This window comes from Prolixibacteraceae bacterium, assembly GCA_019720755.1.
GTDB classification, from domain to species: domain Bacteria; phylum Bacteroidota; class Bacteroidia; order Bacteroidales; family Prolixibacteraceae; genus Halosquirtibacter; species Halosquirtibacter laminarini.
In genome coordinates, this window is the sequence record CP081303.1 from 4,190,858 (window position 1) to 4,248,528 (window position 57,671).

Consider the following 57,671-nt stretch of genomic DNA (forward strand, 5'->3'; position numbering starts at 1 on the left):
AAAGAGTCCTAATTAAGAAATAACAAACTTAACAAAGAATTGTTATCCTATTCAGAAATGATTTCGTTAAATCACTCTTGATATTTTATGTTTTAACAATAGGTCTCTTTTGATGATGATCCTGTTTTTGCTAAAATAAGATTTTTATATCTTTTATTTTATCTCCAAGATCAATTGTGTACATTTGAGAAGATCTTTGAGAGAAGACATACTTCGAATAAACTAGGAGAAAAAACATAATATGGATAGGGTCTCATTATATAAAAAAGCCATTGATCTAAAGGCGCTTACTTTGGAAGAAGGACTATTTCTTTATGAAAATAGTCCTCTCAGTGAGTTGACCTTTGTGGCGAATGAAATAAGAAAGAAATATCGTAATGACAACAAAGTAACATGGATCATTGATAGAAATGTTAATATCACGAATGTCTGTATTTCTGATTGCTCTTTTTGTAATTTTCATCGAAAGCTAAAAGATGAAGATACTTTTACTACAACATTAGATGAGTATATTGAGAAGATTGAGGCAATGCTCAAAAAAGGTGGAAACCAACTTCTTTTGCAGGGAGGCATGCACCCTAAGTATGGAATTGAGTTCTATGAGGAGCTTTTTTCCACACTGAAGTCTCGTTACCCTGAGGTAAAACTACACTCATTAGGTCCTCCGGAGATACATCATATATCGAAAAAAAGCAAACTGTCTTATCGTGAAACCTTAGTTCGTCTGCAAGCTGCTGGATTAGATAGTTTACCTGGAGCTGGTGCAGAGATTCTTTCTGATAGGGTTCGAAAAACGTTATCACCTGGAAAGGCAACTACAGAGCAGTGGCTTGAGGTAATGAGAGAAGCGCATAGATTAAATATGGTTACTTCTGCTACAATGATGTTTGGTCATATTGAAACGACTTCTGAACGTGTTGAACATCTACTAAAGTTACGCGATGTTCAGGAGCAACGACCTGTAGGAAGCAATGGGTTTACTGCCTTTATTCCTTGGACTGTATACACAGAAGGAACAAAACTTGCTGAGACATATGATTGTAAGCCTGTAACGCCTTCAAGCTATGTTCGGTTAATCGCAATGAGTCGTATCTTACTAAATAATGTGCCAAATATTCAGGCTTCATGGCTTACTGTTGGAAAGGCAACAGCACAAGCTTGTTTGTATGCAGGTGCCAATGATATGGGTTCGATAATGATCGAAGAAAATGTTGTTTCGTCCGCAGGTGCCAATTACCAAATGGACGCAGAGAGCATTCAAAAAGCAATTATTGAAGCTGGATTTATCCCACAATTACGTAATCAAGCTTATGAGTATCAGGATATGCCTGAAGGGGTCCCTGTATTAAAGAAATAATCATTTATCGGCATAGGTTATTGCTAACTTATGCCGAACACTTCTTCCTTTCATAATATCTTCTCTTTTTTGCAATAAAGGCATCTTTACATTTTAGGAGTTCATTTCAAAAGTTGATACGATTATCATCATATAAAAAGAGTTGCTAATGTATATTCTTAACCCTGTTATTGGATTGATTTCTACCTCTTATAAAGTTTCTCTATATGGGTATAATAATTATTGATTTGATTGTCAGTAAATTACGTGTTATGTTTGTAGTGTAATCAAAACAAATAATACGGGATGAATAGAATTGGTTTAGTAAACGAAGAGGTAAAAGAGTTGTCAGTTCAATTGAATGATCTTTTGGCAAACTATCAGATATTTTATATGAACGTAAGAGGTTTTCATTGGAATATTAAAGGAGATAAATTTTTTGAATTACATGTGAAATTTGAAGAGTTGTATAATGACATTCTTCTAAAAGTAGATGAAATTGCAGAGAGAGTACTTACATTAGGAGAGTCCCCTGTCCATTCTTATACTAGTTATATTTCTAGTTCAGAGATCCAGGAAGTTGTTGGGGCAACAGATGCTAATACTACTGTTGGGACAATCTTAGATGGATTAGAGGTCTTAATTAAAAAACAGCGTGTTCTTCTAGACTTAAGTGATCGTTATGGAGATGAAGGAACCAATGCCTTGATGAGTGATTATATTAGAGAGCAAGAGAAACTTGTTTGGATGTATACTGCTTTTATGGGGTAAATTCTTGAATAATATAGGGTGTAAATATAACCCCGTAGGTGCAATATGAAACTATAATAATCGGGTTTAGACCAATTTCCAAATAACTATTGGGATAAATAATAATATAGAGATTGACCAATAATCATTGTCATTATTGGTCAATCTTTTGAATTTAATTGTCTGGTGTTATTGTGATATCTGGTGTAGAGTCGAGTGTTTTGTTTACCATATCTATTTTTTTCTGATATGGAAACGATACAGAACGAATCATTGCCTCTACTTGTCTTAATAAGTTTCGTTTATCATATTTAGGTGAATAGAGATATCCATCTGCTGTGATAATACGCTTTTTAACCACATCTAAGACAGAAATACTTACCCAAGGTCCACCCATAAAGTCTCCTTCAACCTTCCAAAGACCTCTCATTTCTACTGCATAGTTCCCATTTAATTTGAATGTACGATAGAGGGTGGATATCTGATGCTCTGTTGTCATGTACGATTTTGGTGCCGGACCTGGAACATATTCTTTTAGAAGAGAGTCTCTCACTGCGACAAGATTGTCGACAGAGAATTGTGTTTCATTAGTATAAGGCATACTCCAAACAAATAATCCTTGACTTGTTTCTCTTGCTTCATATTTAATCCAGCTAAAGTTAGGTTTATCTAAAGCAATAGAGAATCCCTTAGGGACGTTCATATGAATATCAAACTTCTTCTCTAGATGTTTGTATACACCTTTATTTCGGAAAGTCTGTTTGTTGTATGTATCCATTAAGATCTGATTCTCTGCACTAAGATATGTACTTAAGATGGTGCGATCATTCTCTTTGAATAATTTGATAAGATCCTCTTTTGATTTGGCTTTTATCTTGATAACTGTTTGAGGTGTAGCCCATAAATCCTTTCCAATCGTTACTTGATTCTTTTCGTTACGACTGTCTACATTTACGATCAAAAGGTTCCTGGTGGTACGGAAGATGCTTGTGAACCCTTTGTTTGGAATTTGAACTACATCAAGCATCGGTTCATCTTGAGGGATACTAGGAACTGGCTGTGCTAGAGTTTGACGAAATGTAGTTTCTACTTTTCCATTCCAAAGATTATCTGGGACTACTACCACAAGACTTCCTGGTTTTCCAGTAGCCTTCTTCATCAACGATTTTTTACCTCCGCCACATGAGCTTAAAACCAATAAGAGTCCTATGATGGTAACAAGCTGCAAGGATCTGAATTTTTTCATAATTTTAAATGTATCAAATTGATTCACAGTATATATCTCTAAATATAGCAAAAAAAAAGGATCCTTCTTGGAAGGATCTTTTTTTTGTATTGAAATAGACAGAGTAAATAATGAAATACTAATCTTCTTTTTTAGTATCAGTATCTTCCTCTTTCGTCTCTTTTTTGAATTCTTTCATTCCTTTACCTATCCCCTTCATCAATTCAGGGATTTTTTTTCCTCCAAAAAGGACAAGGATAATTACAGCTATAATAAAAATCTCTTGACCACCTAACATTCCTAAAATTACTGCAGGATTCATAACGATTCTATTTTTAGTGTGTGTTTAAATTAATTAAATATTAGTTTGATTATGTCATTTCCATTTGCATAAATTAGTAGTGCAAGTAAGATAAACATACCAACTGTTTGTGCATATTCAAGAAACTTCTCACTCGGTTTTCTTCTTGTGATAATTTCGAATAACAGAAATAATACATGTCCACCATCCAATGCAGGAATTGGTAGAATGTTCATAACAGCTAATACAATAGACAAAAGTGCAGTCATACTCCAGAAGCTGTACCAATCCCATGTTGTTGGGAATATTTTCCCAATAGCAATAAACCCACCAACACTCTTATAGGCTCCTGTATCAGGATTCCCCATTAATTTAAGCTGCTTCAGATAGTTTACAATAGAGTTTTTGCCTCTTTCTAAACCTCTTGGGATAGATTCAAGAAATGTATAGTGCGTTGTAGCTATTTCAAATTCATATTGATTAAACATAGTACCAATATATCCTTTGTCACTCACTCGTAGCATCACCTCTTTGTTTGTCCCTTCATGAAGATATGATACCACCACATCTTTGCCTGCATTCTCTTTTGCATAGGCTTGAAGTTGATCCAGAAACTCAAAATGTTTCCCATCAATAGTTTCAATTTGATCTTGTAGATTTAATCCTGCATTTCTTGCTGGAGAATCTTTTGAGAAATTAGCTATCGTTCCATCATAAGGAGTGCGTGGATACACAAAAGATTGTTTTGTTGAGATCAATTGAGCCACTGTTCCTTTTGGGATAGAAAGTGTTACATTTTCACCTTTTCTATCCACCGTAAGCTGTTTGGCATCATCCAAAAGCATAAAACGATTGATATCTGAAAATTTCACAATTTCCTTGTTGTCAATAGAGACAATCTTATCTCCATTCTCAACTCCTGCCTCTTTGGCTATATCTGAAACTTGAACTCCAAATTTTATATTGTCGTTAGGTAAATAACTCTCTCCCCATACGTAACTAATTCCTGTATAGATAATACAAGCAAGAATTACATTATTAAGTACTCCCCCAATCATGATTAAAAGACGCTGCCACGCTGGCTTAGAACGAAACTCCCACGGTTGTGGTTCTTGTTTCATCTGTTCTTTGTCCATCGATTCATCAATCATTCCAGAGATCTTCACATATCCTCCTAAAGGAAGCCATCCAATTCCGTATTCTGTGTCACCAATTTTCTTTTTAAAAAGAGAGAAATAAGCATCGAAAAATAGGTAGAATTTCTCCACTCGACATTTGAATAGCTTGGCAAACATAAAGTGTCCGAACTCATGGACAATGACTAGTAATGAAAGACTAAGAAGGAGTTGTGCAACTCTGATAAATATTTCCATATGTTATAATGTTCTTTTTTTAATAACCTCATACGCCATCTCTCTAGCAACCTTATCTGTTTCAATATAGTCGTCTAGTGAAGGTTTGGCAATATAAGAAATTTTTTCCATCACTTCCTCATTCAATTGAGGCATGCCTAAGAAAGAGATCTTGTTCTCTAAAAATGATTTTACCGCAATTTCGTTGGCTGCATTTAATGCACATGCTTTATTTCCGCCCTCTTCCATTGCTTGGTATGCCAAGCGAAGATTTGAAAAAGTATCCATATCTGGAGCCGAGAAGGTAAGGCTTGGATAGTCCATAAAGTTAAATCTCTTAAAAGAGGTCTTGTATCTCTCTGGATAAGTCAGCGCATATTGAATGGGTAGTTTCATATCTGGTAGCCCCATTTGCGCTTTCATGGATCCATCTTCAAATTGAACAAGTGAATGGACTATACTTTGAGGATGAACAATCACTTTTATCTGATCTGCATGTAGGTTAAAAAGCCATTTTGCCTCTATTACCTCAAAACCCTTATTCATCATGGTTGCAGAGTCGATGGATATCTTAGCACCCATATCCCAATTAGGATGTTTCAATGCATCTTTGGCAGTGACTCCTTTGAGTTGATCTCTATCTCTTCCGAGGAAAGGTCCCCCTGAACAGGTAAGATATATCTGCTCTATCGGATTGTATTGTTCTCCAGCCAAGCACTGGAATATTGCAGAATGTTCGGAATCGACAGGAAGTATTGCGATTTGATTTTCTTGAACCTTTGACTGGATAAGATCGCCTGCAACAACTAAGGTCTCTTTATTGGCCAAAGCAATTGTCTTTTTTGCTTCAATGGCTCTTATTGTTGGGAGTAGCCCAGCATATCCAACCATGGCAGTAACTACGATGTCAATGGAGTCCATCTGTACGACTTGTTCCAACGCTTCTGCCCCAGCATATACTTTGATGTCGTGAGACGATAGAGCCTCATCGACCTCCTTGTACTTTGCTTCATTTGCAATTACGACACAGTTTGGTTTGTATTGTATTGCTTGTCTTATTAATTCCTGTGAGCTATTGTTTGCAGTGATTACTTCAACAGAGAATCTATCTGGATGATGGTCTACAACCTCCAGGGTTTGGGTTCCAATTGATCCTGTAGACCCAAGTATTGCTAATCTTTTTTTTGTGGTCACTTTTTTATCTTCTTTTTATTTCCTTCGCAACTTACACTATTCAAAATGAATATAGAGTTGGGGATTTACTGCTACGCCTTTGTACCATAGCTCAAAGTTAAGGTAAGGAAGTTCTTTCTTCCTGCTATTACCAATAATTGCAATTGCTTCTCCTGCTCTGACTTTATCCCCTACTTTTTTTAATACCTCTTCATTGTGTTTGTATACCGAAATAATATTATTATCGTGTTGAATTTGAATTACATATTTGTTATTTGCTGTGTAGCCAGCAAAGATAACCGTACCATCCAAGGTGGAGAAAACAGTAGAACCTTTTGCTGCTATTAGACTAATACCATAATGATGTTTCTGAATACTAAAAGGGTCTTTTATCTTTCCTTTTAATGGAGAAAAGAGAAGTACACTTCCTAATATTCGATGACTATTTTCATTGCTATTGATGGAAAGATTTTGTTTGTCTTCTTGAATCTTTTTTTCAAATACTGAATCGTGATTGAACTCTTTGAATTTGATGTTGTCTAGTTTTACAACTCCTTTAATATTTGCCGTGTCGGTTATCTCTATCGGAGTGTCCCCCGCAAGCATTCTTCTAAAATCACGGAAATATTTATCTCGAATAGCTATCTCATGTTCAAGAGAATCTACAGCAATAGCATTTTTGATTATTTCGGTTCGCATACTTTCAGAAGTATACCCAGGAATAAGCTCTCTCAATGGAGTGTATGCAACTAATGATATGGATAAAGTTGCGATAACAAGTACAAAAAGAGCTAGTAGTATGTAGAAACGACGTAAACTAAAACGCAATTGTCTGATTGCGTGATAGGTAATGTCGTGATATACCACGACTCTATAGTGGTCTTTTAATCGTTCTCTTAATTTCTTTGGAACATTGTTGTCTGTATTGTCCATATAGTTAAAACTATCATTATACTTACAAAGGTAATAGAATTTAGATGTTTTATCACTTTTATGACATCCTAATGATTCATAATTTAATTTAGAATATGGGCAAAAATAAAAAAAACACAAGATGGGTTTGGGTTTCTATGAAAAAGATCTATATTTGCAACCGCAATATCGCGGGGTAGAGCAGTTGGTAGCTCGTCGGGCTCATAACCCGGAGGTCGCAGGTTCGAGTCCTGTCTCCGCTACATAGGAAATGAAGTGATTCAATATCGGAATGCTTCAGAGTAGCAAACAATACATCGCGGGGTAGAGCAGTTGGTAGCTCGTCGGGCTCATAACCCGGAGGTCGCAGGTTCGAGTCCTGTCTCCGCTACATAGGAAATGAAGTGATTCAATGTCGGAATACTTCAGAGTAGCAAACAATACATCGCGGGGTAGAGCAGTTGGTAGCTCGTCGGGCTCATAACCCGGAGGTCGCAGGTTCGAGTCCTGTCTCCGCTACATAGGAAATGAAGTGATTCAATGTCGGAATGCTTCAAAGTAGTAAACAATACATCGCGGGGTAGAGCAGTTGGTAGCTCGTCGGGCTCATAACCCGGAGGTCGCAGGTTCGAGTCCTGTCTCCGCTACATAGGAAATGAAGTGATTCAATGTCGGAATGCTTCAGAGTAGCAAACAATATATCGCGGGGTAGAGCAGTTGGTAGCTCGTCGGGCTCATAACCCGGAGGTCGCAGGTTCGAGTCCTGTCTCCGCTACACAGGAAATGAAGTGATTCAATGTCGGAATACTTCAGAGTAGCAAACAATACATCGCGGGGTAGAGCAGTTGGTAGCTCGTCGGGCTCATAACCCGGAGGTCGCAGGTTCGAGTCCTGTCTCCGCTACTATTCCTAAGAGGATATTCATTTATTGAGTATCCTCTTTTTTTTAAATATATTGTCCGTTTCTCTATCCCATATTCCATAATCCTGTTCGCAGATGCCTTCTTCTTTTGTAGTGTCTTCGGTTACCCTTCAGTTACCCTTCAGTTACCCTTTGGTTACTCTAGGAGTAACCAAACCCTAACCAATCTGTGATGGATACGTATCCAACGTACGGATTAAGGTTGTATGAAAAAAGATTGTACCTAATTATAAGCCCTGTTTCTACCTGATTATTTAGGTTTATCATTATTCATTACGATGCATATTTGGATAGAATATGGTGTTAATGTCACTCATTAGTATATTTAAGATATTAGTTTGCTGTATTTATACTTCCAATCCATTTCTTGCGAGAAGATGTGTAATATTCTACATATATTACAAAAAAGGTCTATATCATAGAGTGATATAGACTCAACTATCCCTGTTTACTATATATTGAATATTGATTATTTTTAAAACCTAAAGCACAGTATAAATGCTGAATTTATATTTGTGATGTGATAGTCTTTTAGGGCCTGTCCATATTCGAAATTTAGAGCTACCCCTAAAGCAATTGATTTATTTATTTTGTATGTAAGATCAGAACCTATTTCTAAAGATGGAGCCCAAGGCTGTTCATTAGACTGATCAATAGCAATAGGTTTATCTAGATTCCTAAAATTCATTTTAGTTTCATGTTTGAGCTTGTAACTAATTCCAATATTTCCATGAAGACCAAGCTCCCATTTTGGAGATTGTATAAGAGAGTAGTTTAGCCCTAATCTCCCATAAAGAAGGTTTATGTCACGATGAATATATTCTTTGATAGATTGATAAGTTCCAAGGTTTGTATTAAATTTAAGTAACTGGTATTTCAATGAACTTGTAAACTCTAATTTTGATGAGAGTTTATAACCCGTATCTAACCTGATTCCATAATTGAATCCATATGGATTGCCAATAGTACTATCTGATTTGTCCCCTCCAATTATTATTTTTGAATAACCAGCCGTTCCCCCTATTTTAATACTAAACTTCTGTTTTCTTTTTTTTCTTAACGGAATTTTTTCTTGATCTGTAGTATTGATAGTTTTAGTGTTGTCTAGTTCTAGTTTAGACAGGAGGATTTTATCTTTCTTCTCAGTCTTATACGACTTATGTTCTATTACCATAGGAATTCTCTTACCTTGTTTCGACGTTTTAATAACATGGTTCGCTTCTTTTGTTTTATCTGAAAAAAGAACTTCCTCTGTTTTTTTGTTATTTATTTTTTTATTTATCGTTTTTGCAGCATCAGAAAGATGAATATTATTATTAAGTACATTAGGCTTTCTCCGAATAGATGGAGAAAGTTTTTTTTTGTCGAATGAAGTATTTTCGTTGTTCTTTGGTCGTATATTTTTAGTTCCGATCTTTTCTACTTGTGAGTCAGTCGTGATAATAGTAACAACTTTCGATGGAGTTTGTGAAATAAGTTCGACTTTGTTTTCTTTCTTTTGATATATCATGTGACTACTTGTTGCAATAACTGCTGTTGTCCCAGAGGTTGCTACTACTCCAATAATAAAATTCTTAGACCCTAGAGAACTTATTTTAACTAGCCCTTTTTTTATTGAGGATGACAGGTTCTTGGAAGAGAGAGTAGCCATCATTCGTCCTGATGTTTGTTGCATAATATACTTGGTGACAGTACTAGAAACAGGCACCTTAAAATCATTAGCCTTGGCTCGTAGAAGATTTTCGAAGTTTGATTCTGCCATTACTTATTCTCTGTGATGTTTTGTAAAATAATTTTTTGAAAAGCTTTTTTTGCTTTATGGTATTGCGATCTAGAAGTAGATTCTTTTATATCTAACATCTCTCCAATTTCTTTGTGAGAATACGATTCCATTGCATATAGGTTGATAATGGTTTTATATCCTTTAGGGAGTTTATTCATTAGTGATATAATACCACTAATGTCTAAATGTTCTAAAATTTGATTAGACTCTTCTTCTTCTTCTTCTGTAATATCGATCTCTTTTTCATCTATTGATATGTTGTTATTTTTTTGCTTAATTGTGCTCAATGCTGTGTTAATAACAATTCTTTTTCCCCAAGCTTCAAATAAAGATTGATCCTTCAACTTATCTAGATTCTGGAATATTTTAATAAATGCTTCTTGCAATATTTCGTTTGCTTCGTCTTCAGACGAGGCATAACGCTTGCATATACCCGCAAATATTGGTGAATTTTTTTTGTATAACTTATTAAATGCGCGTTGGTCATTTCCAAGGCATTTTTTAATCAATCTTTTAATCTCCATCTATACGAAATAGGTAAAAAACTGTAGTTTTTTATATATGACTACATTTTGCATAAAACGCTGCTTAACTTATGATATTTTGTTCAAAAAATATCATAAGTTAAATATATGATGGTTGATGTGGTTTTTTATTTGTCGATAATCATCTATTTGTGTATTTATTTGATTTATTATTGATAAATGAGGCAGCGAATCTTATGATTAACACTCTTTATTAGTAGAAAACTTAAATAATAATAAATTTCAATTATGAACTTAATTAAGAATTTGATTTTAGCTGCATCTATTTCACTAGGACTTCTTGCGAGCTGTAAAGACAGTAATAGTGAAACACCCAAAACTGGATTACAAATGCAATTAGAGAAGCAGTTAGATAAGTCCTATGTTGTTCCTAAAAGTGATGACGAAATAAAAGGGAGTAATGGTGTGAGTACTTCATGTAAAATAACATACTATCAGGGCGAGACAAAAGTTGGCGAGAAAGATTGTTATAAAGATAATTTCACCACGGAAGATAAGTCTGTTAAATATGAAATCAAAGATGATAAGTTCAATGTAGAGAAAACAACGTCAAAAGGTACAGCTATTAAAGAATCATATGATGTTTCTTACAATTCAGACGGATCTTTAAAAATCAATGAAATTGACTTTAAAGTAAGACTAAAAGATGGTGATCTAATAGTTTATTTTGACACTAAGGTATTGCAGAGTGTTATGGATATTCTTCTAGTGACTTTAGATAAGTCTTTTGTAAAAACACTTAAAGTAGAGGGAAATATCTCAGGTGTTGGGCAGATTACAATCCAATATTCAACTTCTTCAAGTAATGCTATTGAAGTAACTGCGTCAGAATTAGTCGATACATTTATGTTTTTTAGTAAACGAAATAAGGATTTTCCAAAATTTAGTAACTACTCTATTTTTAATACGATCAGTGTCACTAGTGATCAATATAACTATCAATTATTAACATTACCTCAAGGGGCTAAAAATAATGAAGTGTGCGATGTTAATATTATAAATCAGTCATTTGATGTCGCTAGTGTTAACAATAAAAATGTACGAGATCTATTTTCGGCAATGTTTAATAGAACGGAATATACTTTTAAAGGACGAAGTTTAACGATTACCAATATTGTACATGAATCATCAGAAGAATATAAACTTTTAGTTTATGGTACTTCTAATGGAAAAGATGTACAGTTCTATATTGATGCTTCCAAAGATGATGTAGGTGGATGGAGAACTCCTGCGAATAATTAACAATACACTACCTGTACCAATTAGCAAGAGAAGAGGATTCAGAGACAGGATATCTCTTCTCTTTTGTTTGTGCGAAATGTACATAAACTAAAATAGTGAAGGTTCATGTATGTGTGGAGTATACTAAAGCATTCGTGATTTGCTATAACTGTTTGACATGATTCTAAACTAGTGTTAAGCCATGAACATATGTGAATAATTGACGTATAATAATCTGATATAAAATTACGAATGGTATGTCATTCGGGATTGCTATGATACAATTCTTCTCTGATTTACGGGTGTTGCTATACATAGTTATTAGATAAAAAAAACAGTAGTGTTACTAGTCTGGTTTACTTTGAGCACTAGTTCTCTTATCATAAAGTGTGCACCTTTTTCGAAGAGTATCGTTTTAAGTATTATCAGTTTTGTGAGATGGAATAAAGCAACCAATAAGCTGTACTATAACAAAGATTCCGATTTCGCTCAAAATGATGGAAGCCCCAGAGGGGATATCTAATAGATAAGAGAAGTAGAGTCCACTAAGAAGTCCGAGGAATCCGATCCAAATAGAGTGAAGCATCATGTATCTCAGTTGATGCGTGAATTTCTGGGCTGTGGCTTGTGGAATGGTCATCAAAGAGATCACTAAGATGATTCCTGAAATACGTATGTTTGCTACGATGGTTAAAGCGATAAGGATTGCAATAATATAGTTAATTGCTTTTACAGGTAGTTTTAAGGTTTTGGCATAGGATTCATCAAAGGCGATGGCAGTGATGACCTGATGTGCTGCAATAAAGAAGATGGTCATAATAGCTGTAATTATTCCCATGGCCCAAAGATCGGTGCTTTGTACTGTTAGTATATCTCCAAAAAGGTAGCTCATTAAGTCGGGTGCATATCCAGGAGTTAGGGAAACCATCAATATTCCTAATGCCATTCCTGCAGCCCAGATGATTCCGATGGCAGAGTCTTCTCTAATATTCGATTTGGAGCGCAGGAACTCGATAATACAGGATGCAAGAACGGCAAATACCCCTGCTCCCCATAATGGATTGAATCCCATAAAATATCCAAGGCCAACCCCTCCAAAGGAGGCATGGGTGATGCCCCCACTGATGAAAACAATTCTTTTAGAAACAATATATGATCCAATTATCCCACAAGATATCGCAGCAAATATTGCTGCAATGAGAGCATTCTGAAAGAAGTCGTATGATAATAGTTCAATCATGATCGTTAAGAGGTTTGAAGTGGTCTTTAAGTTCTTTTATTTGGCTGTTGGTATGATACAAGAATGAGGCAGGGCAACGCTTTTCTTTCTCGTTGCTGGGCGTTTCTATTCCATGAAAATGGAGTGTCCTATTTACACAAGCTACTTTTTTTACAAATCTTGTCACGGTACCTATATCGTGAGAGACCATTAATATCGCCATTCTTTGATTTAAAATATTGAGCTTTTCATATAGCTCATGCTCAAAAATGGTGTCTACATATGTGTTTGGTTCATCTAAAATAAGAAGTTGGGGATCATTAATTAAAGAACGACATAAAAAAACTCGCTGTAGCTGTCCTCCTGAGAGCTCTCCGATACTTCTTTTTGCAAATCGATCCACCCCCATCTCTTTTAACAGAGACATCGCTTTTTCTCGATTTTCTTTTCTCAGTCTTTGGAAAATGTTCTTTGTGGTGATTTTACCTGAAAGTACTACGTCTAATACAGAGATAGGAAATGATCGATCAATATGATTGATCTGGGGAAGATATCCAAATATTTTTTTCGATTTAGTCGTCTCTTCTGTGTGCCACTCAATAGATCCTTTCAGTGGTGTAATAAGCCCTACTATTGTTTTTATTAGGGTTGTTTTTCCACCTCCGTTCGGTCCAATAACTGCAGTGAAGTCATGATCATAAACCTTTAGGTTGATATTTTCAATGATTGTTTTATTATCGTATCCTGCAGATATATCCTTTAGCTCAAGAATTAAGTTGCTCGTTGTTTTTTCCAAGAGAGTAAGTTTTGGTTGGGAGTATTTAATTATTCTTTTTCTGAGATAGCACTGCCAATATTTCTCATTACTTCTGGCCAGTTGTATCCAAGAGGATCAATAATAACCACTTGCCCATCGATCTCTTTGGCAATAATATCTGCACTTGAGGTACTAAATTCTTTTTGAACTAAGATGGTCGTGATGTTCTCTTTCTTTGCAACTTCTACAATATGTTTTAGTTGTCGCAGGGATGGTTTTTTTCCTTCAAATTCTATCGCTTCTTGATTCATCTGATACTCTGCAGAGAGATAACCAAGCACAGGATGAAAGATTAGAAAATCTCTATCTTTCATGTTCTCAAGTTTTACATTAAGTTCATTTTGAACATGATCGATAGTATCCATCAGGCTCTCTAGATTTTTCTTATAGAAAGTTTTGTTTGCAGGATCGAAATGTAAAATCCCATCGTAAATATTTTGTGCAATTATTTTTGCAGCACTTGGTGCAAGCCATATATGAGGGTCTGTACCATAATGAACATGATCGCCATGTTGATGTGCCAACTTCTGCTCGGGTATACCAATACTACAGTTGATAAGATCTGTTTGTGGGTGGTTTGCCTGCCATAGACTATCCCATCTATTTTCGAAAGGAAGCGAACCTATCTTTACAAATCCATCCGATTTTTCAAGTTCTGTCATCTGCTTGGAAGATGGAGAGAATGTTTCTGGACTACTCCCCGGAGGAACCATTACACGTACTTCATAGCGATCTTTAACAATCATGTCTACAAAATATTTTAAAGGTTGGATACTGACAAAAAGCATTGGTTTTGTATCTGTATCTTCATCCTGGCTGCTTTTTTTATTTGAATTGCAGCTTGAAAGAAGTATGATAATAGCTAGAAATGTATATATTTTATTCATCTGTTGGTCCTCTGTTTTATGTCTTCGAAGTAATGTCTAGAATGAGATCTTTTTCGTTATTTTCTCTTATTAACAGGTGGCACAGGATCGTATCCGTGAGTTCCCCATGGGTGACATTTACTTAAACGCTTGATTGTTAAATATAGCCCTTTGATAGGCCCATGTTTTGATAGTGCTTCTAAAGCATAGACGGAACATGTAGGGGTATGTCTACACGAAGGTGGAGTCATTGGTGATATGACACTGCGGTAGAAGAAAATAGGCAATTTTAATACTTTGATTGCAAAGTTGCGAACTATTTTGATGAAGCTTTCCATTCCTAACTGCTTTAGACTACTCAAAATTAATGATATTGTCTTATTTAGAAAAATTCTAGTTGACTGTTTTTACTAAAAAATGTATCATTTTTAATTATCTATAATTTTGGCAGATTGAAAAGAGATCATTGGCTCTTTTTCTGTGATATTGTTTATCTTTGCATCAAAGGTCTTATGATCTTTTTTTGAATGTGTTAGACAAGAAAAGAATGGAAGAAAATAACCAAGTAAAGGAACAATTATACGGAAAAACATTGACTGAACTACAAGAGGTTGTAGTGCAGTATGGCTTTCCAAAATTTACTGCAAAGCAGATATGTGAGTGGTTATATAAGAAAGATGCTACATCTTTTGAACAGATGACAAACTTATCTAAAAAAGCGAGAGAGGTGTTGTCACAAAATTTTACGATTGGATTAGAGACGTATTCCGATCGTAAAGAGAGTGTCGATGGGACAAAGAAATATCTGTTTCAGGTGGGAGACCATAAATATATTGAGACTGCCATGATTCCAGAAGGGGATCGTAAGACTGTTTGTGTCTCTTCTCAGGTGGGTTGTAAAATGAATTGTCTTTTCTGTATGACAGGAAAACAGGGCTTTCAACAACATCTGACCACAAATCAGATTCTGAATCAATTACGAATGATTGATGAGTGGGGAGGAGTCACCAATATTGTCTATATGGGGATGGGTGAACCAATGGATAATATTGATTCAGTACTAAAAAGTTTAGAGATCATTACTTCTGACTGGGGCTATGCGATGAGTCCTAAGCGTGTAAATGTTTCAACGGTTGGAGTGATCCCTAGTTTGAGACGTTTCTTAGATGAGAGTAGCTGTCATCTGGCTATTAGTCTGCACTCTCCATATGATGAAGAGAGATCAAAAATTATGCCTGTTCAGAAAGCATATAAGATTCAAGATGTGCTTGATCTTGTACGTCAGTATGATTTTAGTGCACAACGTAGAGTGTCTTTCGAGTATATTGTATTTGCTGGGTTAAATGATACCCCAAAGCATGCAAGAGCACTTGTTGCCTTATTGAAAGGGATACCATGTCGCATGAACTTAATTAGATTTCATGAGATACCAGATACTCCTCTTCAGGGAACGAATGAGCAGCGTTTGCAAGCGTTTAAAGATATGTTGAACGAAAAGGGATTGTTGACCACTGTTCGTGTTAGCCGTGGAGAAGATATTTATGCTGCTTGCGGCCTTTTAAGCACAAAGAAATTGGTAGAAAATAAAGGTGAATAGTCTCCCTGTCTACTTAAAAAAATAATATAACGCTGAAATATGATATCTAGCTTATCATATTTCAGCGTTTTTTTATGTTTTAACATTTATAGCGTGTATCTTGAAAGAGTGTTTTATTTTTGTCGTATAATTTAAATTCCTTGACAATATCTGAAAAATTGTTTTTATGAAATTTTCTACTTCGGTATATAGAAAGAGCGTGCAGATATTCACTATTCTGCTGTTGCTTACCTCTTGTGTCTCCAAACGAATGTATAAGAAAGGGTTGGCTTTAGAAAAGGCAAATATGCCTATTGAAGCAGCTGAATATTACCTAGTCTCCGTTCAAAAAAATCATAATAATGTAGATGCACGTATAGCTCTGAGACGTACAGGACAGCAGGTTTTGGATCGTGATAGTAAACGATTTATGCAGAGTTATAAAGAGCAAAATAATGAGGCTGCAGTGGATCGTTACAAGCAGATGAGACAATACTACCATCAACTGAAGGGATTGGGGGTAAATATTGTATGGAATAATCAGTTAGATATTTACTATGAAGAGGTGAAAGATGCTTTCATCTCTAGTGCTTACCAAAAAGGGGCATTATGGCTTAGTCAGGAACGATTTAGAGATGCTGCTACCATCTTGAGTAAAGTGTATGATTTGAACCCAAACTTCAGAGATGTGGCGGAGAAACGCAAAGAAGCAATCTATGAGCCGATATTTAGAAGAGGACAACGGTTGCTTTCTGAGGGTGCCCCAAGAAAAGCATATTCTCTCTTTGATCATATTCTAAAGAATGGTGGTGAGTATAGAGACAGTAAATTGTTGAGAGAAGAGGCTTTAGAGTTGGCTAAAATAACGATGGTGATAACACCATGTCTTCATGGTGATGGCTTGGGGCGAATGTCAAGTTCTGTGAAGCCTTATACTGAGAATGCTATAAAGAGTAATCCATCTCCATTTTATGGGATAAAGATCGATCCTAAGGAGGCTTTTTTTCATCTTGACTTGTCGGAATATCTTCGCTATGTTCATGGAATGGGTGCCAATGCTATTGTGCGTGTCAAGCTGAATGATACTCGTTATTGGGTGAGTGACCTTGAGCGAACCAAAGAGTGTGCTTATACAAAATACACAGAAGTCTATAAAGACAAAGATGGGAACAAGCAAGAGAGAACGGTGTATGATAAGAAGTTCTATTATGAGTATCGTGCTTCTTCTTCTTTTCGCTATTATTATCAATTTACTTTGATTTCAGCCTTGACAGGAGAGGTTTTGATGACGAAGCAACTTGAAGGAAGGTGTAGCGATAGAATACGATTTGCTGAAACGAAAGGGGATTATAGAAAATTGATTCCTGGATATTTCGAAAAGGTGAATAAAGATTCTCCCAAAGATTATGTGAAAGATGATAAGCGAGCAATACGAAGTCTTCATACGTTGTTTAATGCAAGAAATAAATTGGTTCCTATCTATGAGATGCAAAAACAAGCAGCTGTGGATATGGCTCAAAATATTGCCAAGTACGCATGTCAGTATAATGGAGACAAGCAGGTGGAATAAGAAAAATATAAAGAAGTTTATGAGTGCGTATAAAAGTAAAAATTATATTATTTGGATCGGTGTATTGTCCTTTTTTCTATGGTCATGCGCAGGTACTAAAAAGTCTGTTACACCTGTAGAGGAATTACCTAGTTGGGTTACAAATCCTCCTGTATCTTCACTCTATTATGTGGGTATTGGAAGTGTTGAAAAGACCCCTTATAATCAGGGTGATTATAGGGAGACTGCCAGGAAGAGTGCGCTTTCGGAGATCTCTAATGCAATTTCAGTGGAGGTTCGAAGTAATACTTCATTGCAACAATCTGATGACCAATCGGGGGTCTCCCACCATTATCAATCTAATATAATCACTCAGAGCTCTCATCTTTTGAAAGGGGTTGAGTTGGTGAATGGATGGGAAAATGACCATGTTTATTGGGGCTATTATCGATTGTCTAAACAGCGTTATCAAGAGCAGTTGTTGCAGGAGTGTGAGCAGGTGCTTGTTAAGGTTAATATGGAGATCAAATCTGGTGATACTGCCTCTAAACAGTATAAAACAGAATTGGCTATATCACATTGGGTTCGTGCAATCTCTTTATATAATACGATGAAATCAGAGATAGAGAGTCAAGGGCTCGGAGATGCTTTGGATCAGAAGGTGTGGAGCACGATATCTAAAGAGATCGCTTCATTAAAATGGCAAAGTCCAAGTGGTTTTCGTGCCAAAAGAGGTGGTGTTTGGGACAAATCGTTTCGTCAGTTTACTTTAGTTGGGAAAGATGATCAAGCTGTTGCCTCTGTTCCTGTACTGTTCGATCTAGATGGTGGTAATGGTTTGGATTACTTAGAAAACATAACCGATAACTATGGAGAGTCTATTGCGCCAGTTCTTTATGTGAAAAGTACGAATAAAGATATGGGACTTTCGGTTCGCATTGATATGAAAAGGTGGGTTCGAAAAATGACCAATGATATCGATGTGAGGAGAAGATTCTGTAAGCTTTCTGTGCCTCAAGGAAAGGTTTCTGTGGTGGTGCTTACCCCAACAGTGTCTCTTAAGCCCAATGGTAAGGGAGGTAGCTTAAAGAGGTTTATGGAGGTGTGGAGATCTAAAGTGACAGAAGATCATCTTCTTGCTTTGACAAAACAGCGTGCAGATTACCAAATGATGGTTCGACTAAATGTCATCACTTCAAAAAGTAGTTATGGAGCTATTACGGCAGAGATGGTGGGACGCATCACAGTGAAAGATTCACGTGGTGTCGAAAAGTGGAATTACGCTATCGATCGTTGTAGTGGTACCTCGATGAATAAAGAGGAGGCCATTGCGATTGCTTACAAAAAGTTGGTTCAACGAGTTGACTACAGAGCTTACCCCCAGATGGTGAAGTTTCTAAGACTAAAATAAAAAAACTCTCTTCACTAATTCTGTAGTGAAGAGAGTTTTTGGTCTTATCGCTTCATGATACCATAACATACTATTTGAAGAATGGTGTCCACACTCTTCTCTAGATCTATCTCTTTGTAATTTCCAGCAGAGAGAGGCATCTCTAATCCTTTTATCGCCGTTGTAATCCCAATAGCGGCAAGCGTAAAGTCTTGGATCGCAAATCGCCCTCTTCTTGCTCCATCTAAAAGAATACGTTTCATCATACGTATCTCTTCTTGGTCGTAGGTTGCCTTCATCGATTCTACAAAACTGACAGCAGCACTATCATTTTCGATGGCGTTATAAAAGTTCGCCAATTGACGATAAGTGGTTATCTTAGTTAATATATAGTCTCTAAGTTTTTCCTCAGGATCTGTATCTTTACGAAGGACCTTCGAAAGCTCTTGTCGAAGAATGTCTGCCTCTTTTTTGATTACTTCTTGAAATATATCTTCTTTGCTATCGAAATAGTAATAGAGAGAGCTCTTCCCTTTGCGAACCGCATTCGCTATATCGTCGAGTGTAGTTTTTTTGTAACCATATTTACTGAAAATTTCTTGTGCTATGGTTAAGATATGCTCGCGAACGGCATCTTTTTTGGTGTTCACTGTTTCGTTCTTCATGAAGCCTTTTGAGTTAATATCTTTTGATTAAACAGACAAATATAAATTAAATTTTTTAAATCACACGGAAGGGTTGAGATGTCACATTATATGTTAAATTAATTCAAAGTCAAGTTGTTTCTTTTCAAGATTTGCTTTTGCGATACGAACTTGTAGCTTGTCTCCCATCTGGTATTTATTTCCAAATGCTTTACCAACAATACAATAGTTCTTTTCATCAAATTGATAATAGTCGTCACGTAATAGAGAAAGAGGAATCATCCCTTCGCATTTATTTTCCTCTAGTTCCACGTAAATACCCCATTCAGTAACACCTGAGATTGTCCCCTCAAAAATTGAACCAATTTTGTCTGCCATAAACTCTACTTGCTTATATTTTATAGATGCGCGTTCGGCATTGGCAGCTCTTTGCTCTCTTTTTGATGCATGTTGACACATGGATTCATATTTGGATTCCATTACAGATCTACCTCCATCAAGGTACCTCGCAAGTAGTCGATGAACCATCATATCAGGGTATCTTCGTATTGGTGATGTAAAATGACTGTAGTAGTCAAAATGCAATCCATAATGGCCTATGTTGTGTGTCGAATATTCTGCCTTTGCCATGGTACGTATTGCTAAAGTCTCAATCAGATTTTGTTCGACCTTCCCATCCACGTGGCCTAGTAGCTTATTCATAGAAAGTGCAATGTTTTTAGGAGAAGTGGTCTGTATTCCGTATCCAAAGCGCTGAATAAAACGGTTGAAGTTATCTAGTCTTTCTGGATCTGGCTTATCGTGGATACGATAGACAAAAGTTTTAGCATGTTTTCCACTCGGTTGTTTTCCAATAAACTCTGCAACCTTTTTGTTTGCAAGCAACATAAACTCTTCAATGAGTTTGTTGGCATCTTTGCTCTCTTTAAAATAGACCCCAGTAGGTCTTCCATATGAGTCAAGGTTGAATTTAACCTCTACTCTTTCAAAGCCAATACTTCCATTGTCGAAACGATCGGCTCTTAGTTCTTTTGCTAGTCTATCTAGTGTTAGTATCTCTTTCTTATATTCTCCTTCTCCCCCTTCAATGATCTCTTGTGCCTCTTCGTAAGTGAATCTTTTATCCGAATGAATAATAGTTCTACCGAACCATTGCTTTTGTACTTCTGCATCATTGTTTAACTCGAAGACTGCAGAGAAACACAACTTGTCCTCATTTGGACGTAATGAACAGATTCCATTGGAAAGATGTTCGGGCAACATAGGAACTACTCTGTCTACAAGATATACAGAAGTTGCTCTTTCGTATGCTTCCTCCTCTAACATTGTGTTTGGACGGACATAATGTGTCACATCTGCAATGTGTACACCTATTTCCCAATTGCCATTGTCTAGTTGCTGAATGGATAATGCATCATCAAAGTCTTTTGCATCTTTCGGATCAATAGTAAATGTGGTGACCTCTCTGAAGTCCCATCGTTTAGAAATCTCTTCGTCTGTAATTCCGTCAGTCATCCCTTGCGCATACTTCTCAATCTTTGTAGGAAATTTTGTAGGAAGTTCATACTCTGCAATGATGGCATTCATTTCCGCTTGGTGATCGCCTACATCTCCTAATACTTCAACTACTTCCCCAAATGGATTCTTTGCATGGTCAGGCCAGTCTGTTATGCGAACTAACGCACGTTGTCCATCTTCAGCTTTTTTAAGTTTATCTTTAGGTATAAAGATGTCAAAATTCATCTTCTGGTTGGGAATAAAGAAGTTGAAATGTTTAGATCGTTGAATGATTCCAACCATTGGTTTTTCATTGCGATGAACGATCTGAACAACCTCTCCTGTCTGTTCTTTTTTCTTCCTCTGGGCATGAAGAAGTACCGATACTTGGTCTCCTGGTAGTGCCTTGTTCATGTGGTGTGCGAGAATAAGAATAGGTTCAGATACATCGTCTACTATTACTACTCCATTCCCTTTGGATGCAATTCGTATCGTACCATTTACATATCCAGCATTAGAATCTAATTGATATTGTCCACGAGATTCTTGAAAAATAACTTTCTGATCTTCAAGTTCAAATAGAACAACTGTAATCAGTTGCTTTGTGGGCATGTCCTTTACTTCCAATATAGAAGACAACTGCTTGTAGTTAAATAATTTATTGGGGTTTTCTTGAAAAAGTTTTACAATACTTTTCTTAATATCTTTTTTAGTAAAAAGTTTTCTGCGTCCTTTTTTATTCTTGTTCTTTTTGTTGCCCATAATTCTCTTTGCTATAATTAGTAAACGCTGATACCCTTAACATCTTAAATCATTACTTATATGATACAAATGAGATTGGAACATTGTTTCCTCTTTATTATTAAAAACGCAAAGATACGATTATTGTATGGAACCCTATTGAAATTAATTAATCTCTCCTATTTATGAAGCATAATTTATTATTTTTGAACCATCTCTATGAATCTTTCGTTGTTTTTTTGTGAGATGTTTCAATGAGTATTCAACTCATTTGAACGGCAATGAATGAAAAAATGATGTATACATTATAAGGCAATTTATAAAAGATGCGAGCAAAAGATCAAATAAAGGATGTTGCAAGAAGTGCCATTGTGCAGTCAGCTAGAAATGTTTTTGGTAGATATGGATATCGTAAGACTACATTAGAGGATATCGCTAAAGATGCCAAAAAAGGGAAGAGCTCTTTGTATTATTACTTTGATAGTAAGGAAGAACTGTATATTGAAGTGGTTAAGATGGAGGCAAAAGAGCTTGCTGAAAATATCATGCGAGTACTAAAAGAGGTAGTTGATCCTAGAGAGAGGCTCTATCGATATATTTATGAAAGAACGATGGGAATTGGTAAATTCTCCACTCTTCATGAAGCAGTGAAAGATGTTAGTGTCCAAGATATGGATTTTATTAATCCATTGCGTGAGAAATATTTAGAGGATGAAATATCTATCGTTGAACGTTTTCTGAAACAAGGAATAAGTTATGGTATATTTGATATTCCTAATCCCTCTCTGGTTGCTAATACCATTGTCATTGCGATAAAAGGGTATGATCAACCTATTATTCAGCAGAAATTTGGTATTGTGAGCTTTAATGAAAAACTATACTCCTTGATCTCTTTGCTTTTGAAAGGAATTACTAGCGACTTAGAGAGAAAAAGAAATTATAATTTGCCTATGGCAGATGTAGATTGATCGCTACAATTCTATGTCTATAAGAAATGATTTGGGTACCTCTTTTATCTCTTTGAATGGGTCCCATCGTATTTTATCTAAATGAAGAATTTGATTATCTTTTATTTCAATACCCTCGTTTTGAAGTCTTGAAGCCATCGTTTCTCCATTGAAATGTGCTTGTCCTGTTAGTAGTCCATTACGATTTACAACTCTATGTGCAGGAATGTATGTCTCTTGTTCATGAGACCTATTCATTGCCCAGCCTACCATTCTTGAAGCTTTGGGGGAGCCAATGAATTTGGCGATCATTCCATAAGTTGTAACTCGACCTTGGGGAATAAGTCGAACAACATAGTATACTCTTTCGTTGAATGTCATCTATTGAATGGCGAATAAAAGGCAACAGAATATTAAATTACTGTTGCCCATATATTGATTATTATTCTTTTCTACTTCGTCCGAAACTTCTGTAATCATCTGGTTCAATCTCTACTTCAGGCTCTACTAAGCCGTTGTAGTGCATTACCCATCTAAGATACTTAATTGTTTTGCCTCTGTCTAGCCATTGTTGTTCGTAAAAAGTCCTAATAGAAAGAATGTCATCTACGACATCAGAGTTATAGAGATCATTCGTGTTTTCCTCTATCTCAAATTTGTTTTCATGAACCATTATATCTGTATATGTGTACAGAAAATTGCTATCCGTTTTTAAATGAACCAATCCACCCTCTTTTAGGTATTGACGATAATGATTCATAAATCTAGTGGATGTCAATCGACGACGAGTGTGCTTCATCTGAGGATCCGCAAATGTGATCCATATTTCAGATATTTCGTTCTTATCAAAGAATAGATTTAAAAGCTCAACATGCGTTCTAATGAATACCACATTGATCATTTTATTATCTACGGACTCTTTTGCACCTAACCACATGCGAGAACCTTTGATGTCAACACCAATAAAGTTCTTGTTTGGATATTTTTTTGCAAGTCCTACTGTGTACTCTCCTTTACCACACCCTACTTCAACGACAATAGGATTATCGTTTTTGAAGAAGTCTGAAGCCCATTTCCCTCTGTATTCAAAAGTTCTAGTTTGTAACTCCTTATATGAATCTTGGAAAACATTTGGAAATGTCTCCATCTCACTAAATTTCTTTAGTTTATTCTTTCCCACTTTCTATATCTGTTAATTCAATTTTTAATCCGATGTCTGATATCCCCTCTATATACCCATTGTCGCTCCTCATCCCTTGTATTATTTGAATGCAGTAGTTACCTGTATCAGGAAGCAGAGTATTTTCTTTAAAAGGATATTTAAGTTCAAAGGTGTCTCCTAGTCCTCTTCCTATCCATTTTCCACGAAGGTCAGCCATTGTTACTTCTAATGTATCATTGAACACTTTCCCCTTAGGACTTATCGTTTTAACAAAAAGCCAAAGATTTGAGTAGATATAACTATTGGTATTTCGAATCGTTATATCCATGTCGTAAGCCAAATCGTTATTGGATATATGAGGCTTAAAAACAACTAAAGAGTCTTGGTGCCACTCTCCATCTTCTATCGTGTAATAGCTATCATATATAGAATTGTTACTACACGAACTGAAACATGCTATCAAAGTGGAGGTCACGAGAAAAAGTAATATATTACGCATCATCTTTCTTTGGTCTTCTAAAGTTTTTCTTTCTGCGTTGAATAGGTCTTTTCTTGACTTCAGTAGTTTCTGTTTGCACTGATGTGTCTTTTGGCTTTTGAGGATTGTTTTTCTCCTTATTTCCTTGTTTTAACTCAGGTTTTGAAGTCTGTTCAGGATTTCTTCTCTTATTTCGATTATTTGGTCTCTTTTTATTCGAGTTAGCCTCCTTTGTTCTCTCAGAACTTTCCGCTGTTACACCTTTATTAGAAGTGTTCTCATTACTAGTACGTGAATTACTTCGATTGTTCCTCGTATTGTTTCGAGAGTTGTGATCATTTCGGTTATTAGTTCTGCCTTTTTTCTTCTTTCTAGTAGGTTTATCTTCTAATTTATCAAAACGATCAAGGCTATCTTGTCCTACAACATTTTGATATCCTGTAGCTTCGCTGATAACAATAGAAGCATCTACATCGCTGGTTAATTCGTCAACAGATTCACTATTTCTATTTTTTCGAATTACCTCCTTTACTTTGTCAACTGTCAATGCAACAATTCTATTCGGACCATTGCCCTCAAGTGCATACCAAAGGATTCTATTGAAGATATCTGCTTTTTGAAAGAAGTATTTGCCTTTTTTAGTGTGTAGTGGAATTTGAGTTGATGGAAAGTCTTTTTGGGCATCCATATAACAATCCAACTCATAGTTAAGACAACATTTTAGTTTTCCACATTGTCCCGCTAGTTTTTGGGGATTAAGTGATATCTCTTGGTAACGTGCAGCATTGGTTGTTACGGAGACAAAATTAGTCATCCATGAACTACAACAAAGTTCTCTACCACAAGGACCTATGCCGCCAATACGACCAGCCTCTTGACGAGCGCCGATCTGTTTCATTTCGATTCTAATACGAAAGTTTTCAGCATACACCTTAATCAATTGACGAAAATCGACACGCTCATCTGCAATGTAATAGAATATTGCTTTGGTTTTGTCTCCTTGGTATTCGACATCCCCAATTTTCATGTTTAATTGAAGGTCTTCAGCGATCTTTCGTGCTCGCAACATCGTCTCATGTTCTAAAGCCATTGCTTCTTCCCACTTCTCAAGATCAACAGGTTTGGCAACACGATAAACTTTTCGTAGTTCACCATCAATGTAAGTGACTTTATGTCTCTTCATCTGTTTGAGGACAAGATCTCCAGTTAATGATACCATTCCGATATCATGACCAGGTGATGCTTCCACAGCAACCATATCACCTACTTCTAGGTGTATTCCGTGTACGTTATAGTAGTAGTCCTTTCTTGTATTTTTAAAGCGGACTTCAACAATCTCTCCTTTGTTGAATGTATTTGGTACGTCGCTCAACCAATCATAAACTTGTAGTTTTGTACAAGATCTTGACTCTTTACCTATTGAGCAACCCTTACATGAATTATCTGTAGAGTTCATATCAAAATTATATATAATGACCCATAAAAGATTTATAAAGAATCTTTTATGGTAGAAATAAATGGTAAGCTTTTATTGCTCACCTCTAATTGATGTACCGTATAGATGTACATCAAGATGCACGGGTAAACGATATTTATACCCGAATATATTTGGTAATCATTAATCCCAAATGAAGAAAAATGATTTTGCTATTCCCATTCATCGAGACATCACGAAATGCTAGGTCAAGCTCATGGTAGAGTGTTTCGACATTTCTATCATTAATGAATGGATAAAATTTATTAGACCACTCTTTTTGTGAGTGATCCAAATAGACTAATTCTGGTTGTTTCATGTTCATGACAAAATTTTCACGAACCATCCCTTGTGCGTAAAGAATAAAATCTTTTTGATTTTCTCTACTTTTTTGAGCCATCTCTTCTGCCCATCCAATGATGTCTACCACCTTTCGGCTATAACTTAAACGCATTAGTGTTTGAAAAGATAATAAATTCTGCTCTTTTTGACTATGTTTTTTAATTATTTTAATCGCTTGATACATGCTTCCTTGAGCCAATCTTGCGACTTCAGTCATATTGCTATCCGAATCAGGATAAGTTTGTTCTAAATAATGCGCCATCTCATCTGGAGCTAATGGTTGGCATCGAATCTCCTGTATACGTGATTTAATGGTTGGCAGAATCTTGTTTTCCTCTTGAGAAACAAAAACCATTATCGTTTTGCTTGGTGGCTCTTCAATAAGTTTTAGCAATTTATTGGCACTTGTTGCATTAAGTTTTTCTGGAAGCCAAATCAATAATGACTTATATCCTCCTTCGTAAGACTTTAAATTGATCTTCTTAACAACCTCTTCGCTTTCGTTACCATAAATGATTGCCTGTTTGTTCCCGGCATCTATCTCATCAAGCCAACTATTAAAGTTTAGATAGGGATTTTTGTTTAATGATTCACGCCATATAGGTAGATAATGATCACATTTCTCTAACCCTTTGTTTTTAACAATTGGAAAGACAAAATGCATGTCAGGGTGTATCAGTTTAGAGATCTTTTTACACGAACTACAAGTCCCACAAGAGTCATGATTAATAGGTGATTTACAGTGTACGAATTGAAGAAAAGCAATAGCAAGAGACAGTTTGCCTATACCAGAGGCTCCTGTTAAAAGTATGGCATGGCTAAGACGGTCATCTTCAACCATCTGAATTAATCTATCTTTCGTGGAATGGTGTCCTACAATATCTTTTAATCGCATCTTTATGAGCTGAAAAACAATAATAATCTTGTGAGTTGTTGTTTCAAAAGTAACAAAAATAATAGATAGAAATGACTCTTATGAATTTTTGATAGACATTGTATTGTTCTTATATATGTTTTACAACAATTCTATCACAATTTTTGTATATTTGGAGGTCTTAAATATCAAATTGACAAGAAAATGCAAAACATAGAGACTTACGATTTTTCAGGAAAGAAGGCGTTGATTCGTGTTGACTTCAATGTGCCATTAGATGAGAATTTTAACATTACAGATGACACACGTATGCGTGCTGCTCTCCCTACAATACAGAAGGTGTTGGAAAAAGGCGGTGCTGCAATTATTATGTCACACTTAGGTCGACCAAAAGGTGTGGAGGAGAAATTTTCTCTAAAACCTCTTGTTAATCACCTTTCAGAGTTGTTGGGTGGAACAAAAGTAGTTATTGCACCAGACTGTATTGGCGATGAAGTACAAGCTATGGCTGATGCTCTTAAGCCAGGTGAGGTGTTGTTACTAGAAAACCTTCGCTTTCATAGTGAAGAGAAGAAAGGTGATGTAGAATTTGCAAAGAAGATTTCACAACTAGGAGACTGTTGGGTTAATGATGCATTTGGTACTGCTCACCGTGCGCATGCTTCTACTGCAATTCTTGCTGATTTCTTCCCAGAAGATAAGATGTTTGGTACTTTAGTACAAAATGAAGTGGAAAGCTTAGATAAAGTTGTTGCTACTCCTGCTCGTCCTTTTACTGCAATTATGGGTGGTGCGAAGGTATCTTCTAAGATCACAATTATTGAGAATATGTTGGACAACGTGGACAACTTGATCATTGGCGGTGGTATGATCTTTACTTTTGTGAAAGCTTTAGGTGGTAATGTAGGATCTTCACTTTGTGAAGATGATTACCTAGAAATGGCTCGTAACATTATTGTTAAAGCAAAAGAGAAGAATGTAAATCTAGTTATTGCTTCTGATTGTGTTGCAGCAGATAGTTTTTCTAATGATGCAAACACTGAAGTAGTTTCTGCTGGTGAGATTAAAGAAGGTTGGATGGGACTTGATGTAGGTCCTGATACAATTGCTCAATTTAAAGAGGTTATTGGTAATTCAAAAACTGTTCTTTGGAATGGTCCTGCGGGAGTATTCGAAATGGACAACTTTGCTGCAGGAACTAAAGCGATTGGTGAAGCTGTTGTTGAGGCAACTAAGAATGGTGCTTTTTCTCTTGTTGGAGGTGGTGATTCTGTTGCTGCTGTAAACAAGTTTGACATAGCAAAAGATGTTTCTTATATCTCAACTGCTGGTGGAGCACTACTAGAGTATCTTGAAGGAAAAGAACTTCCTGGTATTGCTGCTGTACGTAAGTAAGATCTTTGAAAGTATATAATAAAGAAGGCTATCTATAATTTAGGTAGCCTTTTTATTTCTTAAATATCTCTGATTCATGCTACCCTACTGGTATCCATCTCTTCCGTTATATAGCTTCAAAAGCTATAATTACCTCTATTAATAAATACAATTACTTTTCTGTAGTCTCCTTTTAACAATTATTTATACCGTGTCATTTGTCTTAAAGATAAGGAGCTTACATGTGGCTTTATATCCATATATCAGTCTCTTTATTAGAAAATATAGATTTTATGTCAATATAATTGAACAAAAGACGTTTTTAGTTGTAGTAATATAAGAAACTAGTTGTTCAAATTATAGTTAACATTACATGTATCCCCAATACCCTTATGTTAATTTTACACTTTTCGAACTCTGACTTATTTGGCAAATAGTTTTTGCATTAAAATAGAAAACGGTAGTAATGGTTACTACCGTTTTTTTTTTAAATAATTACAATCTTTTGATCGATTAGTTCTGGAATTTCAATAACATCCCCTGGGACAAGCTTTGCCCTATATCGAAACTCTTGTTCACCATTTCTTAGGACTATTCCATCATCGACCATCATCTTGGCTTGTCCACCACTTTCTGCAATACGCAAAGTCTTTAATAGTTTAATTAGGGGTATAAAGTCTTCTGTTACTTTAAATTCCATACCTAGTTTTCATTAATCGCTAAGTAATATAGCGATGGTTATACTTTATTTAATATCTAATAATCTATGCTCATTTAAAGAGAGAGCATTCTTGTTAATCATGATTGCTACAGTTTTGAGGCGAACAAAATCTTCAGACATATACAAATAACCACCAAAACTATTTGAGTTTGTATCCCATGAGTTTTTGATAATATAGTAGAATACTCCGTCCTTCTCTGCCTTTCCAACAAGGTGCATTAGGTGATCATCAGTAGTTTTCTTATTATAGAAAGTAGTCTGTCTTGCCTTCTGAGATACATCAGTGCCTTTTGGAATGAAAGCGACCCCTTTGCTATGTTGGAACGTTTTTTCCGAAACATCCCCATCCCAAACAACGGAATATCCTTTTTCTAGAGCAACGTCTATAATATTCATAAAACGATCAATAGGAACGTTGTAATATTCTCCATTCTTCCAGTTGTCAGGGATCTCTAGGATAAATTTTTCATTGAAAGGATGATGAGTATAACTTGTAAGTTCGATATAATCATTCAATAGAATATTTAATGATGCAAGAAAGGATTTTGCTGTATAGTGCTTGCCTTCGTAATCAAAATAGGTTGGTTCCTTCCCGAAATATTGGTCCAATATATTGTCTGCTCTCATCAACCAATTGTCTTCAAGAACTTTCTTACTATTATCTTTATTTAGTTCAGCTGTAAGATCTTCTACTAACTTAGTATGGTTATGCACCTTACCATAGGTGTTTCCTTTAAAGGCACTCTGTGGAGTTAATCCTTTTTCTTGTATTGCATCGATTACATCGTGAGCCTGCCCTCCTTGACCAAAATTTGCCTTCCCTTGTCGAAGTACATAATTCTCAATTTTTTGGTGGTATGCCTCTTTTACCAAAAACATCTCAGATAGGTCTAACTCCTTATTTTGTGATTTTATAATTTCAGATTCAAGAAATGATACAGTAGAGAAGCACCAACAAGTCCCTGTTTTTTGTTGGTTTTTTACAGAAGTATTCTTTATATAATAGATGTTTTTATACTCATTGTTTTTATCCTTAGCATAAAGGCTGCTAGAGAAAGTTAAAAGAGTAGCAAATAGAAGTAAGATAGAATCTAGTCTTAATTGTTTCATTTTAAATTGTTTTATTATTTTGACCTTAGTCTTAATGGAAGTTTGTTCCAAACAAGTTGGTATGAATTATGAATATTATCAATAATAAAAGAGTCTGGAACATTTTCTATATCAGTAATTGTGTTCCAATGTTTCTTATTCATATGATATCCAGGCAATACAAAATTGTATGTTTCTCTCAATTGTATTGCTTCATCAGGATCACACTTTAGGTTTAACCGATGTGGATGTTTGAGTAGTAGAAGGGCGAATACTTTCTCATGTACCTTGAACACCAAGGTTGTTTCATCGAAAGGAAAGCATTCTGTAGCAAATGGTTTCGATACGCATATCTCTCGTATCTTTTCTATATCCATGATAAAAAGATGTTGTGGGTTAAACAGGTACGAATTGCAAAGTAATAAATAATTTATCTATTTAATGATGCTTTTTCGACGTGATTTAAAATATCGATTTTTTAAGTTAATTTTGCGCTACGTAAAGTTAAATATTACATAAATGCGGGATGATAAGATGGATGAATTGACAAGCTTAAATGTATTAATTGTAGATGATGAGCCAGTTAATGCAATTTTAATGAAAAGATTTCTAAAAGAGCTTGGGGTCGTTCCAGATATTGCAACCAATGCACATGATGCAATGGAATTTGTTAAGAAACGAGGAGAATATTTAGTGTTAATGGATTATATGTTACCTGGGACTTCTGGTATAGAGTTAGCTCATGAGTTGTTGGCTATTTCTCCTAATCTAAAGATAGCGGTACATAGTGCAATGGAGAATAACCTTATTACTGAAAGTATTGATAAAGGGTTATTTATCGGTTATGTGACTAAACCATTCAAAAGAGATAAGTTCCATAAAGAGATAACTCGATTATTTAATCGAATTAAAAGTCTAATGCGTTAAAAGCATCTTTGATATGGTATGGCTTTATAGGTTTTAAATCTGTATTGATAAATATTAGATCGAAGCGGATATTCTTTTGTGGATTATTTTCGAGGATATAGTATTCTGCCCCCATAATGATATTTCGTATTTTATGATGTGGAATTATTTCTCTTATGTCGATATTGCCCCATACCTTCCTATTTTTCACTTCTACAAACACTAGAGTGTCTTGATCAAGACATATTATATCAATCTCTTTGTGTTGTCCTCTCCAGTTTCGTTTTAGAATAATATAATTCTTCGATTGTAGATATTTTGCTGCAGCATTTTCTCCTTCTTTCCCCTTACCATTTTCGATACTCATTTTTTAAGCTACAACTTTAATCTTTATATATAGTTCATTTTTCTACAAGAAAAGTTTAATAATAGGAGATCGTATGTTGATTATTTTCTCTTTTAATACTAATATGACTACCTAAAATAATCGGGTTATTGTTACTGATATGCCCAATAGGAGCACCTAGAAATAAAGGAATATTGTGTTTGTTAGCTATCTCTAAGAATGTTTGTTCTATATCATAAGGCATTGGACTTGTACCTTCTTTGATATATGTGAAAGATCCAATAACTAGTGCTCTTATCTGATCAAATATCCCTGATACAGAAAACGATTCAAGCATTCGGTCAATATGGTAATGATATTCATCAATATCTTCGATGAAGAGAATTTTATCTGTATAATCGATATCATAAGGGGTCGATCTAAGAGAATATAAGATGGAAAGGTTTCCACCAACGACAGTCCCATGAATCTCTATATCTTGATTGTTGCGATCACTCTTCCATGATATCGTCTGCTTCACTCCTTGAAGAAGTTGGATTGTTTTTCTAGCCATCTTTTCGTTATCATTAAAAAGAGCGATCATTGGTGCATGGATAGATGCAATATCAAGATTATTACATTTTTGAAGAAATAATGTCACATCACTAAAGCCTATGATCCATTTAGGGTTCGATTGAAATCGATCCCAATTGGTTTGTTGAATGGTTCTTATCGCACCATATCCACCACGAGACATCCATATTACTTTTGCTTTAGGGTGGTCTAATGCCCACTGTAGATCCTTTGCTCTGTCTTCGTCTGTTCCAGCAAAAAGACCATTTTTATCATATACATGTTTACCTAATTCTACTTGAAATCCCTCCTCTTCTAAGAGTGAAATACCGAAATTTAATTGACAAGCAGTAACTGATCCTGCTGGAGAGATTACAAGAATAAGGTCATTTTTATCGAGTGGAAGAGGGTTATACATCGTTTTTTCTAGGTTTTTAGCATGAGATTGAAAATCATTCAAACCAAAAATAGAGAATTTTACTGTTTTTCGTTTGTACTGATTATCTTTGCAATTAATATATGGTGAATTGTTTACATTAAAAAAACAAATCAAGCCATAAAAAGATTGAGAAAGAAAAAAAACTATATATAAGATAGCAGAAGATGAAAGATTTTAAGAGAACACTGATTACATCTGCCTTGCCGTATGCAAATGGCCCTGTACATATTGGTCACCTTGCGGGAGTTTATGTTCCTGCAGATATTTATGCACGCTATCTACGAATGCAGGGACAAGATGTACTTTTTATTGGAGGATCGGATGAGCATGGTGTTCCAATTACCTTAAAAGCAAAAAATGAAGGAGTAACTCCTCAAGATATTGTGGATAAATACCACAACATCATTAAAAAAGCTTTTAGTGATTTCGGGATTTCTTTCGATGTTTACTCTCGTACGACGAGTAAAACCCATAAAGAGACTGCTTCAGAGTTCTTTAAAAAGCTTTATGAAGATGGAAAGTTTGTAGAAAAGACTACAGAACAGTACTATGATAAAGAGGCAAACCAATTCTTGGCTGACCGTTATATCATTGGTACATGTCCTAAATGTAGTAATGAGAAAGCTTATGGAGATCAGTGTGAAAGTTGTGGCTCTTCATTAAATGCAACAGATCTTATCAATCCGAAGTCGGTACTTAGTGGAGGGGATCTTGAATTGAAAGAGACTACTCATTGGTATCTTCCATTAGACCAGTATGAGCCTTGGTTGAAGGAGTGGATTCTTGAAGAGCACAAGGAATGGAAACCAAATGTTTACGGACAATGTAAATCATGGTTAGATGGAGGCCTTCATCCTCGTGCTGTAACTCGTGATCTTGATTGGGGAGTTCCTGTACCTGTGGAAGGTGCTGATGGAAAAGTTCTTTATGTATGGTTTGATGCACCGATTGGATATATCTCTGCTACCAAAGAGTGTACTCCTGATTGGGAGAAATACTGGAAAGACGAGGATACTAAAATGGTTCATTTCATTGGAAAGGATAATATTGTTTTCCACTGTATCATCTTCCCTTCTATGTTAAAAGCAGAAGGTTCTTATATTTTGCCAGAGAATGTTCCATCTAATGAGTTCTTGAATTTGGAAGGAGATAAGATATCTACTTCACGTAATTGGGCTGTTTGGTTGCATGAATATCTTGAAGATTTTCCTGGAAAAGAGGATGTCCTTAAATATGTTTTAACTGCCAATGCCCCTGAGACTAAAGACAACGACTTTACATGGAAAGATTTCCAAGCTCGCAACAACAACGAGTTGGTTGCAGTATTTGGTAATTTCGTGAACAGAGCGATGGTTTTAACTCAAAAGTATTATAATGGAGTGGTTCCTGCATTAGGTGAAAGAACAGATTTCGACAACGAGGTTATTGGTTTGATGAAAGGTTTCCGTGCGAAGATAGACAAGTCTATCGAAAACTATCGATTTAGAGAAGCACTTAAGGAGGCGATGGAATTGGCTCGTCTTGGAAATAAATATCTGGCTGATAGCGAACCTTGGAAAGTTGTTAAAACGGATGAGAAGCGAGTGGAGACAATTATGAATATTTGTATTCAGATCACTGCAAACCTAACGATTGCTTTTGAACCATTCATGCCAAAGACGACAGAAAAGCTTAGAGGTTTCTTAAATATATCTCCACTACAATGGAACCAATTAGGGGATATGGAATTAATTTCTGCTGGACATGTCGTGAACAAACCAGAGCTTCTATTTGAGAAAATTGAAGATGTGGCTATTCAAAAACAAGTGGACAAACTTCTTGAGACAAAGAAAGCAAATGAAATTGCTCAAGCTGAAATTTCTCCAGTAAAAGAGAATATTCAATTTGATGATTTCACAAAGATGGACATTCGTATAGGAACCATTGTAGAAGCTACGAAAGTCGCTAAAACGAAGAAGTTATTAAAACTAACAGTAGATACAGGTATTGACACTAGAACAGTAGTATCTGGTATTGCTGAATATTATAAGCCAGAAGATGTGGTTGGTAAGCAAGTATCTATTTTGGTTAACTTAGCGCCAAAAACATTAAAAGGAATTGAGTCACAAGGAATGATCCTCATGGCAGAAAATGCGGATGGTACACTATCTTTTGTGTCTCCTGATGCCACTTTAAAGAATGGAAGTGAGATTCGATAATCTCCTTCTAAAAGTCAATTTAAAAGCACTATATCTTTCAATAGGTATAGTGCTTTTTTCTTTATTGAATTTTTTTTGACCACAATGATAAGTTGTGGTATTCTGTTTGAATATGTTGAGTAAGAAGATCTGCTTCTTTCGGAATGAAGGCAGGGATTGAACTTATTTGATAGAGCCCCTCTTCGTTTTCATTCATATGAAACATTGTTGGGGCTACCTTTTCTAGTTTATTTAAAACATTAAGAGCATTGGTCTTATTACGAAAAGACCCTGCCATAATTTTGATTGTTGGTTGCACAGGGGGGATTGTTGGCTCCACAAACCTAATATCCATATTTGCTTCGTTAGGGGATATGGAGTCTTTTGTGATTGCTTTGGGAACAAAAAGAGCCAAGCATAGTATTGCAGCAATCGAGATGTGACTTAAGGATATTTTTGGTTTCCAATGTGTATGCAACGAATGATATACATCGATTCTACTTTGTGCTTTTTGTTCGTCTGAACTTAGTCTAACATTATTTAACCCAAAATTATCTGTTTCGAGTATCGATTTTGTTGAGACCATTTTCATGGATATATATCCATCTTTTGTCATATATAAAGTGCCTATACAATCAAAGAATATCTCTTCTCCTTTGGTTAAATGACGATAACACCATTGGTTCCAATCAGACAGAAGTCTACTCGCCTGGTGAAAATCTATTTTTTCATTATTACCTATGAGATGTGCTAGTGTTCCATCATTCTGTATGATTTGGTTGTTGAACGAAATAATCTTGTGAGGTGCTTCTAATGTATTCTCAACAGAGTTCCATTTTGCAGGAATTTGTTGTACAATTAAGGCACCAATATTGGGAATAACAATACAATTGTTCTTTTCAAGCCAAATATGAATTGATTTCTCTATTCTCATAGATTACTATTTTCAGATGGTCAAACTATTTGTAATGAGATGACTATATCTTCTCATTATTCTATTTTATTATACTTTAAAGACATTCTTCTAACGATAAAAAGTCTACGAATGTTCAAAAGTATTCATTTCTTAGATTATTACGAAAGAAAGATCTACATCTTGAATATAAAATATTTACATTTGTAATTCACTGTATATACAATGTTAAAAATTAAACCAATGAAAAAGCAAGTATTGGTCACCGGAGGTGTGGGATATATCGGATCTCATACAGTTGTTGAACTTCAAAATGAAGGATTCGAGGTGTTTATCGTAGACAATCTTTCTAATTCAAACATTGAAGTTCTTGATAGGATTGAAAAAATTACAGGGATTCGTCCACATTTCGAGGAGTTTGATTTGTGTGATAGAACAAAAGTTCAAGCGTACTTCCAAAAACATGAAAATCTAGAAGCAATCATTCATTTTGCTGCAAGTAAAGCGGTAGGTGAATCGGTTGAAAAGCCATTGTTGTATTATAGAAACAACTTGGTGTCTCTAATGAACCTTCTAGAGGCAATGGATCAGTATAATGTACCAAGTATTGTTTTCTCATCTTCTTGTACTGTGTATGGTCAGCCTGAAGTATTGCCAGTAACTGAAGAGGCTCCTATTCAAGAGGCTACTTCTCCTTATGGTAATACAAAACAGATTTGTGAAGAGATTCTTCATGATTCTATTTCTGCTTATAATGGCTCTGTAAGAGGTATTGCATTGCGTTATTTTAACCCTATTGGAGCACATGCTACAGCTGAAATAGGTGAGCTTCCTGTTGGAGTTCCTCAAAACTTGGTACCTTATATCACTCAGACTGCTGCAGGTCTTCGTGATGAGCTAAGTATTTTTGGTGAGGATTATGACACAGCGGACGGAACTGCTGTTAGAGATTATATTCACGTGGTAGATTTAGCAAAGGCTCACGTTGTTGCAATTCGCCGTTTGGTTGAAGAGAATAATAAGAAACCATTAGAGTTCTTCAATATTGGAACGGGAACAGGTCTTACCGTTCTTCAATTGGTTCAAGCTTTTGAGAAAGTGACAGGAAAACCATTGAACTATAAGATCGTTGGTCGTCGTGCTGGAGATATCGAAAAAGTATGGGCTGAGACTACTTTTGCGAATGAAGAGCTAGGTTGGAAAGCTGAAAGCTCTGTAGAGGAGACTTTGGCATCTGCTTGGATTTGGGAAAAGAAAATTCGTAACCTAGACTAAGAGATTCTATTCTTATATAAAAAACGCTTTAAGTAATTCTTAAAGCGTTTTTTATTTATTGTTATCTGTTGAAAAGACCATTTATTTGAGCATCGATCTTGTCGATAATCCCACTTAAGTCTTCAGGGTTGTTTGCGAAATCGATATCATCCACATCAATTATTAACAGATTTCCGAGCTTGTAACCATTGATCCAATTGTTGTACTTCTCATTCAGTTGTGTCAAATAGTCTATACGAATGGAGTTTTCATAATCACGTCCTCTTTTTTGAATCTGTTGAACAAGATTAGGAATAGAAGATCGAAGATAGATAAGAAGATCTGGTGGTTGAACCATTCTGCTCATCAATTTAAAAAGAGAACTATAGTTTGAGAAATCTCTTGTTGGCATCAATCCCATTTGGTGTAGGTTGGGAGCAAAAATCTCTGCATCCTCATAAATAGTACGATCCTGTATTACAGTTTTTCCTGTCTCTCTAATGTCAAGGACCTGATTAAAACGACTATTTAAGAAATATACTTGAAGATTGAATGACCATCTATGCATATCGTCATAGAAATCGCTTAGATACGGGTTGTCGTCAGCATCTTCAAAATGAGCTTCCCAATTGTAATGTTTTGCTAATAATCCTGTTAATGTTGTTTTTCCGGAACCGATATTTCCAGCAATTGCAATATGCATATCGTCTTTATAAATAGTTAATTTGGTGTAAAATTATAAATCTATATTAAAATCTTAGGTTTGCTGCTCCAATAAAATAATTTGTTCGATGAAAAAACGTTCGTTAGACAGTTTTATTATCTTATTTTGTCCTCCAATTTTCCCCTTTTGGTCACACCATCTCCAAAAACTATTGTTTTTTATATGGAATATCTCTGGGGGATTTAAAGTAGTGTCTTTATAACGTTTGGCTTCATAATCAGAGTTAATCTCTTGGAGCGCTTTGTCTAATGACACCTTAAATTGTTCGATACTATTCGGTTCTTTTTCAAATTCAATAGCCCATTGGTGATGTCCTTTCTCTTTATCCGTAAAGAAAACAGGTGCCGCAGTAAACTCTTTCACCTCCGCTCCCGTTAACTTGCATGCTTTGTCCATTGCATAAAGAGCATTTTCAATAATAACCTCTTCACCGAAAGCATTCATAAAGTGCTTTGTACGACCAGTGATTTTTATTCTATATGGATGGGTCGATGTGAATTTTATTGTGTCGCCAATAATGTATCTCCAAAGTCCCCCATTGGTTGAAATAACCAATGCATAGTTTTTATCTTTCTCTACATCGGCTAAAGTAATGGTGTCTGATTCTGTTCCACAATATTGATCCATGGGAATAAATTCATAGAATATCCCAAGATCAATCATAAGCAACATATCGTCTCTAGAGAACACATCTTGTATTGCAAAAAATCCCTCCGAAGCATTATACGTCTCGAGATAGTGCATCTTTTCTGATGGAAAGATCTTCTTATACTGCTCTCTGTATGGAGTAAATGAGATCCCGCCGTGAACAAACAGCTCCATATTGGGCCATATTTCGTGGATATTGGCTGCCCCAGTCTTCTCTATGATTCGTTGAAATAAGACAAGATACCACGAAGGAACGCCCGCAAACGCAGTAACATCCTCTTTGATAGAGTGTTTGATGATTTGTTCTACTTTCTGATCAAACTCCTCTATTAATGCTACTTCTCTTGATGGAGTCCTGTATAAATCGGTCCAAAAAGGAAGGTTCTCTAGCATCACAGCAGAGAGGTCTCCAATATTGACCCCATCATTGATACAAGAAACTCGGTGACTTCCCCCTAGAGTGAGTGTTCTTCCTCCTAAAACATTATTTTGGGGATTGTTCCTAAAGTATATAGACTGAATATCTTTAGATGCCCTATAGTGACAATTTTCTAAAGAATCAGAGGTGATCGGAATAAATTTACTTTTGCTGTGTGTTGTCCCAGAGGATTTTGCAAACCATTCTGTTTTTCCTGGCCACAACACATTCTCTTCGCCTTTTATTATACGATCTACATAAGGTTTTATATCTTCGTAAAATTGAAGTGGTATGCGAGATTTAAAATCTTGATAGGTAGAGATCGAGGAAAATTGGTATTTATTTCCCCACCACGTGTGTTTTGCTCTATCCAACAGCTGTAGAAACATATATCCTTGTATCTCTTCTGAATGGTGAGTATATCGATCTATCTCTTCAATTCGCCTTGAATTAAACCAACTTAATATTGTCTGAAGTATTGCCATGAGCACGAACATCTTGGTTTATATTTTTAAAGATATTAAAAAATAACGAATCTGAATGACTATAAGTTTTAATGAATTGAATTATAATTTATGAATATTATTGATGCAATCTTAGGTGTGTTCTTAGTTTATGGAACTTATCAAGGGTACAAAAAAGGTTTTATTGTTGAGATCGCAACCTTTCTTGCCCTCTTTGTCGGAATTTTTGGTTCAGCTTCTCTCTCAGAATTAACGGAAGGAGTGCTTGTGGATCAACTTAATTGGCACTCTGAATTTGTAGGTCTAATCTCTTTTGTTGTGACTTTTGTATTGCTTGTGTTGGGAGTACATCTTTTGGCGAAACTGCTTACCAAGCTTGCAGATGTTGTTATTTTGGGCTCTGTAAACTATATCGCAGGGGCAGTATTTGCATTGATTAAGGTCGCTTTTATCTTAAGTCTTCTGATGGTCGTTGTAGAGAAGTTTAAACCCATAGACGATATGGTAGACAACCAAACAAAAAAGAGTTCTAAGTTGTATAAGCCGATCAAAATGTTTGCTCCTAGTGTCCTTCCAATGCTTGAAGATATTGATCCTAAAGAGGAGTGGGAAAAGCAACAGAAGACAATCCAAGATACCGTTGATAAAACAAAGAAAGAAGTTTCGAAGGTCAAAAAGAAGGTCAAAAAGTCTGTGGATGAGAATATAGATTTTGACGATCTATAACGAGTCCTTACCTCTCTTATGAGAAGGAGTGCTCTTTAGAGAGATGTCTTGGTATTGAAACGAAATGATTATCTTTGCGATAAAAGAAATACTATAAATATGAACTTTGTAGAAGAGTTAAAATGGAGAGGCATGATTCATGATATCATGCCTGGAACCGAAGAACAATTAAAGAAAGAGATGACGTCTGCATATGTAGGTATTGATCCTACTGCTGACTCTTTACATATTGGACACTTGGTTGGGGTAATGATGTTGAAGCATCTTCAGAATGCTGGTCACCAACCTATTGTTTTAGTAGGGGGTGCTACTGGTATGATCGGCGATCCTTCTATGAAATCACAGGAGCGTAACCTGCTTGATGAAACCACATTGCGTCATAATCAAGATTGTTTGAAAAAACAATTAGAAAGACTGCTAGATTTTTCTGAGGACAAAGAGAATAAAGCTGAAATGGTTAACAATTACGATTGGATGAAAGAGTTCTCTTTTTTATCTTTTATTCGTGATATTGGAAAGCATATTACAGTAAACTATATGATGAGTAAAGATTCTGTAAAGAAGCGTTTGGACAGTAGCAATAAGTCTGGACTATCTTTTACAGAGTTCACTTATCAATTAGTTCAAGGTACCGATTTCTTACACCTATATCGTGAGCATAACTGCAAGCTTCAGATGGGTGGTAGCGATCAATGGGGAAACATTACTACAGGAACTGAACTTATTCGCCGTATCGATAGAGGGGAAGCATTTGCTTTAACTTGTCCTCTTATTACAAAAGCGGATGGAAAGAAGTTTGGAAAAACAGAAAGTGGGAATGTTTGGTTAGACTCAGATAGAACTACTCCTTATGCCTTCTACCAATTCTGGCTGAATACATCGGATGACGATGCAGAGAAGTATATTAAGATATTCACCATGTTGTCACAAGAAGAGGTGTCTGCTTTGGTTGCTGAACATCAAGAAGCGCCTCATCGTCGTGTCCTACAACAGCGTTTGGCTAAAGAGGTGACTATCATGGTTCACTCAGAAGAGGAGTATAATGCAGCTGTAGAAGCTTCAGCGATCCTTTTCGGTATAGGAACCCAAGAGCAGCTACAGAATTTAGACGAAAGAACTTTCTTAGCCGTATTTGAGGGAGTACCTCAGTTTAAAGTATCTGCTGACTTGATCAAAGCTGGTGTGGATGTAGTGGCATTGCTTTCTGAACATGCAGAGATCTTCCCTTCTAAAGGAGAACTTCGTCGTAGCATTAAAGGAAACGGTGTAAGTATCAATAAACAAAAAGTGGCATCTCCTGAGATGATTATTGATCCTTCTCAATTGATCGCAGACAAATATATTCTTGCTCAAAAAGGAAAGAAAAACTACTTCCTTATTATTGCAGAATAACAAAAAATAATCCACGTTGTGGAATAAAACAGAAAAGCGGCAAGGTCCTATCCTTAGCCGCTTTTTTATTTTGTAAATGAATATATTTAGCTCTAATTTTACACTTGCTTCTTCTTTCTTCTTTCAATAAATGTTTGAATACCGAACACCAAAATGGTTGTGATACATGCTTGAGCAATTAGACCTATTACTGCTGACTTATCTAAGACAGTATGCATAGCAAATTTTTGAATGGCTATATCCGATATCAAGAAAGCGATAAAGAATACAAGATACTTTAAATTTTTCATAAGGTATTTAAATTAGTTTAAATGAATAATCTAATCCCAATGGGATAAAATTTGATTTATTGCACTATAAGCACTTCCTGATACTCCACCTCCTACAATTGCTCCACCATACGCAACTTGTCCTAGAGCAGGTATTACATTCACCACAAATGCCCCTACAGCTGCCCCTCCAGCACCAGCAACATCCCCTTTACCTACAGATTTCCAACTGAACCAACCTTTTTTTCTTTTGTTTCCTTGTAACTTATCTGCCCATAAGGTTAAGTTCTTACTCCAATATTCTGCTGAGTTTTTAGCAACCTCAAGGCTAACTAGTAGAGGTTGAGCATCTTCTTGTTTTAATGTGGTTCGGATTTCGTTTTGAAGAGAAGTACATTCGTTAACAAATACATTAGGGTCATCAGTATTAGCATATAATTCATCAATCTTTTCAAAATAACTGATCTGCTCAAGAGATAACTTCCTTTGATATTTACTGATAAGGTCTAATATAGGACTCTTAGTAGCTTTCTTTTTTCTTTTACGGATTGAATTCTCATATTCAGAAATAATATCTTTTGTTGCAGTCATTGCATATTTATAACCATACTCTGGAATATTGTTATGATAAAATTGACTTAAGTTTCTTAGTAAAAAGGATTTACTATCGAAAGTAGATTTTCTATTCATGTTAATTTGGCTGTAGATATAATCAAGTCCTTGATTATGTTTCACTCCAATACTCTTGATTTGCTTACTAGTAAGAATAATGTCTTGTTTAGGTAAAACTTCATTCTTTTCTTTTTTACAGGAAAACAAGGATAATGAAAATAGAATGTAAAGTGTTAAACGACAACTAACTTTCTGATACTTTCTGATACTTCATAATGATGTAATTAATGTTAATAAAGATAAATATAACAAAATAATAAATAATTTTACTTTGTGTTTTACTTTTTTTATTTGCATCTATTACTCTAGTTTCCAAAGAATAATAAAGATAGGCTTGCTTAGTGTTCAGTGTTTCGATGTAAAAAATCGAAATTAAATAGGTGGTTTCTTTTTGAATATTTCGTATTTGATTGGAGGATATTTTTGTAGGAGTAATGAAAGGCTGAATAAAAAAAATTGTACATTATGTAAATAAAAAATAACTACTATGAAATATCACTTCCCAATAAATTGGAGAGAATTATTGAATACAATCGTGTATTTGATAATACTTTGTAATGCTTTCTTTAATTCGAACAACTGGTACACTATCGATAGTAAAAGAGGAATATTTAATTTGATCCTGTTTAATGGTTATGCAATTTGTTTGGCTATAAATAATGGCTACCGTATTTACCACCGTAAAAAACAGGGCAGATCTATTCATTATGTGAACATTCTATATTTTACCTTTGCGATCCTATATTTATTGGCAACATCGGTATTCCTACTAAAGACTTTTTTGTAGAATGCTATATTGGATAGACATAATGGGGGGCATTTTTAGCTGTTCTTTATGAGAACAAAAGGTGTTGTCTCATTTCATTTGTTCTCATCCTTCACAAAATAAGACATAAATTAGTCCATTAATATTATACTAGAACCACCATCGTAAAGAATCAAATAGAATGATTCAGAACGTGGATTTTATGATATAGAATGTTTTAGATTTGGTAATTTGTATTATTCATGAATATCTGTCAGATGATGGAGATATCAATCTTACATTGGGTTATTGCTTGAATCTAGTTTGAAGATATATTAATGGATAGTATTAATCAAGGTCGTGAAATATCTAGATCGTACTTACACACTTTTCAGGACTGTGTTTCTTTCTTAGTGATTCCCTCTCTTTTTCTAACATTCATAAGTATTTTAAAAAAGAATGGTTCGAATATAATTCGTATATCATATACCGTTGAGATATAACTTCGTTAGGGTTTGGTTACTCTAGGGGTAACTGAAGGGTAACCAATCCCTAACCAAAGGGTATCCGAAGTAGGGAACAAACATGAACAAAGTGATTCATGGGTTTGGATAACAGAATAGAGAATGTCCTCTTGTCAACTCTTAAAACGGTCTTTAAGAACCTCTTTTTAGTCTTTAATTTTTATGATCTCCTATAAACATTCTTACTATATGACTGTTAAATAAATATCTTCCGTAGTTTTTTTACGGCAACTTGATATCTTTGTACTGTGGTTTAATATTCTAGAGAGTACAATGTATTTATTATTTAATTTAATATAGATCGATATGCTTAAGAGGTTCACAGTAAATGGTTTTAAAAGTTTTAAAGATACTTTTGTGTTTGAACTAGATAAGCCCAACGGTTATAATTTTAATACGACCTGTGTAAAAAATGGGGTTATTAATCATGCAATAGTGTATGGACGTAATGCGGTCGGAAAGTCTAATTTAGGACTCGCCATATTTGATATTGTGAGTCACTTAACAGATAAAGAGAGTAAAAATTATTTATATAATAATTATCTCAATGCAGAGAATGATTTGGGGTATGCGACATTTGAGTATCTATTTGAATTTGAGGGAGTAGAAGTGCGTTACTGTTACACGAAAAAAAATTACAATAAACTTATTTATGAAGCGCTTTATTTAGATGGAAAATTGATGGCTTTGTCTGATTTATTACAGAAAATTGTTCATTTCAAAGGAACTGAAAATCTAAATAAAGATATAATTGAAGGACTTTCCATTGTTAAATACATAAAATCAAATACAACATTAAGAGACACAAAGGAGAAAAAGGTGTTTGATATGTTTTTATCCTATATAGATCGAATGCTTTTCTTCAGATCTTTAGAAGATCGTGTATATCTTGGATTAGAAGTTGGTACTAAGAATATTAATGAAGATATTATTGATAAGGGACATGTTCAAGACCTTGAATTGTTTTTACAAACAGCAGGTGTTGATTGTAAACTCAAAGAAAAGGTCGAATCGAATGAAAAAGTGATTGCTTTTGATTTTGGAGAAGGTAGGGATATAAATCTTTTTCATGTGGCATCCCAAGGAACGAGAGCATTGGTTCTATTTTACTACTGGCTTCAACGTCTGAGAGAAGAATCGACAGTGTCTTTTCTCTTTATTGATGAATTTGATGTGTTCTATCATCATGATCTATCTGAGTTTATTGTGAAAGAGTTGAAGAATATAGGAATACAGTTTATCTTAACAACACATAATACCTCTATAATGACGAATGATCTATTGCGTCCAGATTGTTACTTCGTCATGAATAGTCAAAAGATTAAGTCTCTTCCTAATTTGACAAAAAAAGAGTTAAGAGAAGCGCATAATTTGTCCAAAATATATAGTGCGGGAGGTTTTGATGTCAAGTGAGGTATTTATTTTGGTTGAGGGTGATGACTTAGAGTGGCAAATAATTGACAGCCTAAAAACATGTTTCTATAATGATCTTAATATAAAATTAAAAAGTAAGGTTATTCTTATTGGAGCATTTGGAACTAGTATCTATGGGCTTTATAAAGAGACTTCTAATGATCCAGATCTAGATTTATTTGGTTTAATAAAAGAGAAAGGTCGAAAAAAAATAGATGATTTAGAAAATGAACGATTAAAGAATAATAAACAATCATTTAGTGAAAAACAGCAGAAAATAGTTGATCATATTAAAAATCTATTAGAATATAAGGTAGCCAATGTATCAGAAGTATTTCTGTTTTTTGATTATGACAGCCATTGCACTAATGCTGATGATCTTAAAATAGACAATATGTTAAAACTTTTTAATGAAGAAACTGAATTCGGTAAATTATATCTAAGTTACCCAATGGTTGAAGCAATAAAGCATATAGATAATGATTGTTTTAAAGATAAAGTGGATATTGCTGAAAAATGCTACAAAACTAAAGTGAATAGAACTTGCTTGGAAGAATATAAACACTTTAATGATTATGATATAAACACTTGGAGGCGGATAATTAAATTACATTTGCAGAAAATGAATTATATAGTTAATGATATCTATGATCTGCCGAGTAATAATATATCACAAAGAATGATCTTTAAATGTCAGAAAACGAAGTATATCGATAAATTGCGAGAAGATTGTAAAGTTGTTGCTGTATTAAGTGCTTTCCCTCCTTTTTTATATGATTATTTTACTGATGATGTTAGATCTATATTTATAGGATAATTTTTTTATTATGAAAGGCAACCCTAATAGGATTGCCTTTCATAAATTATTAAGGATGTGTAAGATTACTTCTTCACACGCTCATTGTAGTTTCCGTCAGCAGTGCTAATTTTGATAACATCTCCTTCGTTGATGAAAAGAGGTACCATAATTTCAGCTCCAGTCTCGATGTTGCAACGCTTCAATGCAGTAGAAGATGCAGTGTTTCCTTTTTCACCAGGTTCTGCATAAGTTACCAACATTTCAACATAAGTAGGCATCTCTAGAGTTAAAGGGGTTTCTGTCTCAGCATGGAAGTTGATTTCCACAACTTGTCCCTCTTTGATAAGACCCGGATTGTTCACAAATTCTTCTTCGATAGAAACTTGCTCGAAAGTCTCAGTATGCATGAAGTTGAACCCCATATCATCTTTATATAAGAATTGATAAGGACGACGCTCTACTCTTACAGTGTTTACTTTAACTCCTGCATTGAATGTATTTTCGATGACACGACCTGTCTTTACATTTTTAAGTTTTGTTCTTACAAACGCTGCACCTTTACCTGGTTTCACGTGTTGAAATTGTACGATCTGAAAAAGTTGACCGTTGTGCTCGATGCACATACCATTTTTAAAATCAGCAGTAGATGCCATTGGTATAAAATTTATAAGGTTTACTATCTAAATAATTATTTTCCTAAGATATTCTTTTTTGATTGAGTTACCACGAAATCTTTTAGATAGAAAGGTTCAAAATATGCAATATCTTCAAACTCCTCCTTCTTAAATTTCTCTTCAGCAATTGGTGCAAAGTATGCACTAGATGCTTTAATATCTCCTTTCAAAATAGCATTTGGATGGTCTAATTCATCCTTACACTTGTCCACTCCATTACCAACAAATACTACAGGATGATTGTCTAGTATATCACGATAGCTTTCGTTGTCAATGATGTCGGCAGCAATATTGCGATGTATTATATTTTGTGCATCATAGAATGCTGCAAAAACTTCCATACGACGTGCATCGATAAGAGAAGCAAACAGTGTTTCATCCTTTTTCTCAATAGAGGTATCTGTGGCAGCATGGTGTGCCATTGCTTGAAGCGTACTGATTGAGATTAGAGGAATTTGGGCTCCGTAGCAGATTCCTTTTGCTGCGGATACACCGATTCGAAGACCAGTATAACTGCCTGGACCTGAAGAAATAGCAACTGCATCAAGATTAGTGGCCTTGATATCTGCCTCTTTAAAAATATCTTCAATAAAAACTGTAAGAAGGTTTGCATGGTTCAGCCCTTCTTTATTCTCTTTGATATGTGTAACAACACCATCTTGAGAGAGAGATACAGAGCAAACTTCTGTAGCAGTTTCAATATTTAAAATCAATGCCATAATGAGTTGTTTTTTGCAAAGATGACAAAAATATGACAAAAGTGTATCACTTAGGTAAATAGATATTGTAATTAAGTTTTATAATAGCTCCTATTATGTGCCTATTTACAGATCATCTTTTCAAGAATCATCTTGTCTGTTTCTAGCATACCTTGTGATCCAATTTCGGCTACATTTGCAATGGTTTTTTCTACATCTTGGTCAATAATCCCATCGGTGTCACCAATACAAACATTGTCAATTGCTAGAAGGGCAAGCTGAATCGCTTGGTTCACAGCTGCAGATATCTTTAAAGAACAGCCTAGTTTGGCTCCATCACAAATCATTCCAGTAAGTCCCCCTGCCATGTTTTGTATTGCTGCTTCTATTTGGCTACAGTTTCCGCCCATAAGATACGTGATTCCTGCACTTGCTCCTGTACCAGCAACCATGGCCCCACAAAGTGCACTCAATCGTCCAAGTTTTGACTTAATGTGGATGGTTATAAGGTTACTTAATGCCAAAGCACGGATCATCTTTTCCTCGTTTTTCATCAAACGGTCTGCAACAGCGATAACAGGCAACATGGCAGTGATCCCTTGGTTTCCAGAGCCTGTTGTGGTCATCACAGGAAGTGTACAACCTGCCATACGTGCATCGGATGCAGCACATGCTTTACTTTGTGCATAGTTGATAAGACCAGGAGATAGAATACCCTTTTCTACGTTCTCCATGACCTTTTTACCTACTTGCAAACCGTATTCGTGGGTTAGCCCCTCTTTTGATACGGCTAAGTTCATCTCAACCGCTTCACGTAAGAATTGAATCTCTTCAAAAGGAATAGAGACCGTAAATTCTAGTATTTTCTTAATGGTGAGGTTTAGGTCGTTCTTTGACTCTTCCGCGTGATCTATATTTGAAGTATCCTCAAGTACAGAGACTACTTCGTCGTTAATCTTAAGCTCATAAAAAGCGGTATGATCTTTTTTTATGATAGCAGATGCTTTTCTATCACCAGCATAACAAAGGCTCTCAATATATAGCATTTCGCTTGTCTCTTTTTGCTCTACAGCGACTTTTTGCTGTTCAACAAAGAGTTTTGCTTTTTCTGTGTTTTCTGGAGATACATCGGCAAGTACTTCTAATTTTTTTTCAGAAATTCCGCCCATCGCACCCATGGCTGCAGCAATAGGAATTCCTCTCATTCCTGTTCCTGGGATACCTACACCCATTGCATTTTTAAGAATGTTACGACTCACTTTAATGACGATGTTTGTAGGGTCTTCTCCAAGGAGTTCAGCTGCTTTGGCAGTAGCCAGTGCTACTGCAATTGGCTCTGTGCACCCCATTGCTGGAACTACTTCTGATTTAAGCAGTTCAAGTATCTGTTTTTGGTATTGTCTGTCCATATGAAATAGTTGTCCAAGTGTTTGATCAAAAATAGTCAATGCAATGTTAACTATCGTTGTATTTTCTCACTATTATAACTTATTTATAGTGAATTAACAGGATTTGAAGCCTTGTTTATTAGGATTGGTTTCATTTGTTTTCTTTTAGAGATGAGAGTATCTTTGTTACGAGGTTTGTATGGTAGAAACCTATAAATTATCTTCCAAATATTAAAGATATGCGTTTAAAGAATATATTCATATTGTGTTTTCTCTGTGCTGTGATGTTTGCTTGTGAACCAGATACTCCACCAGGAATTATACCGAAAGATAAGATGGAGAAAGTATTGGTGGATATACATCTTGCTAATGGTATCTATCACTCCAAATATGAGTTAAAGAAAAATTATAAGAATTTTGATAAAGATCTCTATTTTGCTGTATTACGTAAATATGATATTACCGATTCGATCTTAGTTCGGTCGATCTTTTATTATAGTGAGCAATCTGGGGAGTTAAATTCTATCTATGATAATGTGATGAATGACCTTAAAATGCGTAATGAGAACGTGGTTCAAGAGATCGAACAGATGCCTGATTCTTTGAAAAAAAATATTGATATGGGATTAGAGCTTGAGGGAGAACCTAATAGGGAACGTTTAGAACGTGCAAGAAGATGAGAAGGATTTCGGCACACTACATCTATCTAGGCGATGGATCTATATTAAAGTATGGAATTCTGACAGTTTCTGATGATGGAACAGTCCTGTCTATAGAAGACACAAAAGGAGTTATGAAGGAGTCTGCAAAGGTTGAATTCTATCCTGGTATCTTGATCCCGGGTATGGTTAATGCTCATTGTCATCTAGAGTTAACTCATGCAAAAGGATGTATCCCTCGCAATTTAGAGCTGTCTGGGTTTCTGAAAAATGTGATCTCCTTGCCTGATGTGGATTCTGATAAGAGAAGCGCAATGATGGGCGCAGCCGATCGAATGATGTATGAGAGTGGGATATCGGTTGTAGGTGATATCTCTAATGGGGATAGTTCTTTTGACACCAAGCAAAAGAGTAAAATCTATTATCACACCTTCGTGGAAGCTTTAGGCCTTGATTCGTCAAAAGCAGAAGGATCTTTCTCTTATGTTCGTACCGTATATGACGAAGCATTAAATCGTGGATTAAGTGCGTCTATTGTACCGCATGCACCCTATTCAGTGTCAAGAGAATTGATGTCTATGATTAATCAGTTTGATGCGAACAGCATTGTTACTATTCATAATCAAGAGTCTGATTCGGAAAATGATCTTTTTATTAGAGGAGAGGGGAAAATGGCAACGCATCTAACTCATAATATTGGGTTTGATATGTCTGAGTTCCCAGTGTTGAGGCATAGTAGTATTCATTATCATGGATCGATGATCGATAAGTCACACACTCTTCTTTTGGTTCATAATACTTTCATGAGTAGAGAGGACCTAGATTTTATACTTAATTTACGAGAGGGGGCTAAAACAACTTTTGTCTTGTGTCCAAAATCAAATATCTATATTGAAGGGTCTCTTCCAAATATTGAGATGTTTCGTGATGAAGTGGTCTCTTTGGCTATTGGTACTGATAGTTTGTCCTCTAACGATACACTCTCTATGATGGAAGAGATAAAAGTTATTCAAAACAACTTTCCCGATATTTCGTTAAATGAATTGGTGCAGATGGCCACATCGAATGGTGCGAAGGCATTGTTGTTAGAGGAACAGTATGGTACGATTGCCGTTGGTAAAAAGCCAGGAATTGTTCTTCTAAAAGATGTAGATCTTAAAAACCATCGTTTAAGAGCTACAAGTAATAGTATACGAATTATTTGAATCTTTAATAAGTTTATTATGGCAACTTTTCTTTTTGATAAAGTAATATTTGGTCCAATTAAAAGTCGACGTCTTGGGGTCTCTTTAGGAGTGAACCTTCTTCCTACTGACCAAAAGTTGTGTTCTTTTGATTGTATTTATTGTGAGTGTGGATGGAATCCCAAACATCGTGAAAGTAAGCCAATCATTCCAACGGTTCAAGAGGTATCGGAAAAACTAGAGGCACAACTGATAAAGATGGTTGAGGAGAAAGAACTTCCTGATGTCATTACTTTTGCTGGAAATGGAGAACCTACGTTGCATCCAAATTTTGATAAGATTATAGATATAACCATTGCTTTAAGAGATCGCTTTTGTCCTAAAGCCAAAGTTGCTGTCTTGTCTAACAGTACAAAGATTACGAGTAAAAAGGTTGTTGAGGCGTTGAAAAAAGTGGATGATAATATTATGAAATTGGACGGAGGTACCAATGAAATAATAGATGCCATTGATCAGCCAGTTGGGGAGTTTGATGTCCACAATATGGTAAAGTTGCTCAAACAATTTGATGGGGATCTTATCGTTCAAACTCTGTTTATGAGAGGTTCTTATAATGGAGTCTCTGTAGATAATACAACCCGTGAAGAGATTGACGCATGGATTGAATGTATTAAAGAGATACATCCAAGACAAGTGATGATATACTCTTTGGATAGAGATACCCCTGCAGAGGGGCTTATTAAAGTGGAACTAGACGAATTAAAAGAAATAGCATCTTATATTGTGGAGAAGATCCCTAACGACATAAAGATTTCTGCAAATTGATCTTTAAATAGAAGTCCATATATAAAGAAAGAGGGTTTCCTTGTTGGATAACCCTCTTTTTATTTATAAAACTACGTCGTTTATACGATGTTATTTTCTTTCCGTTTTTACTTTCTTTGTTTCTGGACGGAACTTATTTCTTAAGGTCACCTGATGTATTAAAGAAGAGGCAACTTGATGAAATGCATTGGATGTAGGAGTGTTTTCTGTATTTGAAATAGGCTCTCCGTTATCCCCACCTTCACGAATGCCTTGTACAATAGGTATCTCACCTAAAAATGGGATTTTAAGTTCTTTGGCAATGTTTTTCCCGCCATCTTTACCAAAAATGTAATATTTGTTTTCTGGTAGTTCTTCTGGCGTAAACCAAGCCATATTCTCAACAAGACCAATGACAGGGACATCGATTGATTTAGAGGTAAACATATTTACTCCTTTTACTACATCTGCTAGTGCTACATCTTGAGGTGTTGTTACAATAACAGCTCCTGTTACTGCCACTGTTTGTACTAGCGATAAGTGGATGTCAGAGGTTCCTGGAGGAAGGTCAATAAGAAGATAGTCTAATGCACCCCAATCTCCCTCTTTTATCAATTGTTTTAACGCATTGGATGCCATAGGTCCTCTCCATACAGTTGCTTCGTTTTTATTTACAAAGAAACCAATAGAAAGAAGTTTTACTCCATACTTTTCGATCGGAACAATCATTTCTCTACCATCTATAACATTGGCAACAGGTCTGGCATCTTCACAACCAAACATCTTAGGAATTGAAGGACCAAAAATATCGGCATCGATTAGACCAACCTTTTTCCCTTGTTTGGCTAATGAAACTGCGATATTCGAAGCGACAGTTGATTTACCTACTCCTCCTTTTCCTGATGAGATCGCAAGAATATTCTCTACATTTGGTAGGACCGGTGCCTCCATGCGATGCATGGCTTTAGGGGTGATTTTTATATCGTAACCTTCGCCCAAAGCATCCTCTATTGCTTGACCACAAGCCTGTCCAATGGTTTGAATATATGGATCATTGTCTTTTTGAAATACAAGAGTAAACGAAATGCGATTCCCCGCAATACGAATCTCTTGCACCATATCCATTTGAACGATATTCTCCTTCTGATTTGGATAAGAAACAGCAGTTAATATTGTTGTGATATCCTTAGGTGTAACAGCCATAATATGAATTTTTATATGGGCAATCTAGTTTGTTAATTAAACGAATGAATGATTGCCATAAGGAATGTATTTGATATCACAAAGATAAATAAAAGACAGCAAAGTCTTTCTTATCTTGTATAATAAAAATGATAGACTATATAAATGTAGATTCCTGTCTATTATTAGGTCTATCATTGAAAAAGTATAGAATGGGGGTTTCTATCGATTCGTTCTGTTTGTGGAGATCGTAAAGCGATTAGTTCTTAAAGAGGATCCCTTGTTGTCTATTGCATAATGAAATTATGAATAACTGTCTCTTATGTTTACGATGATTTGTCTTTTTACCTTCTTTTAATAGATAAAGAAGGGAACAGTTTAAAATGATATAATACTAAGTAATTAAATTATGTATAATAATATTTGGGTGATAATTTGATTGTTGCTCATCCGCTTAAACTGTTTTAAGCATAATGGCTAAGTCTTAATATTATAAAATAGATGAGAATAAAAGTGTAGTGTGGTGATTATTAGAAGATAATGTGGATATCACTTTTTGAAGACAAAAAAGGGAGACAAGTAATTGTCTCCCCACCCCTTAGAAACGCAATGCTTAATTTTGAACACTTTTCATATGTTAATACTCATAAGAGAAAAAGGTTCCCATAAAAAATGAATATTTTTTTATTTTTTTAATCTTATGTAATATAAAAGAAGAAAAAAATGAATTCGAACTACCAACTAAAGTAGTTCGAATGTCATAAAGGGTGGGTGATTTACAAGTCATATTATGATAATAACTGTCTTGTTGCAATGAAAAGTGTACAACTTTCCTATTTGTGTATCAGGTGCTTTTAATAATTACACGCATTAGTTTTTATTAACAATAATAGATTTATTTTAAGTAAACAGATTGATTATAAGAAGTTAAAAGATACTTTTTAGGATCTCTTTCGTATTATCAGCCAAACCATAAGTATATAAGTGGAGGGATGGGACATTATTTTTTACAAGTTCTTTAGCTTGTAGTATTGCCCATTCTGTTCCTACCCTTAATGCATCATCATTAGTTTTACAACGTTGTAACTCTTTGGCAAGCGGTTCAGGAAGATCTAAACTAAATATTCTTGGAATTAATGAGAAGTGCACTTTCTTAGATAGGGGTTTGATCCCTGGAATAATTGGTACCGTGATCCCAATTGCTCGACATTTATCAACAAAGTCAAAGTATTTTTGATTATCAAAAAACATCTGGGTAACAATATAGTCTGCCCCAGCATCCACTTTTCTTTTTACATTGTCTAGATCGAAGTTTAAATTTGGAGCCTCAAAGTGTTTCTCTGGATACCCTGCTACTCCTACACAAAAATCTAGACATGTTTTGTTTTTGATGTCTGGGTCTATATATTTTCCTGTACTGATATCAGATATTTGATGCACTAGATCGACAGCATATTTATGTCCATCTTCTTGAGGCTTGAATAGATTTTCTGTTCGAAGGCTATCTCCTCTTAATGCTAGAATGTTTTTTATCCCAAGGAAGTGAAGATCTAAAAGCATGTTTTCGGTCTCCTCTTTTGAATAACCAGCACAAAGTACATGTGGAACAACTGGAACCCCATATTTGTGTTGTATTGCAGCTGCAATGGCTACGGTCCCTGGTCGTTTGCGTACTGTCTTCTTTTCGAATACCCCAGTTTTGATCTCTTTATATTCTATCTCGTCACGATGGGTTGTAAGGTTGATATATTGAGGGTTGAATTCCAACAACTCTTCAATAGTATGATATAGTCTTGAAGCATCTTGCCCCTTTAAAGGAGGCAAGAGTTCAAATGAAAATAATGTTTTATTACTTTGGTTTATCTTCTCAATAATCTTCATGTCATGGATGTAAATGTGTTGTACTTACTAGCCATGCAATCATCCTAGTAGGAGTGTTATTTAAACAGTGATTTTATCTGTTTAGATGCTTTATTAACTTCCTTCTCTACCTTTGTTACAGGTTTATTAAAGTGGAAGCAATAATCTAATGTGTACATAGTACAAAGTCCTAGAATGAATGCAATAGCTAAATTTCTTGTCTCTTTTTTCATTTGTAGTTTATGTTTGTTGATAAAAGTTTTTCAGTATCAAATAAACATAAATCTTTTTGTTTTGCATAACAACTAACTTGGTCTTTCTCAATATTTCCTAATGTAAAGTATTTTGCTTCTGGATTTGCAAAGTATAGTCCACTTACAGAGGCTTTTGGATTCATCACAAAGTTACTTGTTAGTTGTATTTTGGCGTGTTTCTCCGCATCTAATAGTCGGAATATAGTTTTCTTTTCAGAGTGTTCTGGGCAAGCTGGATATCCTATGGCAGGCCTAATTCCTACATATTTTGCTTGATGAATTTCTGTCATCGTAAGATTTTCGTTTTCAGCATATCCCCAAATGTTTTTTCGAACAATAAGGTGTACATATTCTGCTAAGGATTCAGCCAAGCGGTCTGTAAGTGTCTCAAGTAGAATTGCATTATAGTCGTCATTTTGTTGACGATACTGCTCGCAATATTGATCTACTCCATCCCCTGTTGTGACAGCAAATGCACCAATATAGTCCTCTTTGTTAGAGGAGATAAAATCGGAGAGAGATAAGTTCGGCTTTCCTTTGGCCTGTACTTTTTGTTGACGAAGAAAATATAAAGTGTCTAACTTTTCTGTTCTAGTCTCATTCCAAACATTTACCGCGTTCTCTTTTTTCGTAACAGGCCATATCCCTACAACAGCTTTTGGTTTTATCCACTGGTTGTCATGGATCTTTTTAAGCATATCCAAAGCATCGTGGTATAGCTTCGTCGCTTCTTCTCCTCTTTCTGGATGATCTAAAATGGAAGGGAAGTGCCCCTTGATCTCCCAAGCATGGAAGAAGAAACTCCAATCGATGTAGGGGTATAGTGTAGAGACTTCAATGTCATCTATTGGAATGACACCAAGCTTGTTTGGAATACTTATTTTTTGCTCATCAACTTCTAGACTGTTTCTATTTGCCTCCTCGAAAGAGATTGCTTTATGGTCTTTATTTTGGTACTGTGTTTTTACTAAGTCGTAATCTTTTCTTATCTCATCTAAAAAGTATTGGTCTTTTGCAACAATCTTTTTGGCAACAGGAACTGTTTGTGATGCATCTTTTGAGTGAATTACAGGGGCACTATATTGTGGTGCAATTTTTACTGCGGTATGTATTTTTGATGTAGTGGCTCCTCCGATAAGAACAGGAATTTTAAGTCCTTTTCGTTCTAATTCGGAGACTACATGAATCATCTCGTCTAACGATGGGGTGATCAATCCACTTAGTCCAATCATATCTACATTGTTTGCAATGGCTTGTTCAATAATGACTTCAGCCTTTACCATAACTCCAAGATCTATCACATCGAAGTTGTTACATGACAGAACAACCCCAACAATATTCTTCCCTATATCATGAACATCTCCTTTTACTGTGGCTAGCAGTACTTTGGGCTTTTGGTTGTTCTTTCTATTTTGTGAAAGGAGCTCTTTCTCTATGAATGGAGTCAACCAAGCTACAGATTTTTTCATTACTCGCGCTGATTTTATTACCTGAGGTAAGAACATCTTTCCATCCCCAAATAGTTGACCAACACGATTCATGCCATTCATTAGTGGTCCTTCAATAATGTCTAATTTGGAATCATACTGAAGACAAATCTCCTCTAAATCTTCCTCTATATATTCTGTGATTCCTTTTACGAGTGAATATGTTAACCTCTCAGAAACACTCTCTTCTCTCCATAACTCTACTTGAATGTTTTCATTTGATTTATTTTGAACTGTTTGTGCATACTCTATGAGCTCTTCTGTTGCATCTTTAGTCTTGTTAAATACAAGATTTTCTACCTTGATAAGAAGGTCTTCAGGTATCTCATCATAAATTTGAAGCATGCTTGGGTTTACAATTCCCATGTCCATTCCTGCATTAATAGCATGAAAAAGGAAAACAGAATGAATGGCTTCTCTGACGACATTATTACCTCTAAAAGAGAAAGAAATATTGGATACTCCCCCACTCACTTTAGCATATGGTAGATTTTTTTTGATCCATGCTACTGTTTTAATAAAGTCAATAGCATATTCGTTATGCTCTTCCATTCCTGTACCGATGGTAAGTATATTCGGATCGAATATAATATCTTCAGGTGCAAACCCTACGTTGTCTACTAAGATGTTATAAGCTCTCTTGCATATGTCTATTTTATGCTGATAACTCGTGGCCTGTCCTGTTTCATCAAAAGCCATTACAACCACGGCAGCCCCATAGTATTTGATGGTTGTTGCATATTGAATGAATTGTTCTTCACCCTCTTTTAAACTGATCGAGTTAACAATACCTTTTCCTTGTATACATTGCAAACCAGCCTCAATAACTTCCCATTTTGAGGAGTCTATCATAATTGGTAAACGGGCGATCTCAGGTTCTGTCATCATTAGATTAAGAAAATGAATCATCTCTTGTTTTCCATCTAACATGGCATCATCTAGGTTGACATCAATTATTTGTGCACCACCTTCAACTTGATTTCTTGCTATAGATAGAGCTTCTTCGTATTTCTTCTCTCTAATGAGTCTCGCAAATTTTCTAGAACCAGCTACATTGGTACGTTCTCCAATATTGATAAAATTACTCTGGCTGTCAATCGTTAGTGTCTCTAATCCCGATAGTTTTAGTTTATGCTCTTTTTCATTCGGCGTATGAGGTTTTCTGTTTTTACATAGCAGTGATATATGCTTAATATGTTCAGGTGTTGTTCCACAGCAACCACCAACGATGTTTACCAACTCATTATCTATAAAAGGTAAAAGTTGTTTTTCCATTTCTGTCGGTGTCTCGTCGTACTCTCCTAACTCATTAGGTAGCCCGGCATTGGGATATACGATGATTGGAGTGGAGGATATTTTTGCTAACTCCTGGATATATGGTAGTAGTGCATGTGCCCCAAAAGAACAGTTGAGTCCTATTGCAGTAATAGGATGATGTTGAAGAGAGGTGACAAATGCACCAATATCTTGACCAGAAAGAGTCCTCCCTGATGCATCTGTGACTGTTCCTGAGACAATTATAGGTAATGTGATCCCTTTGTATTCTAGGGCATACCTGATTGCATGAAGGGCTGCTTTCGCATTTAGTGTATCAAAAATTGTCTCTACAATAAAAAGATCTACTCCTCCTTCGATCAGAGCAACTGCTTGTTCAAAATAAGCAGCTTTCATATCATTATAACTTACCGCTCTATATGCTGGGTTATTTACATCTGGAGACATTGACAATGTCTTATTTGTCGGGCCAATAGAACCTGCAATATATTTCTTCTCTTTAGGAAATTTACTTACCGCTCTTTTTGCAACTTCTACGGCTTTAA

Annotated in this window: 52 protein-coding genes and 6 tRNA genes (1 of these 58 cut by a window edge); 24 read left to right on the forward strand and 34 right to left on the reverse strand. The window is 35.5% G+C overall.

Features of this window, described 5'->3' with window-relative positions:
- The first annotated feature begins 241 nt into the window (after positions 1 to 241).
- The gene (gene mqnC, locus K4L44_16605) at positions 242 to 1,357 is read left to right on the forward strand and encodes a dehypoxanthine futalosine cyclase (protein QZE14128.1); all 1,116 of its coding nucleotides are present in this window, start codon (positions 242 to 244) and stop codon (positions 1,355 to 1,357) included.
- A 285-nt stretch (positions 1,358 to 1,642) separates the two neighbouring features.
- Positions 1,643 to 2,107, forward strand: a complete 465-nt coding sequence (locus K4L44_16610; GenBank protein QZE14129.1) for a DNA starvation/stationary phase protection protein — start codon at positions 1,643 to 1,645, stop codon at positions 2,105 to 2,107.
- A gap of 154 nt (positions 2,108 to 2,261) precedes the next feature.
- Here K4L44_16610 and K4L44_16615 read toward each other — a convergent pair whose 3' ends face one another.
- From K4L44_16615 to K4L44_16635, 5 genes are all read right to left on the reverse strand, one after another.
- On the reverse strand, positions 2,262 to 3,332 hold the full coding sequence (locus K4L44_16615) for a DUF4837 family protein (protein ID QZE14130.1): 1,071 nt from the start codon (positions 3,330 to 3,332) through the stop codon (positions 2,262 to 2,264).
- Positions 3,333 to 3,450: 118 nt separating this feature from the next.
- Positions 3,451 to 3,633 (reverse strand): twin-arginine translocase TatA/TatE family subunit, encoded by a 183-nt coding sequence (locus K4L44_16620; protein QZE14131.1) that lies wholly within the window; start codon positions 3,631 to 3,633, stop codon positions 3,451 to 3,453.
- Positions 3,634 to 3,662: 29 nt separating this feature from the next.
- Complete coding sequence (gene rseP, locus K4L44_16625) at positions 3,663 to 4,985, reverse strand: RIP metalloprotease RseP (protein ID QZE14132.1); 1,323 nt, start codon at positions 4,983 to 4,985, stop codon at positions 3,663 to 3,665.
- Positions 4,986 to 4,988: 3 nt separating this feature from the next.
- Entirely contained in the window at positions 4,989 to 6,158 is a 1,170-nt protein-coding gene (locus K4L44_16630) for a 1-deoxy-D-xylulose-5-phosphate reductoisomerase (GenBank protein QZE14133.1), read from the reverse strand.
- 36 nt (positions 6,159 to 6,194) lie between these two features.
- Positions 6,195 to 7,070, reverse strand: a complete 876-nt coding sequence (locus tag K4L44_16635; protein ID QZE14134.1) for a M23 family metallopeptidase — start codon at positions 7,068 to 7,070, stop codon at positions 6,195 to 6,197.
- Between the two features lie 169 nt (positions 7,071 to 7,239).
- Here K4L44_16635 and K4L44_16640 point away from each other — a divergent pair.
- From K4L44_16640 to K4L44_16665, 6 genes are all read left to right on the forward strand, one after another.
- Positions 7,240 to 7,312, forward strand: a tRNA-Met gene (locus tag K4L44_16640).
- Between the two features lie 55 nt (positions 7,313 to 7,367).
- Positions 7,368 to 7,440, forward strand: a tRNA-Met gene (locus K4L44_16645).
- A 55-nt stretch (positions 7,441 to 7,495) separates the two neighbouring features.
- Positions 7,496 to 7,568, forward strand: a tRNA-Met gene (locus K4L44_16650).
- A 55-nt stretch (positions 7,569 to 7,623) separates the two neighbouring features.
- Positions 7,624 to 7,696, forward strand: a tRNA-Met gene (locus K4L44_16655).
- A gap of 55 nt (positions 7,697 to 7,751) precedes the next feature.
- Positions 7,752 to 7,824, forward strand: a tRNA-Met gene (locus K4L44_16660).
- Positions 7,825 to 7,879: 55 nt separating this feature from the next.
- A tRNA-Met gene (locus tag K4L44_16665) sits at positions 7,880 to 7,952 on the forward strand.
- A 494-nt stretch (positions 7,953 to 8,446) separates the two neighbouring features.
- On the opposite strand, the gene K4L44_16670 is transcribed toward K4L44_16665, so the two are convergent.
- Together K4L44_16670 and K4L44_16675 are read right to left on the reverse strand one after the other, a co-directional pair.
- On the reverse strand, positions 8,447 to 9,733 hold the full coding sequence (locus K4L44_16670) for a hypothetical protein (protein QZE14135.1): 1,287 nt from the start codon (positions 9,731 to 9,733) through the stop codon (positions 8,447 to 8,449).
- Positions 9,733 to 10,278, reverse strand: a complete 546-nt coding sequence (locus K4L44_16675) for a sigma-70 family RNA polymerase sigma factor (GenBank protein ID QZE14136.1) — start codon at positions 10,276 to 10,278, stop codon at positions 9,733 to 9,735. Before K4L44_16675 ends, K4L44_16670 begins: the two co-directional genes overlap by 1 nt.
- Before the next feature lie 249 nt (positions 10,279 to 10,527).
- Here K4L44_16675 and K4L44_16680 point away from each other — a divergent pair, with 249 nt between their 5' ends.
- A complete protein-coding gene (locus K4L44_16680; GenBank protein QZE14137.1) occupies positions 10,528 to 11,541 on the forward strand; it encodes a hypothetical protein in 1,014 nt (337 codons plus the stop codon).
- Between the two features lie 394 nt (positions 11,542 to 11,935).
- Here K4L44_16680 and K4L44_16685 read toward each other — a convergent pair whose 3' ends face one another.
- From K4L44_16685 to yidD, 4 genes are read right to left on the reverse strand one after another with little or no spacing between them, the layout of a single operon-like run.
- On the reverse strand, positions 11,936 to 12,760 hold the full coding sequence (locus K4L44_16685; GenBank protein ID QZE14138.1) for a metal ABC transporter permease: 825 nt from the start codon (positions 12,758 to 12,760) through the stop codon (positions 11,936 to 11,938).
- Complete coding sequence (locus tag K4L44_16690; protein QZE14139.1) at positions 12,753 to 13,535, reverse strand: ABC transporter ATP-binding protein; 783 nt, start codon at positions 13,533 to 13,535, stop codon at positions 12,753 to 12,755. The genes K4L44_16685 and K4L44_16690 overlap by 8 nt, the downstream gene beginning before the upstream one ends.
- 29 nt (positions 13,536 to 13,564) lie before the next feature.
- Positions 13,565 to 14,443 carry a zinc ABC transporter substrate-binding protein gene (locus K4L44_16695; GenBank protein QZE14140.1) on the reverse strand — a complete coding sequence of 293 codons (879 nt, stop codon included), beginning with the start codon at positions 14,441 to 14,443 and terminating at the stop codon, positions 13,565 to 13,567.
- Positions 14,444 to 14,499: 56 nt separating this feature from the next.
- Positions 14,500 to 14,760, reverse strand: a complete 261-nt coding sequence (gene yidD, locus K4L44_16700) for a membrane protein insertion efficiency factor YidD (GenBank protein ID QZE16026.1) — start codon at positions 14,758 to 14,760, stop codon at positions 14,500 to 14,502.
- A gap of 209 nt (positions 14,761 to 14,969) precedes the next feature.
- On the opposite strand from yidD, the gene rlmN reads away from it, so the two are divergent.
- The 3 genes from rlmN to K4L44_16715 all read left to right on the forward strand — a co-directional run bounded on the left by rlmN (position 14,970) and on the right by K4L44_16715 (position 18,958).
- Entirely contained in the window at positions 14,970 to 16,019 is a 1,050-nt protein-coding gene (rlmN, locus tag K4L44_16705) for a 23S rRNA (adenine(2503)-C(2))-methyltransferase RlmN (GenBank protein ID QZE14141.1), read from the forward strand.
- A gap of 166 nt (positions 16,020 to 16,185) precedes the next feature.
- On the forward strand, positions 16,186 to 17,568 hold the full coding sequence (locus K4L44_16710; GenBank protein QZE14142.1) for a hypothetical protein: 1,383 nt from the start codon (positions 16,186 to 16,188) through the stop codon (positions 17,566 to 17,568).
- A 19-nt stretch (positions 17,569 to 17,587) separates the two neighbouring features.
- Complete coding sequence (locus K4L44_16715) at positions 17,588 to 18,958, forward strand: LPP20 family lipoprotein (GenBank protein ID QZE14143.1); 1,371 nt, start codon at positions 17,588 to 17,590, stop codon at positions 18,956 to 18,958.
- 44 nt (positions 18,959 to 19,002) lie between these two features.
- On the opposite strand, the gene K4L44_16720 is transcribed toward K4L44_16715, so the two are convergent.
- Positions 19,003 to 19,602, reverse strand: coding sequence for a TetR/AcrR family transcriptional regulator (locus K4L44_16720; GenBank protein ID QZE14144.1), 600 nt, complete (start codon positions 19,600 to 19,602; stop codon positions 19,003 to 19,005).
- 93 nt (positions 19,603 to 19,695) lie between these two features.
- A complete protein-coding gene (gene rnr / locus K4L44_16725; GenBank protein QZE14145.1) occupies positions 19,696 to 21,840 on the reverse strand; it encodes a ribonuclease R in 2,145 nt (714 codons plus the stop codon).
- A 305-nt stretch (positions 21,841 to 22,145) separates the two neighbouring features.
- On the opposite strand from rnr, the gene K4L44_16730 reads away from it, so the two are divergent.
- Positions 22,146 to 22,787 carry a TetR/AcrR family transcriptional regulator gene (locus K4L44_16730; GenBank protein ID QZE14146.1) on the forward strand — a complete coding sequence of 214 codons (642 nt, stop codon included), beginning with the start codon at positions 22,146 to 22,148 and terminating at the stop codon, positions 22,785 to 22,787.
- Between the two features lie 3 nt (positions 22,788 to 22,790).
- Here K4L44_16730 and K4L44_16735 read toward each other — a convergent pair whose 3' ends face one another.
- From K4L44_16735 to K4L44_16755, 5 genes are all read right to left on the reverse strand, one after another.
- Positions 22,791 to 23,147, reverse strand: a complete 357-nt coding sequence (locus tag K4L44_16735) for an MGMT family protein (protein ID QZE14147.1) — start codon at positions 23,145 to 23,147, stop codon at positions 22,791 to 22,793.
- A 61-nt stretch (positions 23,148 to 23,208) separates the two neighbouring features.
- Complete coding sequence (gene trmB, locus K4L44_16740) at positions 23,209 to 23,946, reverse strand: tRNA (guanosine(46)-N7)-methyltransferase TrmB (protein QZE14148.1); 738 nt, start codon at positions 23,944 to 23,946, stop codon at positions 23,209 to 23,211.
- The gene (locus K4L44_16745; GenBank protein ID QZE14149.1) at positions 23,933 to 24,430 is read right to left on the reverse strand and encodes a gliding motility lipoprotein GldH; all 498 of its coding nucleotides are present in this window, start codon (positions 24,428 to 24,430) and stop codon (positions 23,933 to 23,935) included. Before K4L44_16745 ends, trmB begins: the two co-directional genes overlap by 14 nt.
- Positions 24,420 to 25,862, reverse strand: coding sequence for a hypothetical protein (locus tag K4L44_16750; GenBank protein ID QZE14150.1), 1,443 nt, complete (start codon positions 25,860 to 25,862; stop codon positions 24,420 to 24,422). The genes K4L44_16745 and K4L44_16750 overlap by 11 nt, the downstream gene beginning before the upstream one ends.
- Before the next feature lie 136 nt (positions 25,863 to 25,998).
- Positions 25,999 to 27,117, reverse strand: coding sequence for a DNA polymerase III subunit delta (locus K4L44_16755; protein QZE14151.1), 1,119 nt, complete (start codon positions 27,115 to 27,117; stop codon positions 25,999 to 26,001).
- 171 nt (positions 27,118 to 27,288) lie between these two features.
- Here K4L44_16755 and K4L44_16760 point away from each other — a divergent pair, with 171 nt between their 5' ends.
- Positions 27,289 to 28,491, forward strand: coding sequence for a phosphoglycerate kinase (locus tag K4L44_16760; GenBank protein ID QZE16027.1), 1,203 nt, complete (start codon positions 27,289 to 27,291; stop codon positions 28,489 to 28,491).
- A 466-nt stretch (positions 28,492 to 28,957) separates the two neighbouring features.
- Here K4L44_16760 and K4L44_16765 read toward each other — a convergent pair whose 3' ends face one another.
- Genes K4L44_16765 through K4L44_16775 form a run of 3 tightly spaced genes read right to left on the reverse strand, consistent with a single transcriptional unit; the run spans position 28,958 to position 30,657 of the window.
- Positions 28,958 to 29,170 (reverse strand): RNA-binding S4 domain-containing protein, encoded by a 213-nt coding sequence (locus K4L44_16765; GenBank protein ID QZE14152.1) that lies wholly within the window; start codon positions 29,168 to 29,170, stop codon positions 28,958 to 28,960.
- 45 nt (positions 29,171 to 29,215) lie between these two features.
- Positions 29,216 to 30,301: a C1 family peptidase gene (locus K4L44_16770; protein QZE14153.1), complete on the reverse strand. Its 1,086-nt coding sequence runs from the start codon at positions 30,299 to 30,301 to the stop codon at positions 29,216 to 29,218.
- Between the two features lie 14 nt (positions 30,302 to 30,315).
- The gene (locus K4L44_16775) at positions 30,316 to 30,657 is read right to left on the reverse strand and encodes an MmcQ/YjbR family DNA-binding protein (protein ID QZE14154.1); all 342 of its coding nucleotides are present in this window, start codon (positions 30,655 to 30,657) and stop codon (positions 30,316 to 30,318) included.
- A 142-nt stretch (positions 30,658 to 30,799) separates the two neighbouring features.
- Between K4L44_16775 and K4L44_16780 the strand changes: the two genes are divergently transcribed.
- Positions 30,800 to 31,207, forward strand: coding sequence for a response regulator (locus K4L44_16780; GenBank protein QZE14155.1), 408 nt, complete (start codon positions 30,800 to 30,802; stop codon positions 31,205 to 31,207).
- Here K4L44_16780 and K4L44_16785 read toward each other — a convergent pair.
- Entirely contained in the window at positions 31,188 to 31,553 is a 366-nt protein-coding gene (locus tag K4L44_16785; protein ID QZE14156.1) for a YraN family protein, read from the reverse strand. The two genes, K4L44_16780 and K4L44_16785, sit on opposite strands and share 20 nt — an antisense overlap.
- A gap of 55 nt (positions 31,554 to 31,608) precedes the next feature.
- The gene (locus tag K4L44_16790) at positions 31,609 to 32,544 is read right to left on the reverse strand and encodes an LD-carboxypeptidase (GenBank protein QZE14157.1); all 936 of its coding nucleotides are present in this window, start codon (positions 32,542 to 32,544) and stop codon (positions 31,609 to 31,611) included.
- A 143-nt stretch (positions 32,545 to 32,687) separates the two neighbouring features.
- Between K4L44_16790 and metG the strand changes: the two genes are divergently transcribed.
- On the forward strand, positions 32,688 to 34,721 hold the full coding sequence (metG, locus tag K4L44_16795; protein QZE14158.1) for a methionine--tRNA ligase: 2,034 nt from the start codon (positions 32,688 to 32,690) through the stop codon (positions 34,719 to 34,721).
- A 61-nt stretch (positions 34,722 to 34,782) separates the two neighbouring features.
- Here the strand turns inward: metG and K4L44_16800 are convergent, their stop codons facing one another.
- Positions 34,783 to 35,634 (reverse strand): hypothetical protein, encoded by an 852-nt coding sequence (locus tag K4L44_16800; GenBank protein ID QZE14159.1) that lies wholly within the window; start codon positions 35,632 to 35,634, stop codon positions 34,783 to 34,785.
- A 222-nt stretch (positions 35,635 to 35,856) separates the two neighbouring features.
- On the opposite strand from K4L44_16800, the gene galE reads away from it, so the two are divergent.
- Positions 35,857 to 36,888 carry a UDP-glucose 4-epimerase GalE gene (galE, locus tag K4L44_16805; protein ID QZE14160.1) on the forward strand — a complete coding sequence of 344 codons (1,032 nt, stop codon included), beginning with the start codon at positions 35,857 to 35,859 and terminating at the stop codon, positions 36,886 to 36,888.
- Between the two features lie 61 nt (positions 36,889 to 36,949).
- Here the strand turns inward: galE and K4L44_16810 are convergent, their stop codons facing one another.
- Complete coding sequence (locus tag K4L44_16810; GenBank protein QZE14161.1) at positions 36,950 to 37,570, reverse strand: deoxynucleoside kinase; 621 nt, start codon at positions 37,568 to 37,570, stop codon at positions 36,950 to 36,952.
- Positions 37,571 to 37,624: 54 nt separating this feature from the next.
- Complete coding sequence (locus K4L44_16815) at positions 37,625 to 39,142, reverse strand: GH3 auxin-responsive promoter family protein (GenBank protein QZE14162.1); 1,518 nt, start codon at positions 39,140 to 39,142, stop codon at positions 37,625 to 37,627.
- Between the two features lie 90 nt (positions 39,143 to 39,232).
- On the opposite strand from K4L44_16815, the gene K4L44_16820 reads away from it, so the two are divergent.
- Both K4L44_16820 and tyrS read left to right on the forward strand, forming a co-directional pair.
- The gene (locus K4L44_16820; GenBank protein ID QZE14163.1) at positions 39,233 to 39,847 is read left to right on the forward strand and encodes a CvpA family protein; all 615 of its coding nucleotides are present in this window, start codon (positions 39,233 to 39,235) and stop codon (positions 39,845 to 39,847) included.
- A 99-nt stretch (positions 39,848 to 39,946) separates the two neighbouring features.
- Complete coding sequence (gene tyrS, locus K4L44_16825) at positions 39,947 to 41,239, forward strand: tyrosine--tRNA ligase (GenBank protein QZE14164.1); 1,293 nt, start codon at positions 39,947 to 39,949, stop codon at positions 41,237 to 41,239.
- Between the two features lie 98 nt (positions 41,240 to 41,337).
- Here tyrS and K4L44_16830 read toward each other — a convergent pair whose 3' ends face one another.
- Entirely contained in the window at positions 41,338 to 41,529 is a 192-nt protein-coding gene (locus K4L44_16830) for a hypothetical protein (GenBank protein QZE14165.1), read from the reverse strand.
- Between the two features lie 30 nt (positions 41,530 to 41,559).
- A complete protein-coding gene (locus tag K4L44_16835; GenBank protein ID QZE14166.1) occupies positions 41,560 to 42,198 on the reverse strand; it encodes a hypothetical protein in 639 nt (212 codons plus the stop codon).
- Positions 42,199 to 43,755: 1,557 nt separating this feature from the next.
- Here K4L44_16835 and K4L44_16840 point away from each other — a divergent pair.
- On the forward strand, positions 43,756 to 44,862 hold the full coding sequence (locus tag K4L44_16840; protein QZE14167.1) for an AAA family ATPase: 1,107 nt from the start codon (positions 43,756 to 43,758) through the stop codon (positions 44,860 to 44,862).
- Positions 44,852 to 45,679: a hypothetical protein gene (locus K4L44_16845; GenBank protein ID QZE14168.1), complete on the forward strand. Its 828-nt coding sequence runs from the start codon at positions 44,852 to 44,854 to the stop codon at positions 45,677 to 45,679. The genes K4L44_16840 and K4L44_16845 overlap by 11 nt, the downstream gene beginning before the upstream one ends.
- Positions 45,680 to 45,744: 65 nt before the next feature.
- Here the strand turns inward: K4L44_16845 and efp are convergent, their stop codons facing one another.
- The 3 genes from efp to K4L44_16860 all read right to left on the reverse strand — a co-directional run bounded on the left by efp (position 45,745) and on the right by K4L44_16860 (position 48,442).
- Positions 45,745 to 46,314, reverse strand: a complete 570-nt coding sequence (gene efp / locus K4L44_16850) for an elongation factor P (GenBank protein QZE14169.1) — start codon at positions 46,312 to 46,314, stop codon at positions 45,745 to 45,747.
- 35 nt (positions 46,315 to 46,349) lie between these two features.
- Complete coding sequence (gene tsaB, locus K4L44_16855; GenBank protein QZE14170.1) at positions 46,350 to 47,054, reverse strand: tRNA (adenosine(37)-N6)-threonylcarbamoyltransferase complex dimerization subunit type 1 TsaB; 705 nt, start codon at positions 47,052 to 47,054, stop codon at positions 46,350 to 46,352.
- Between the two features lie 101 nt (positions 47,055 to 47,155).
- Positions 47,156 to 48,442: an L-serine ammonia-lyase, iron-sulfur-dependent, subunit alpha gene (locus K4L44_16860; protein QZE14171.1), complete on the reverse strand. Its 1,287-nt coding sequence runs from the start codon at positions 48,440 to 48,442 to the stop codon at positions 47,156 to 47,158.
- 218 nt (positions 48,443 to 48,660) lie between these two features.
- On the opposite strand from K4L44_16860, the gene K4L44_16865 reads away from it, so the two are divergent.
- The 3 genes from K4L44_16865 to K4L44_16875 are packed head-to-tail and all read left to right on the forward strand — an operon-like array spanning position 48,661 to position 51,089.
- Entirely contained in the window at positions 48,661 to 49,101 is a 441-nt protein-coding gene (locus tag K4L44_16865) for a DUF4296 domain-containing protein (GenBank protein QZE14172.1), read from the forward strand.
- A complete protein-coding gene (locus tag K4L44_16870) occupies positions 49,098 to 50,285 on the forward strand; it encodes an amidohydrolase family protein (GenBank protein QZE14173.1) in 1,188 nt (395 codons plus the stop codon). Before K4L44_16865 ends, K4L44_16870 begins: the two co-directional genes overlap by 4 nt.
- Positions 50,286 to 50,303: 18 nt before the next feature.
- Positions 50,304 to 51,089: a radical SAM protein gene (locus K4L44_16875; GenBank protein ID QZE14174.1), complete on the forward strand. Its 786-nt coding sequence runs from the start codon at positions 50,304 to 50,306 to the stop codon at positions 51,087 to 51,089.
- A gap of 90 nt (positions 51,090 to 51,179) precedes the next feature.
- Here the strand turns inward: K4L44_16875 and K4L44_16880 are convergent, their stop codons facing one another.
- From K4L44_16880 to metH, 3 genes are all read right to left on the reverse strand, one after another.
- On the reverse strand, positions 51,180 to 52,271 hold the full coding sequence (locus tag K4L44_16880; protein ID QZE14175.1) for an Mrp/NBP35 family ATP-binding protein: 1,092 nt from the start codon (positions 52,269 to 52,271) through the stop codon (positions 51,180 to 51,182).
- 906 nt (positions 52,272 to 53,177) lie between these two features.
- Complete coding sequence (gene metF, locus K4L44_16885) at positions 53,178 to 54,131, reverse strand: methylenetetrahydrofolate reductase [NAD(P)H] (GenBank protein ID QZE14176.1); 954 nt, start codon at positions 54,129 to 54,131, stop codon at positions 53,178 to 53,180.
- A gap of 208 nt (positions 54,132 to 54,339) precedes the next feature.
- Positions 54,340 to 57,671 carry the 3' portion of a methionine synthase gene (metH, locus tag K4L44_16890; GenBank protein ID QZE14177.1) on the reverse strand. The gene runs 304 nt beyond the window's last position, so only the last 3,332 of its 3,636 coding nucleotides appear in the window; its start codon lies off the right edge, out of view — the gene reads right to left on this strand; the stop codon is at positions 54,340 to 54,342.

Coding starts and splice junctions, on each gene's coding strand:
- K4L44_16620 (QZE14131.1), bottom strand. CDS start 3,633: ATGAATCCTGCAGTAATTTTAGGAATGTTAGGTGGTCAAGAGATTTTT.
- K4L44_16765 (QZE14152.1), bottom strand. CDS start 29,170: ATGGAATTTAAAGTAACAGAAGACTTTATACCCCTAATTAAACTATTA.
- K4L44_16875 (QZE14174.1), top strand. CDS start 50,304: ATGGCAACTTTTCTTTTTGATAAAGTAATATTTGGTCCAATTAAAAGT.
- K4L44_16800 (QZE14159.1), bottom strand. CDS start 35,634: ATGAGAATAGAGAAATCAATTCATATTTGGCTTGAAAAGAACAATTGT.
- K4L44_16815 (QZE14162.1), bottom strand. CDS start 39,142: ATGGCAATACTTCAGACAATATTAAGTTGGTTTAATTCAAGGCGAATT.
- K4L44_16860 (QZE14171.1), bottom strand. CDS start 48,442: ATGGACAGACAATACCAAAAACAGATACTTGAACTGCTTAAATCAGAA.
- K4L44_16755 (QZE14151.1), bottom strand. CDS start 27,117: ATGCGATTAAAAGATATTGTAGGACACCATTCCACGAAAGATAGATTA.
- K4L44_16865 (QZE14172.1), top strand. CDS start 48,661: ATGCGTTTAAAGAATATATTCATATTGTGTTTTCTCTGTGCTGTGATG.
- K4L44_16730 (QZE14146.1), top strand. CDS start 22,146: ATGCGAGCAAAAGATCAAATAAAGGATGTTGCAAGAAGTGCCATTGTG.
- yidD (QZE16026.1), bottom strand. CDS start 14,760: ATGGAAAGCTTCATCAAAATAGTTCGCAACTTTGCAATCAAAGTATTA.
- K4L44_16720 (QZE14144.1), bottom strand. CDS start 19,602: ATGAAGAACGAAACAGTGAACACCAAAAAAGATGCCGTTCGCGAGCAT.
- rnr (QZE14145.1), bottom strand. CDS start 21,840: ATGGGCAACAAAAAGAACAAGAATAAAAAAGGACGCAGAAAACTTTTT.
- mqnC (QZE14128.1), top strand. CDS start 242: ATGGATAGGGTCTCATTATATAAAAAAGCCATTGATCTAAAGGCGCTT.
- K4L44_16870 (QZE14173.1), top strand. CDS start 49,098: ATGAGAAGGATTTCGGCACACTACATCTATCTAGGCGATGGATCTATA.
- K4L44_16685 (QZE14138.1), bottom strand. CDS start 12,760: ATGATTGAACTATTATCATACGACTTCTTTCAGAATGCTCTCATTGCA.
- K4L44_16610 (QZE14129.1), top strand. CDS start 1,643: ATGAATAGAATTGGTTTAGTAAACGAAGAGGTAAAAGAGTTGTCAGTT.
- rseP (QZE14132.1), bottom strand. CDS start 4,985: ATGGAAATATTTATCAGAGTTGCACAACTCCTTCTTAGTCTTTCATTA.
- K4L44_16845 (QZE14168.1), top strand. CDS start 44,852: ATGTCAAGTGAGGTATTTATTTTGGTTGAGGGTGATGACTTAGAGTGG.
- K4L44_16830 (QZE14165.1), bottom strand. CDS start 41,529: ATGAAAAATTTAAAGTATCTTGTATTCTTTATCGCTTTCTTGATATCG.
- metF (QZE14176.1), bottom strand. CDS start 54,131: ATGAAGATTATTGAGAAGATAAACCAAAGTAATAAAACATTATTTTCA.
- K4L44_16820 (QZE14163.1), top strand. CDS start 39,233: ATGAATATTATTGATGCAATCTTAGGTGTGTTCTTAGTTTATGGAACT.
- K4L44_16785 (QZE14156.1), bottom strand. CDS start 31,553: ATGAGTATCGAAAATGGTAAGGGGAAAGAAGGAGAAAATGCTGCAGCA.
- galE (QZE14160.1), top strand. CDS start 35,857: ATGAAAAAGCAAGTATTGGTCACCGGAGGTGTGGGATATATCGGATCT.
- K4L44_16670 (QZE14135.1), bottom strand. CDS start 9,733: ATGGCAGAATCAAACTTCGAAAATCTTCTACGAGCCAAGGCTAATGAT.
- tsaB (QZE14170.1), bottom strand. CDS start 47,054: ATGGCATTGATTTTAAATATTGAAACTGCTACAGAAGTTTGCTCTGTA.
- K4L44_16675 (QZE14136.1), bottom strand. CDS start 10,278: ATGGAGATTAAAAGATTGATTAAAAAATGCCTTGGAAATGACCAACGC.
- K4L44_16635 (QZE14134.1), bottom strand. CDS start 7,070: ATGGACAATACAGACAACAATGTTCCAAAGAAATTAAGAGAACGATTA.
- rlmN (QZE14141.1), top strand. CDS start 14,970: ATGGAAGAAAATAACCAAGTAAAGGAACAATTATACGGAAAAACATTG.
- K4L44_16780 (QZE14155.1), top strand. CDS start 30,800: ATGCGGGATGATAAGATGGATGAATTGACAAGCTTAAATGTATTAATT.
- K4L44_16880 (QZE14175.1), bottom strand. CDS start 52,271: ATGGCTGTTACACCTAAGGATATCACAACAATATTAACTGCTGTTTCT.
- K4L44_16615 (QZE14130.1), bottom strand. CDS start 3,332: ATGAAAAAATTCAGATCCTTGCAGCTTGTTACCATCATAGGACTCTTA.
- K4L44_16695 (QZE14140.1), bottom strand. CDS start 14,443: ATGAATAAAATATATACATTTCTAGCTATTATCATACTTCTTTCAAGC.
- tyrS (QZE14164.1), top strand. CDS start 39,947: ATGAACTTTGTAGAAGAGTTAAAATGGAGAGGCATGATTCATGATATC.
- K4L44_16710 (QZE14142.1), top strand. CDS start 16,186: ATGAAATTTTCTACTTCGGTATATAGAAAGAGCGTGCAGATATTCACT.
- K4L44_16835 (QZE14166.1), bottom strand. CDS start 42,198: ATGAATAGAAAATCTACTTTCGATAGTAAATCCTTTTTACTAAGAAAC.
- K4L44_16840 (QZE14167.1), top strand. CDS start 43,756: ATGCTTAAGAGGTTCACAGTAAATGGTTTTAAAAGTTTTAAAGATACT.
- metG (QZE14158.1), top strand. CDS start 32,688: ATGAAAGATTTTAAGAGAACACTGATTACATCTGCCTTGCCGTATGCA.
- K4L44_16810 (QZE14161.1), bottom strand. CDS start 37,570: ATGCATATTGCAATTGCTGGAAATATCGGTTCCGGAAAAACAACATTA.
- K4L44_16775 (QZE14154.1), bottom strand. CDS start 30,657: ATGGATATAGAAAAGATACGAGAGATATGCGTATCGAAACCATTTGCT.
- efp (QZE14169.1), bottom strand. CDS start 46,314: ATGGCATCTACTGCTGATTTTAAAAATGGTATGTGCATCGAGCACAAC.
- K4L44_16680 (QZE14137.1), top strand. CDS start 10,528: ATGAACTTAATTAAGAATTTGATTTTAGCTGCATCTATTTCACTAGGA.
- K4L44_16715 (QZE14143.1), top strand. CDS start 17,588: ATGAGTGCGTATAAAAGTAAAAATTATATTATTTGGATCGGTGTATTG.
- K4L44_16745 (QZE14149.1), bottom strand. CDS start 24,430: ATGATGCGTAATATATTACTTTTTCTCGTGACCTCCACTTTGATAGCA.
- K4L44_16770 (QZE14153.1), bottom strand. CDS start 30,301: ATGAAACAATTAAGACTAGATTCTATCTTACTTCTATTTGCTACTCTT.
- K4L44_16735 (QZE14147.1), bottom strand. CDS start 23,147: ATGACATTCAACGAAAGAGTATACTATGTTGTTCGACTTATTCCCCAA.
- K4L44_16750 (QZE14150.1), bottom strand. CDS start 25,862: ATGAACTCTACAGATAATTCATGTAAGGGTTGCTCAATAGGTAAAGAG.